Genomic DNA, 49110 nt, shown 5'->3' with positions numbered 1-49110 from the left:
GTTCTGTGAAGAATTCCTTGTGTGGAACATGGCAGACACCATCCTTTTGAAGGCTTTACTTTATTATAAAATGAGGAAATGGATAATTTAAGAGAGAAAATGAAAAAGGCTGTCGATTTTCTCGACAGCCTGTCGCAGCCAAAGGCTGCGTCTTTTTTTCTTTTCAAGCCGATATTTGATATGATGTTATGGACAATAAAGGAGGTTTTGCCAATGAATTCGTTTACCGATAAACTCAGTACATACGCACAGCTTGTGACAGAAGTAGGCGTAAATGTCCAAAAGGGTCAAAAGGTCGTGATCAATGCTTCGACAGAGGTTCGCGATTTTGCCCGCCTGCTTGTGAAAAGCGCTTATCAAAGAGGCGCAAAACAGGTGACAGTCCGCTGGCAGGATGATGAAGTGACAAGGCTGAAATATGAGCTTGCCCCTTTCGAAGCGTTTAAAGAGTACCCGGAATGGGAAGCCAAAGGGATGGAAGCGCTAGCTAAGGAAGGCGCCGCATTTATTTCGGTTGTCTCAGCAAGTCCCGACCTGCTGAAAGGAATCGATTCCAAACGAATTGCAGCACAGCAGAAAGCAGCCGGAAAAGCTTTGCATACATACAGACAAATGATTCAGTCCGATAGAGTCAGCTGGACGGTAATAGCGGCTCCTTCACCTGCTTGGGCAAAAAAAGTATTCCCTGACAGCAGTGAGGAAACAGCGATGCAAAAGCTTTGGGATGAAATTTTTAAGACGACCCGTGTCGACCGGGATGACCCTGTTCTGGCGTGGAAAGAGCATGATCAGACACTCCGCGATAAAGTGAGTGTTTTAAATGACAAGCACTATAAGGCCCTTCATTACAAAGCTGAAGGCACCGATCTGACAATTGAGCTCCCCGAAAAACACCTTTGGGTCGGAGCCGGAAGCACAAATGAACAAGGCGATGAGTTCATGGCCAACATGCCGACGGAGGAAGTCTTTACCGCGCCGAAAAAAGACGGGGTGAACGGAACCGTATCCAGCACGAAACCGTTAAGCTACGGCGGCAATATTATCGACGGCTTTACACTGACATTTGAAAACGGACGAATCATTGATGTAAAAGCAGAAGAAGGCGAAGAAATCTTAAAAGAGCTGATTGATACGGATGAGGGCTCGCACTATTTGGGAGAAATCGCTCTCGTCGCGCATGACTCTCCGATTTCCAATTCAAATATACTGTTTTACAACACACTATTTGATGAAAATGCATCAAACCATCTCGCGATCGGAAGCGCATATGCCTTTAACATTGAGGGCGGCAAAAAGATGACGCGTGAAGAGCTTTCGAAAGAAGGTCTAAATGAAAGCATTACACATGTTGATTTTATGATCGGTTCAGGTGAAATGGATATTGACGGAATAACGGCTGACGGAAAAAGAGAGCCGATTTTCCGAAAAGGCAATTGGGCTTTTTAACAGCCTTCCGCCTAAAAAGGACCTCAAAACGCTTTGAGGTCCTTTTATATAGTGTCCGCATGCCGCCAATGCACTTCCTGACGGATTTCCGATAAAAAAGCGACGCAAACTTTAAGGATGAACTTCACCCTTACATGAAAGGTGGCTGTAACGGCTGAAGCCAGTCCAATGCTCCGCCTTCTCATAGTTTGGGCAAACTGCTTAAATGTTCATGCTTCAGCTTCCAGTTTCCTGACTCGTCCTTTACAAATACGTTTGTCGCACGGCCTGCCCCTTGAACCGATTCGCCTTGATAAAACCCTTTCCATTCATATGTATAAAGACAGACGGCCTGTTCGTCTGTTTCCGTGATCCAGCTGACATTGCTAGCGCTGTATACTTCGTTTTCGATTTGCTTCCAGGCGTTTTCAAAATAACGCTGAATCGCCTCAAAGCCCGAGCACGTTTGATCCGAGAACCAATACACAGCGTCAGGATCAAGGAGCTCTTTGACATTCTCAAACACATGCGTGTTTGTTGCTTTTATATATTGCTCAAGAGCCTTTCGGCATGACACAGAAACCATCTCCTTTTTATAAAAAACCCGCTTTTTAAGGCGGGTTTTCTTGAATTACTCGTAAAGTTCAGCAAGCTTAGCCTGAACAGTTTTGTCTTCCAAAAACTCATCATAGCTCATTTGTTTGTCAATGATGCCGTTTGGCGTGATCTCGATGATCCGGTTGGCAATCGTTTGGACAAACTGATGGTCATGGGATGTAAACAGCATCGCGCCTTTAAAGCTGATTAAGCCGTTATTTAATGCTGTAATCGATTCAAGATCCAAATGGTTTGTCGGCTCATCCAGCATTAGCACATTTGCACCTGAGAGCATCATTTTGGAAAGCATACAGCGGACTTTTTCTCCTCCTGACAAGACGCTTGCTTTTTTGAGCACTTCTTCTCCCGAGAACAGCATTCTTCCTAAAAATCCGCGCAGGAAGCTTTCGCTTTGATCATGGGGAGAAAATTGGCGAAGCCAGTCCACAAGGTTCAAATCGCTGTTCTCAAAATACTCGCTGTTGTCTTTCGGGAAAAACGCCTGGGATGTCGTCACGCCCCATTTAAATGACCCGCTGTCAGGCTCCATTTCCCCGGCAAGGATTTTAAAGAGCGTCGTGGCAGCAAGCTCATTGCGTCCCGTAAAGGCGATTTTATCGTCCTTGTTCATCATAAAGCTTACCGAATCAAGAACTTTGACGCCGTCGATCGTTTTGGACAAGTCTTTAACGACGAGCACATCGTTTCCAATTTCACGTTCAGGCGTGAAATTGACGTACGGATATTTCCGTGATGACGGTTTAATATCATCGAGCGTAATTTTTTCGAGCAGTTTTTTTCTTGATGTGGCCTGCTTGGATTTGGAGGCATTTGCGCTGAATCTCGCGACAAACTCCTGAAGCTGTTTGATCTGCTCTTCTTTTTTCTTATTGGCTTCCTGAGCCATTTTTAAGGCAAGCTGGCTTGATTCATACCAGAAATCGTAGTTTCCGACATAGATTTGGATTTTATTAAAATCCAAATCAGCAATATGTGTACATACTTTATTTAAAAAGTGGCGGTCATGCGAGACGACGATCACCGTGTTCTCAAAGTTGATTAAAAACTCTTCAAGCCATTGGATCGCCTGAATATCCAAATGGTTTGTCGGCTCATCGAGAAGCAGTACGTCAGGCTTTCCGAACAGAGCTTGTGCAAGAAGCACTTTCACTTTGTCAGATCCGCCGAGATCGGCCATTTTTTTCGAATGAAGCTCTTCTGGTATACCGAGTCCTTTCAGCAATATCGCCGCTTCTCCTTCAGCTTCCCAGCCGTTCAGCTCGGCAAACTCGCCCTCAAGCTCAGCAGCGCGGATCCCGTCTTCATCCGAAAAGTCCGGCTTCATATAAACGGCATCTTTTTCCTGCATCACTTCATAAAGGCGCTTATGACCCATAATGACAACTTTCAGCACTTCATATTCTTCGTACTCAAAGTGATTTTGCTTCAGCACGGTAAGGCGCTCGCCGGGGCTCATATGAACATCGCCCGTCTGAGGCTCAATCTCACCTGATAAAACTTTTAAAAATGTGGATTTTCCGGCTCCGTTAGCCCCGATCAGCCCGTAGCAATTTCCGGGCGTAAATTTAATATTTACATCTTCAAATAACTTCCGGTCTGCAAACCGCAAGCTTACATTATTTACAGCTATCATTTCATATCCTCCATCAACTTTACTTCATTAGAACGAGTATAACACGAATGATCCGCAAGAGAAATGCTTTGCTTTTTTACGATAAAGTTTTAAAGAAAAATATACCGAAAAAAAGCTTTTTTTACATTTCTATTGTGACAATATGTTACAATTAATGAAGATTGGGGGAAGGAAAAATGAAAATGAAAGAAGACCCCGATATCATCAGATGGGTAAACACGAGGCCGTGGCACGCGGTTTTCATAGCAACCGCCATGGTGATATCTACGATGTCTATCGGGCTTTTTAAAGGGTTTAATATGTGGACTGCGGATTTTTTAATTTTTGCTTGTCTTTTAATAGGTTTTGGTCTTCTTGTAGGATGGCTTCAAAAGATATATTATAAAAAGGTGATATTTGAAGAAAACACGGATCGTTAGACGGAGGACAACATGAAGCTTATCACTCTGACAGAATACTGCATGTTTATTTTTTTTGCCGGCGTATATTTGGCAGTAACCGGCTTTACAGCACGCGACTTGGGCCTTTATATCGGGATCGCCTTGATTTACACGTTCGTTCATATCTACGCAAAGCGAATGTTGACAAAACGGGGAAAAGAAACGGCGGAAATCAGAATGCTTTTCAGCGTTCTTCTGATTATGGCTGCAGTATTCGTTACAGTACTATTTATCGCAGTGCTGGCATCATTATTGTCATAAAAAGCAAAAATGCCTGACTGTCCCAAAGGACGGCAGGCATTTTTCAGTCTGTTTTTCGGATTTCATTAAATGGGAAAAACACAAATTGTGATGTCCCTGCCACTCGTTTTTTATCAATCAGCCCGAGTCCGTTCCGGCTGTCCATCGATCTCTGGCGATTGTCCCCCATGACAAAGTACTTGCCTTCTGGGACTTTCACAGGGCCAAAATCCCCCGTCAGCTTGACGCCGACTGCTTCCGCCTCTTTTTTGTTCGCCTTAAGATACGGCTCGGACGCTTTCTTCCCGTTTATGTAAAGCGTGTCATCCTTCATTTGCACGGTATCCCCCGGCAAACCGATCAGGCGTTTTACGTAGTGGACATTTTTTTCATCTCCATCGATGATGACGATATCTCCCCGTTTAAACTCACCAATATATTTCACCGTTTTATAAACGAATAAACGTTCCCCGTCGTGTAGCGTCGGGTCCATTGATGTGCCTTCGACCAAATACGGTTCGAATAAAAATGCCCGGATCAGCAAGGCCAGAGCGACTGCAATCACAATGGCTTTTACCCATTCAAAGAGAGAATTTTTCTTTTTGGTGGATTTTTCTTCAGTCAAAACGCTTCCTCCTAAAAACAGTCTGTCACAATTTACAGTTCAAAAATAAAAGCTTTCCTATACTTTATCACAAGTTCTGAGAGAATACATAATCAGCATGCCCGCAAGTGATAAAAACAGGAAAAAAGAAAGTGCCACGTGTGAAACCTTGTGGCACTTTTTAGCACTTATTCTTCAGTTGGAACCGGCTTTTTCAAGAAGCCGAGGATGAGAGCTGTTACCACCGCTCCAATCAGCACGCTCACAAGATAGAGAAGCGGATGACTCGTTGTCGGGAAGACAAACACTCCTCCGTGCGGAGCGGGAAGGGTAACTCCGAAAAATTGCGATAAACCGCCGCCGACTGCTGAACCAACTACACAAGCCAGAATGACGCGGGCAGGATCGGCTGCCGCAAACGGAATCGCACCTTCCGTGATAAATGACGCCCCCATAAAGTAGCATGTAATCCCTGCCTCACGGTCGCGTTTTGAAAACTTGCTTTTAAAGAACGTTGTTGCAAGCGCAATCCCGAGCGGAGGCACCATACCGCCTGCCATGATCGCCGCATGCGGTCCGAAGTTTCCTGCTTCAATCATTGCAATACCGAATGTAAAGGCCGCTTTGTTGATCGGGCCTCCCATATCAATTGCCATCATACCGCCTAAAATAATGCCCATTAAGACAAGGTTTCCTGTACCAAGTCCTTCAAGCCAGTGTGTCATTCCGTCCATAATCATCTTGACAGGCGTGTTGACAACATAATGCATGATGAGTCCAGTGAAGAAGACACCAAACAACGGATAGATTAAAACAGGTTTTAATCCATCAAGAACTTGCGGAAGACCGGCAAACGCTTTTTTCAAGAGAATGACGATGTATCCGGCAAGGAAACCGGCAATTAATCCGCCTAAGAAGCCTGCGCCAGCCTGTGTCGCCATAAAACCGCCGACCATACCAGGCGCAAAACCAGGACGGTCCGCAATACTCATTGCAATAAAACCGGCTAATACAGCAACCATTAATTTCAAAGCATTTGCACTGCCGATTTCCATTAGAGCAGCCGCAAATTGATTATAAGACGGGTCATTCGGGTCTGAAGAGTTAATGCCCCAGAAGAACGAAATCGCAATTAAAATTCCGCCCCCGACAACAAATGGAAGCATGTTGCTGACACCGCTCATCAGGTGTTTGTAAAAGCCGCCGCCTTTTCCTTTTGCAGCTCCGCCGTCATCAGAGGCTGAGCCGCCGCCTGTGCCCCGATAAATTGGCGCATCTTGGTTCAGCGCCTGCTCAATCAGTTCTTTCGGACGTCTGATCCCTGCTGTAACAGGTACTTCAATCACGTGCTTTCCGTTAAAGCGCTCCATCTCAACTTGCTTATCGGCAGCAACGATGATGGCAACCGCATCTTCAATTTCCTGGGCTGTCAGGGCGCTTTTAATACCGCCTGATCCGTTTGTTTCAACTTTAATGTCAACGCCCATTTCTTTTGCTTTTTCTTTCAATGCATCAGCGGCCATAAATGTATGGGCGATCCCTGTCGGACATGCTGTCACTGCAAGGATTTTTCCTTTGGCAGATGGAGCCTGAGGCTCTTCAGTCTGCTCTTCTTCTTCATCTTTGTCATGCTGGTTGATAATATCGATGATTTCTTCTTCTGATCCCGCTTCTAGCAGCTGCTTGCGGATTTCTTCCCGCATCAGCAAGGTAGACAGCCTTGACAGCGCTTCTAGGTGCGTGTTATTGGCTCCATCTGTGGCAGCGATCATGAAGACGAGATGGCTCGGCTGCCCGTCCAGAGATTCATAATCGACACCTTCTTTTGAACGGCCAAACGCGATCGCAGGCTCCTTAACGCTCGCTGTTTTCGCATGAGGAATGGCAATGCCTTCGCCGATTCCTGTTGAGCTTTGCTTTTCGCGATTGATAACGGCTTCTTTGTAGCCTTCTTTATCATTTAATTTTCCCGCCTGATCCAAAACGGTGACAAGCTCTTCAATCACGTTTTCTTTCTGGCTGTTCTCAAGGTTTAACTTGATCGTATGCTTTGTAAGTAGCTCTGTTATTTTCATAACCTTTCCTCCTTTAAATCGTTTTGACTTGAACTTCCGGAAGAAGTTTGTGAACCAGCTCTTCTGTTCCGAGCTCCTCTGAAAAAGCGGTAGCGCTGCCTGAGGCAACCCCTAGCCGAAAAGCCTCTTTGATGTCGAGCTGTTTTTCAATACCTGCGAGAAAACCGGCAACCACTGAATCCCCAGCTCCAACAGAGTTAATGAGCTTTCCTTTAGGGACATTGGCATGGTAAACGCCGTCTTTCGTGAATAAAAGAGCACCTTCACCAGCCATCGAAACGATAGCGTTTTCCGCTCCTTGTTCAATCAGTTTTTTTCCGTAAGGCACTGCTTCTTCAGCAGAGGTGATCGTTGTTCCAAACATTTCTCCAAGCTCATGATGATTTGGTTTCATTAAAAGCGGACGCATTTGAGCCGCTTTTAAGAGAGCCTCACCTGAAATATCAACGACGACTCGAACATTCTGCTGACTGCATGTTTCAGCAATCTTTTCATAAGTGTCCTGAGGCAATGAAGCTGGAATGCTCCCGGCCATTACGACGATATCCCCTTCTTTCATGGCGGAAAATTGGTCTAAAAACGCCGCGAAATCCTCATCGCTAATTGAAGGGCCTTGTCCATTAATTTCTGTTTCATCCCCAGTTTTCAATTTCACATTGATTCGGGTATCTCCATTTACCTCATGAAAGGCTGTCTCAAGCTTCTCTTCTTCAAGAAATGACTTGATGTAACCCCCGGTAAAACCGCCGATAAAACCGAGAACTTTAGAAGGCACATGGTGTCTGTTTAATACCCGTGACACATTGATCCCTTTGCCTCCCGGATATTTCGTGTCATAGACAGAACGATTTAACCCGCCTAATGAAAATTCTTCAACGTGAACAATGTAGTCGACCGATGGGTTGAGTGTTACAGTGTATATCATGTTTTCACTACCTTTACGACAGTTTTTTCTTGATAGTTATCAAATGAATGTTTTGCAGATCCTGCTGTAACGATAGCTGCTTCGTCTAAACTTGCAAAGGCAGAAAAAGACATCTCTCCAAACTTGGAAGCATCAGCTAAAATAAAAGCTTTTTTTGCCTGTTTGACAGCTTTTGTTTTGATGAGGGCTTCTTCAGGATCGGGAGTTGTAAATCCCGCTTCTGTATGAATCCCGTTCACACCGATAAAACTTTTGTCAAACCGGTACTGGCTGATGGCCGACAATGCGGAGCCCCCCACGATCGCCCCTGTTTTATGCTTCACATATCCGCCTAATAAATAAAACGTGATACCTTTTTTGATTAATGCGTCAATGTGCATGACTCCGTTGGTGACTACGATAATATCCTTCTCTTGATCGATAAAGTCGATCATTTGCAAAGTAGTGGTCCCGGCATCAAGGAAAATGCAATCGCCTTCTTCAAGAAGAGAGGCGGCTTTCTGGGCGATTTTTTTCTTTTCATGAAGGTTTTTGGATGATTTTTCAAGCATATCCGGTTCCATTCGAATGTCGGAAAGCTTTGATGCTCCTCCATGAACACGCTTTAAATATCCGCGGGCTTCGAGCGTCGACAAATCTCTTCTGATCGTTGACTCAGATGCATTCGTTAAATTCATTAAATATTGGATTTTCACGACATCATGCTCTTCAATTTCGTCAATGATCAGCTGGTGCCGTTCGGGAGTCAACACATTATCACCCCTTTTTGAAAACGCCTTCATTTAGCTTACAATTTCATTGTAAACGCTTTTTCGACATAACTCAACAAAAATCTTTCAAATTCATTCAATAACCATCAAAATCTTTCACATTTCAACATCTTAACGTGATATGTATCATTTGTAAACTGTATAAACTATAAAAATTCGCAAAAATATGTGACATTATTATTATCTATTCCATCAAGATTCATGCAACGGCTCATCAATAAACCCCATGCTGACTGCATGAGGTTTTTGCGAAAAGAGCTTTATCCATCCATTTGTCAATATTTTCTAATATCACTTGAAACAATCCACAGAGATTAGATAACAGCAGCATAAGAATAAACAATACAGAAACGCCGATCCAAGCAGCCCTACAGCAATTAAACATATGACCAGATCGTAAAAATATCAAACATGCTCGGAAACACTCAAAGAGGTTCGCCGGCTGGAATGTATCTGTCCAGCGAATGTGAAAAATAATAACCCAAACTGATCACGACATCCCTGATGACCGTGACAAAACTCACATAAACAGACTGAGAGACCATACATGCAAAATTGGGTTTTTCCTCCGCCGATTTTTGCGATCAGCCACAATACTAAAGCACTCAACACTTAGAAAATAGCGGATTGAAAAATATTACGAAGGCCAAATAGCTGTATTTCTCCGGCCCTAGATTCAAATGATACAACTCGTCCATTTGCCAAAACATGATATCAATAGATCGTCCGGACAAGACCAGCACGATCATCATCGCAGCCAAATGACAGGTCGCTCTCTCATTCGCACAAACTGATGGACAGGGCTTGTGATCATACCGATCAATGACGGCTTTAGCTCTTTTGGTGCGTCTACTTTCGCTTCCACGTTCTCATTCCACCCGTACATTCCTTTTGGTGAAATCAAGATGAAATTCACAGCAATTTCAAGTCTAACCTTCATAATCCGGATATTTTTCTAAATTAGTTTCATTTTATATAAAATTGGACTAGAAAAAAGACCGTCTGCACAACGGTCTTTTCGTCTTTTATATCTCGGCCGCGGATCTGAAAGAGTCATTCTATTCATAACGCAATGCATCGATCGGATCGAGGCGGGACGCTTTATTGGCCGGGATCAATCCAAATATGACGCCGATCGCCATGCTGAACAGCACACCGCCAAGAACCACCTGCCAGGAAACGAGCGGCGGCCAGCCGGCGAAAAATGAAACAAGAGAGGCTCCCCCATATCCGAGTGCAATTCCCAGCACACCGCCAATCAGTGTAATCAATGCCGATTCAATGAGAAATTGCGTCAAAATCTGGCCTCGTGTCGCACCGAGCGATTTTCGAATACCGATTTCCCTTGTTCGTTCTGTGACGGACACAAGCATGATGTTCATGACGCCAATGCCTCCAACCAATAGGGAAATGCCTGCGATCGAGCCGATAAACGTTGTCATAATCGCCGTGATTTGGCTGATCCCGGACGCAATTTCTTCCATATTCATCACTTCATAGGAATCTGTTGTGCCGTGATTGTCATTGATGATGTCAGCGGCTTTCGTTCCGACCCCATGCAGATCATCCGCAGATCGCGCCTGAACGGAGACGGAACTGTAATCGCTGATGCCGAAAGAAGACTTAAGCATCGTAAACGGAACATATATTTCATTCATCCCCATCGCAAGCAGTCCGGTTTCTTTTTTCAAAACACCGATGATTTGCACCGGCTGTCCGTTTAGCCAGACGACTTGATCGAGCGGGGATTGATGAGGAAACAATTCTTCCGAAAACTTTGAGGACACGATGCCGACCCTTTTCCCTGTCCGATAGTCCGTTTCGCTAAATTCTCTTCCTTTTTCCAGCTTCATTGAATTGATGCTGATATATCCGTCATTGATTCCGTTCACTGCAGCATCAGACTCTTCTTCCCTAAAACGAACATTCATGGTTTCAGTCGTCTTCGCGACAACCTGTTTCACTCCTGAAACAGATTTAAGGCTCCGGATGTCCTCTTCTGTAAAGCTGGCGCTCAAATAAGCGTTTGGATTGACAGATAATTCTTCCTCACTTGGATTGTAAAAGATTTCAACCGTATTTCCCGGTCCGCTGATTGACTGTTTAAGCATCTGCTCTCCGCCTTGCCCTGCGGCAACAACGACAATCACAGAGCCCACTCCGATAATGATGCCGAGCATCGTTAATATCGAACGCAGCTTATGAGACAATATAGAACTCAAAGCCATTCTCAAGTTTTCAACGAGATTCATTCCGCCGCCCCCCTCCGCTCTCTTTCAGCCGAGATAATTTCACCGTCCCGCACCATGATGATGCGGCTCGTATAATCGGCAATTTCGGGTTCGTGGGTGACAAGAACAACAGTCGTTCCCTCCTCATTCAATTCAGTAAATTGCTCCATAACCGCATGGCCTGTCTTCGTATCGAGCGCACCGGTCGGTTCATCAGCCAAGATCAGTTTTGGTTCATTGACAGTCGCCCTCGCTATGGCAACACGCTGCTTTTGGCCGCCGGAAAGCTCATTCGGCATATGGTGCATTCGATCCTTCAGGCCGACCTTTTCAAGCGCCCGTTCCGCCCGCTCCCGCCGTTCTTTTTTCGGAATGCCCGAGTAGATCATCGGAAGTTCGACATTTTTCATGGCATTCAGCCTCGGAAGCAGCTGAAACTGCTGAAAAACGAAGCCGATTGCCCGATTTCTGACCACTGCAAGCTCTTTTTCCCCATATGATGAGACATTTTCGCCGTCCAAGCTGTATACTCCGGATGTCGGCCGGTCAAGACAGCCGATGATATTCATGATCGTCGATTTTCCGGAACCCGACGGACCCATGATGGACAGATATTCGCCCTGCTTAATTTTCATATCGATTCCTTTAAGGACATCGACCGTTTCCCTTCCGATTTGATAGCTCTTTTTCACTTGGGAAAACTCAATCATTGAAGCTTCACTTCCGTTCCGCTTTTCAAGTCGTCAGCAGGGTTTGCAATGACTTGATCTTCGCTTGTCAGACCGTCGGTAATTTCAATGACGCCATCGGTGTTTTCTCCGGTTTTCACATTGATCCGCTCCGCCTTTCCGTCTTTGACAGCAAATACGTATGATTGATCACCCTCCTGCTTGACGGCCCCGGCCGGCAGAGCCTGAACGGTTCTCTTATCCGTCTGGATATTCATAATCATTTTAAAACCTGGTTTAGCTTGCGGGCGTTCGCCTTTGATCTTCACTGCAACCGGATATTGAACAGCGCTTTGTTCCTTTCCGGCTCCTGTTATTGCAGTATCCTGCTGCTCGGGCGCCAATCCGACCGCAGATACCCTGCCTCTCCATTCTTTGTTTTGAATGACATCTGAAGTGATCGTTACATTCTGGCCTTTTTTCACTTTCAATGTGTCATATTCTGATAACACCCCTCTGACGATAAGCTTGTCCTCATTCCCGATATGTACAACAGGCTTTTGAATGTCCGATTTGTTGGCCGCCGCTTCCTTGTCAGCCGTAATCACCGTGCCGTCGATTTCACTTTGCACTTGGAGTGCGGCCGTTTTGTTCTGGAGCGTTTCTTTTTGCAAGCCGGCTTGTTTGAGTTCAAGCTGGGCCGTTTTTTCCTCCATTTCCAGCTGTGTGCGTTCATCATCAATCTGCCTTTTGGCTTCTTTTTCGCCAAGCTCCGCCTTTAGATTCTTTTCCTTATCGCTTAAATGATTGATTTTTTTTTGAATCTGCTCAAGCTGAAGCTGCTTTGATTCAATGGAAAGGGCGTTTTGCTCTGTTTCTAAACGAAGTTCTTCATTCGCATATGTGAAAAGCACATCTCCTTTTTTAACCTTGTCCCCCTCTTTCACTTTAATGTCTGCGATCTCTCCTTTTTCAGGTTCGTAATATTCATATTGTTCGTTTGCAAATTGAAGCGTTCCCGGAACCATGACAGTAGAAGCGATCTCTTTTTCTTCGAGTCTCACCGTATCGATCGCTGCGCTTTCTCCACCGCTCGTTTGAGCCGAGCGGTAGAGGTTGAGCCCGATTAAAAGCGCAGCAGCCAGAATAATAACAATGCCGATCGCTATCTTTTTCATTTATATTGCTCCTTCAATTGATTCAAAAAAGTTACTGGCCAAACCGACTGCAAAAGCAAGCAAGAGAGAAATGATAAATAAAATGATAACCGCAGTCCAAGCTGCTTTTTTAGATATGCCCCCCACTTTTTGAAGCCCAATGGCAACCAGTGCAAGAGACCAGATTGTAAATAGGTCAAATACACCCAAAACCGTTTTGAGCGGCTGTCCTGCTGTGATGACACTGCTTAACGATGTGACGACAACTTCAGGATCGATATTTGAATAATAGATGACAAGACCGTTGATCAATTGTCCGGCAGCCGCTATAAAGTACGTGAAAACGGCCAGCGAGAACATGTGGACATAATCGGTTTCCCCTTTTCCGATCTTGACGATCAGCCAATAAATTAAAGCGCTGATCAAAATGGCGATGACAGAGCCAATAATCCCGCCGACCACACCTACGCCTTTCATCGCAGATGCAAATGCTTCCGCATCAGGCACACCCTGTAATTCAGATGTAAGATCGATTTTTGCATTGAGGTGATAAGCGCCTATAACGGATAAAATCAAGACGACGAAAAGAGGGAGCCAAAAAACCGGCTTTTCCCTCATTCTCTCAAACTGCTCTCCAGGACGCGTTATCATTCCCAGCAAAGACGGCTTTTTTCCTTTTTCCATTTCTAAATGAGTTTCCACTTTTTAATCCCCCTTATCATAATGACTACCTATTTGTACGGAGGTGAGTATAAAATGTTTCATGGTGTTTTTCGCAAAAATAGATTTTGCGTAGTCAATCCGCCTGAAACATGCGGTACTGTGCCTTCACAAGCTCATAATACATGCCGCGTTGTTTGATTAATTCCTGGTGGCTGCCTTCTTCCATTTTTCTGCCGTGGTCAAGCACCATGATTTTATCAGCATCTCTTATCGTTGACAGCCTGTGGGCGATCATTATCGCGGTGCGGCCGTGAAGCAGGGTTTTCAAGGCGGCTTGAATTTTGACTTCGGTTTCTGTATCGATACTGGCGGTTGCTTCGTCAAGAATTAGAATGCGCGGATCAGCCAAAAGCGCCCTTGCAAATGAAATCAATTGCCGCTCCCCCGCGGATAAGATGTTGCCGCGCTCTTCGACCTCTGTGGAATACCCCTTTGGAAGCGCTGAAATGAAAGAGTCGGCACCGACGGCTTTAGCTGCTTCAACGACTTCTTCATCAGTTGCGTTCGGCCGCCCAAAACGGATATTTTCCATAATCGTTCCTGAAAAAATGAACGTGTCCTGAAGGACGATGCTGATTTGCGAACGCAGGTCGTCAAGCGAAATATCTGTGATCGGAATTCCATCCGCTTTTACCGTCCCGCTTGTCGCATCATAAAACCGGCTGATCAGGCTCGCAATCGTCGTCTTTCCTGATCCTGTATGTCCGACAAGTGCAATCGATGTGCCAGCCGGAATCTCAAACGATATTCTGTGAAGCGCCTTCCGCTTCCCATCATAAGAAAATTCAACATCGTCAAATTCAATATGACCTTTTAATTCTTTTACTTTAACGGCATCTTCTTTATCCGCAACACTCGGCTTTTCATCTAGAAATTCAAATATCCGTTCAGACGAAGCCATCCCCATCAGCAGCTGATTATAGACTTGACCAAGCCTTGAAATCGGCTCCCAAAACATCCCGAGATAAAAAGCGAAAGATACAAAAACGCCGATCGTAATCGTTTCATTAATGATCAAGCTTGAGCCGTACCAGATGAGGATGGCGGTTCCGACCGCATTTGTCATTTCGACGAGCGGGCGAAATGTCGCATTTTTTTTCGTCGCTTCCCGCCAGGCTTCAAAGTTCTCGCCATTGACGCCTTCAAAATACATCATATTTTCTTTTTCCTGTGTAAACGCCTGAGTGACCCTGATGCCTTGGATGCTTTCGTTTAAGTGGGAATTCAGCTTTGACTGTTTTAACCGGACTTTTTGCCATGACCGGCGGATTTTTCTCCGAAGATTGGTAGAAATAAAGAACATGACAGGCAAGGTAATCATGATCGCGATTGTCAGCTCAGGACTAAGCGAAAACAGAATGACAATAATTCCGAAGAGCAGCAGGACATCCATCAGCAAATTGATGACTCCGCTCGTAAACAGCTCCTGCAATGAATTGATATCATTCATGATGCGGACGAGAATCGAACCCGCCGAGCGTTCGTCAAAAAAGCGGTGTGAGAGCCGCTGGACATGTGTAAACAAATGCTGTCTAAGATCATAGATCACATGCTGTCCAAGTTTGTTCATCCAACGGATTCTCAAGACATTCGCAACGTAATTCACCAGATACATGATGCTGATGACACAAATCAATAGAAGGAGAAGATTCATATCTTTGCCTGCGATTGCTTTATCGAGTGCATAGACCCCGATCAATATGGGCACGGTCAGCCGAATGGCCGCAGCGATGATCACCGTTAAAAAAGACAGCGGCAGCAAATTGCTGCGGTACGGTTTTAAATATTTAAGCAGCCGCCACATTTGCGCCCAGTTAAACGGCTTTTCAATGATTTGGTCTGAAGCGTAAAAAAACCGGTTCATCAATGTTTGTTTTTTCGCTTGGTGCTCCATCAAACAACGGCCCCCTATCCTGCAAAATGCGGTTCATTCAAAATCTTTTGATCTTTGTACTGCAAATCAAAAATCCGTTTGTATAAACCGTTTTTCTCAATTAATTCTTCATGTGTTCCTCTTTCCTTTATCATGCCGCTGTCTAAAACGAGAATTTCGTCAGCATGCTTCACTGAAGAGATTCTGTGGGCGATAATAAAAGTCGTCCGATCACGCATCACCTCTTGCAGGGCAAGCTGGATGCGATGTTCCGTCTCCATATCAACGGCGCTTGTCGAATCATCCAAAATCAGAATGCTCGGATTAAGACAAATCGCTCTCGCTATGGCAATCCGCTGCTTTTGACCTCCCGACAGCCCGAGTCCCCTTTCGCCGAGCATCGTCTCATATTGATCCGGAAGCTCCATGATAAAATCATGGGCCTGGGCTCTTTTCGCGCTTTCCATGATGTCATCCATCGATGCATCCGGCTTCCCATAAGAAATATTCGATTCAATGGTAGATGAAAATAAAAACGATTCCTGCGGAACGATTCCGATATTCGAGCGCAGCATCTTTAATGAATAGCGGGAAAGAGGTTTGCCGTCAATCGTGATATTTCCTGATGTCGGTTCATAAAAACGGCTCAACAATTGAATGATGCTGCTTTTCCCTGAGCCCGTCGCACCGATTAATCCAATCGTTTTCCCCCGGGGAGCTTGGAATGACACCTCATGCAAAGCTTCAGCGTTTCCCTTTGTATATTGAAGAGAAACATTGTTGAACACGACATCTCCATTCAGCCGTCCGCTTTCGGCCCGACAGCCACGGTCGGTTATTTGCTCGTCAGCATCAAGAATGTCTAAAAGACGCTCCCCAGATGCTTTTGCCTGCGAAAACAAGTTGATGACATAGCCGAGGTTCATAATCGGCCACATCATATAATTGACAAGGCTGAAAAAAGCGACGAGCTCCCCCGGATTTAAGCGGTTTTGAATGACGAGCCAGCCGCCATACGACAGGAGTGCAACAAGGCAGATATTGCCGATGAACTCCATTAAAGGGAAAAATTTCGACATGATATATGAAGCATTTAAATTTTTTGTTCGAAAATGTACGTTTGAATGAGTAAAATTCTGAATTTCAAAGTTTTCTTTTGACAGGGATTTTACGGTGTTCATTCCGCTGATATTTTCCTGGACTTTTGTATTTAAGCGGGCGAAGGATTTTCTTATCTTTCGAAAAGCGGGGTGCACTTTTTTATCAAACCGATAGACCGCCGCTCCCAAAAACGGCAATGACGCAATGGTTACGAGAGTAAGAGGTACTGAATAAGAAAACATGACAGAAAGGCTCAGTGTAACGAGCAGGACAAAACGAACCACCTCTGCAAAGCCGAACGACAAAAAGAATCTGATTCCCTCGACATCAGCTGTCAGCCGCGACATCAAATCCCCTGTTTTTGCACTGTCATAATACTTAAACGGAAGACGCTGCAGCTTCGCATACAGCTCTTTTCTCAGGCTGTAAACAGAGTGAATGCCGAACATATCGCCGAGATATTGATGGAAGAAAGTAGCTGCACCTTTTACTGTCATGACAACGATAAAACCTAGGCTGATCCACATGATCAATTGATATTGGCCGCCAATAATCACTTCATCAATCGTCATCTGCAGCATAATCGGATAAATGACAGTGATCGCCGTCATCAAGAGCATTGAAACCAGCGACAAAATAAACAGTTTTTTATAAGGCCAATAAAAAGACTTTAGTTTTTTGAGTGACTCCATTCGCACCAGCACCTTTCCAATTCATGTAAAACTAGGACACATCATCTAATATATCGATTTCCGAAATAAAATTCCACCAATTTTATAAAATTCAGACTTATTATGGAGACTTTCCACTTCTCCCGTCTGAACATCAAACGGCTGCTCAGTTTGCCGATTTGAAAATATTAAGCCGATTATAAAGGAAAATTTTTGATGAATAGAGGAATATGATGTAAAATAATAGAAAATGTTATCAAATTATGAATGACGGAGTTGATTGCAATGTCGAACAGAGAGGCTTTAAAAAAACAGCTTCTCCTCTTAGGTGAATTGGAACAAAAAGTCTGGAGAGACATCAGGAAAGAACGTGAAGGCATCTATGAAAGGCTGGGAGAACTTGACAGGCAGATCCAGCGATATAGACGTTCCAATAAAGAGTATTATGCAGCACATTGCGTAGACATTATTAAACAGCAAAAAGGCAACATCGTAACAACGAAAGAGCTGAAAATGAAACTGAAAGAAAGAACCAATTTTAACGTTCACCGTATTAGTGAGCTTTATGAGCTTATTCAAAAATTAGAACCAAATATTTCTAAAGAACGGCGCGGCTGTTTTCTCTATCTCGGAAACGATTATGATAATAACGGCAGCCGGTTATAGCTTGTGCATAACCGGCTGCCGTTTTTTTTACCCTCCGCTGACCGGCGGAATGAAAGCGACTGTATCCCCGGACTTTACTTCACTGTTACCTCTTTTATACACTTCGTTGACTGCGATCATAGCCCGGTCTGTTCCCTGAAGACTGTACGTTTCCTTTAAAAACTGCCTGATGCGGTCTGTCGTTGTTTTCTCTTCTTCCATATTGATGCTCTGTGCACCCGCTTGCTCTGCAAGATTGGCAAACAACAAAATTTTAATCAATGTCAGCACCTCTTTTACGGTTCGAAGCCACAGCTTCTATGTCTGGCTTTCCTTTGGGATATGCCGTTGTTTCAAGCTGGTCTCCGATCCAGGATTCTCCGTCTTCCCAATGCTCTTTTTTCCATATCGGAACGATTTGCTTTATTCTATCAATCGCATATTCGTTCGCTTCATAAGCCGCTTTTCGATGCGGGGAGGAAACGGCGATGACAACGGCTGAATCCGAGATATCCAATCTTCCGATTCGATGAGTAATAGCCGCAATGGCTCCCGGCCATTTTTCACTGATTTCTTCGCCTATCTGAGACAGCATGCCGACTGCCATCGGAACATAAGCCTCATATTCCAGATAGAGCGTTTTTTTTCCATTTGTCCATTCTCTCACTGTTCCGATAAATGTCGTAATGGCGCCGGCTTCTCTTCTCTCGACTTTTTTGACGACAGCGTCGATTACGATGGGTTCTTCTGTTATGACAAATCGTCCAGACAAACGCCTTCCTCCTTTAAGTATTTTACAATATAAGGAATCGCACTTGGATCCTCCATATGAAAACATTGTATATCATTCCCGGCAATATGCGGTTTATTGTGCTGGTAAATGACAGCGATAATGCCGTCCAATTGTTCAATCAAATCGTTATCCCCGTCATCTCTGACCATTACAACCTTTGGATATTCAGCTTGTTTAAATCCTTCAATCAGCAGGCAATCGATCGACAGGAGGCTGTATGCGGAAATCAGCTTTTCCAGCGTCCAATTCCCGCGGGCGGTAAGCTGGAAAACACCTGCGCCTTCCACCCCGGAAGCCGCTGCACCAGCCCGCAAAAAACGGCCGGAATCTTTTCCTTCGGTAAAAGCATCCGGCTCTCCCCCATGACCGTGATGCTTCAGACAGCCGGCCTGCACACCGTCATGTTCGAGCTTTTCCAGAAGCATTTCAACAAACGTCGTTTTACCGCTATTTTGATACCCTACGACCTGGAGGATCGGAAAATCTCTTGCCATAGCTCCTCACTTCCGTTCTCATCCCGATATAAAAGGACATGCACCCGTCTGCCCGCTTCATAGCCTCTTGTGCCTCCAGGTAAAACCATAAGGGCATTGGCATCTGCAAGCGATGTGACAGCACTGGATTTATCAAGGCCGACCGGTTTTGCATGAAGCGTTCCTTCTTTGATCGAGACAAATGAGCGGACAAACCTTGTAAATGGATTAGGCTTTGGAAAATCCTTTGTTAGAATCGCTTCAGCGCACATTGGATACGGTTTTGGATCACGCAGCCAAGCTTTGACGGACGGTTTTACAAACAGCTCAAAACCTACGAAACAGGCAGACGGATTCCCTGACAGCCCAAATAACAATTTTCCGTTTAATTGGGCGACTGTTGTTACGCTTCCCGGACGCATCGCCACTTTATTAAACAGAACCTCGGCGCCGAGCTTTTCATAAATAGCCGGCAGAAAGTCAAAATCCCCAACGGACACTCCGCCGGTTGTAATCAGAAAATCCACCTTCTCCAATGCTCCTTCGACCGCTTCAAAGCTCTCCTCAAATTGATCCGATATTTTCCCTAAATAAAGAGGTTTGCCGCCTGCTTCTTCAACCTGGGCTGCCACCATGCCCGCATTGCTGTTGCGGATTTTCCCCGGAACAAGGGGGTCACTGACATTCAAGAGCTCCGTTCCGGTTGCTATGATACCGATCACAGGCTTTTTAACCACTGGAACAGCAGCATAGCCGAATGTCGCAAGCAGTGCAACAACCCCCGGCGTAATCCGCGTTCCTTTCCTTATAAGAACCGAACCTTTTTCCGCATCTTCACCCGTTTTCGAAATGTTTTCTCCGGGCCGGAAAGCACGCTTCAGCATCATATAGTTTTTTTCGTCTTCTGAATATGTCTTCGTCAGCTCGAGCATGACAACCGCATCCGCACCTTCGGGAATCTGCGCTCCCGTCATAATCCGGACTGCCTGAAAAGGGCCGAGCTTTTTTTCCGAAACAGCCCCGGCTCCGATATGATCAATAACCTCAAATTTAAGCGGGTTCTCTCTGGAAGCGCCGGCAGTATCGGACGCGCGGATCGCAAAGCCGTCATATGGCGAGCGGTCAAAGGCCGGCACATGGTGATCAGCTTTTACATCCTCAGCTAAATACCTGTGCAGACTTTCCTCAAGCTGAGTCCACTCTGTTTCTCCCTGTTTCTGCAGCTGTATGACACGTTCGGCAGCTTCATAGACGGGGATGGGTTTTCTTTGTTCAAGCATTCAAAAAACCTCCTGTTTTTACATTCCGATGACTCTTGCCAATACTGAGTTGGCTTCTTTTATATCGCTTGTGCCGTGAACAAGCGCCCTTCCATCATGAAAAATGACGATCCGAAACGCTTCATATGCAACATGAAGCAGGTAGTCATTCGCATCGACTTTGCCGATCCCGGCAAGTTTTTCGATGAGCTCTTGTTTAGGAAGGTGTTTTAACATATCGCTGCGTATTTGAACGGTCTCCCTTCCGCACAGCACGTCCGCTTTCTTTTGCTTTGAGTTCTGGAGAAACGGATAAACCGGCGCTTGGCCGCATGAAGGGCAGTTCTTATGACGGTCTATTTGCATCTCAAAATGGGTGTTCGCCCATAAATCAAACGTGACAAAAGCCGTTTGAATCGCCTCTTTTTGATCCGTCAATATCTTTAATATTTCGGCCTGCTGATAAGCCGACACCATTTGAACGGCAGGCGAAATAATTCCGGAAGTATCACATGTTGCTCCACCAATCGGAATGTCCTCAAACAGACAGGCAAGGCAGGGTGTGCTTCCGGGAACGATCGTCATATACATGCCCTGGCTGCTGACACAAGCGCCGTAAACCCATGGTGTACCCGCCGCTTGAGCCAGATCATTGATGATCATGCGGGTCTCAAAATTGTCTGTTGCATCAACGACGGCATCCGCCTCTTCGATCAGCGGCTTCAGCGTCTCAGCGGTGCCGTCTGAAACATATGTATGAAGCCTGACATCGCGATTCATTTTTGAAAGGCGCTCTTTTGCCGCAACCGCTTTTGGAAGCCGTTTTTCTGCGTCTTCTTCGGTATAGAGCTGCTGCCTTTGCAGATTGCTCCATTCTACATAGTCGCGGTCTATAATAGACAAAACACCGACTCCTGCACGGACAAGCCCTTCAGCGGCGGCTGTGCCGAGCGCTCCGGCTCCGACAATCAAAACATGGCTTTTTCTTATTCTGTCCTGTCCCGCTTGTCCGATGTTTTGATATCTGATTTGTCTTGAATACCTTTCATGCATCAGGATGATCTCCTTTACTCCCTTTTTTAGTATCATATCATGTTTAGCCAGGAACATCTTTTCCCGATGTCTGAAAATAAGCTGAAAAGCTCTTGCAATCTATGATAAAACATTTTATTCCGAAAAAATCGTTTCAATTTTATCTAAATCCGACTTTTTATTGACATTTATAAATTCCCAGGGCTCTGCGCCGATTACATGTGCTTCAATATACTTTACACGAATTCGCTCAAGGAAGCAGCTGATCTTCAGCTCATCCCGCCGAAGCTGGTCGTACAAGATGTGTTTCACCCTTTTATGATAGACGGCGACAAGCGGCTGCGCCCTTCCGTCTGCAACCGTCACAACGGCATCGTCAGCAGGCGTCATCTGTTCCTTTAAAGCGGAGATGGTCGATTTCCTGATAAGAGGCGTGTCACAGGCCAAAATAACGTAAACGTCCCCTTCCTCACGCACCATAGCCGTATATATTCCGGCCAGCGGGCCTTTTCCTTCAAACGGTTCAACGTCTTCCAGCACTTTTTTTTCTCCATAAGACCTGAAACGATCTGTCAGTCCGGGACGGCTCAATATCAGCGCCTCCCCCCCAAAAGCCTGCTTGCACCATTGATAAAGAGGTTTATTTTTCCACAAAGCAAATGCCTTCGGCTCTCCAAAACGGCGTGACAATCCGCCTGATAAAACGATATGTACAGGTTTCATTCCCTTCCCAACCTTCCTATTCAAACACCTATTGTGAAAATCATAGCAAAACAGCCGAAAAAGGAACAAGTCCATAAAACGGATTTTTCAGAAGACATGAACGGTCCGACTTTTGCATATTGTAGTTGTAACATCTTTAGGGGGAGCTGGATCACCATGAAAAAAACAACAGGTTCACTGCCTTTCTTTCACGATTTGTCCCAGGAAAATCTATTTTTAAAAGCGGAGCTGGCCAGATGCCATCAATTGATTCATGAGCTCGAGGCAAGTTATTTTCGTCAAAAGAACCATAAGCTCAATCAAGAAAATGCCGCCATGAGACAGCAGCTTGATCAGCTGACATTGGAGCTGGAGCGGATTAGGGCTAACAATCAGGACGAGTCGGCCGAAACGCTCAGCCGCACCAAAAGCGAGTTATTGAGTAAAATCGTGATGCTGCAGGAGCTTCTTCAAAAAGAAACCTATATGAGGAAACAAGAAATTGAAGAAAAGCACCGTCTTCACTTGGCAAACGTAAAATCCGAAGAGGAGAAAAAGGGCTTACATAGACAAATAGAAAATGAGAAATTCAATACAGAAAATGAAAAAATATCCCGGCAAAAAACCGAAAAAGAACTTAAACATATAACGAAGGAGAATGGGCGGCTGAAAGATGAGCTTCACGCTAAAAGCCTTCAGTTTAAACAGCTTGAATCAGATGTAGCTTTGCTAAAAGAGCGGGTCGCAGATACGAAAAGCCGGCTGCTGGAAGCTGAAAAAACGAAGGAATCATTGTTTTACGAAACGATTCTTTCCTATAAAAGGCAGCTCGATGAGAGCGATAAGTGGATTGCTTCTCATTTTGCTGATATTGATACCTATCAGCAAACAGAGAAAACACTTGGGCAAGACAACGATATATTCGAACGCTCAGAGCAGATTGAGACGGTTCTTCAATCGGTAACAGAACAAGTTGATCTCCTTCATAAACAGCTGAGTATTATCCAGACGAACGATGATAAAATGGAACATAAAATTGAGGAATGGAAAAAACAGAATAAAGAAGAGGAATCATCTCCTCAAAAATGGGTCTATAAAATCAATCGAACGGATAAGGAAACAAAACCATTAAATTAAATACAACTTTAAGGAAAAAAATGGTTTATACAAAAAAACTGCTTGAGCCGTTTTTCTCAAGCAGTTTGACTGGCCGGCGGCATTCAAATCGGCCGCCGTTCTTTCCCTATAAAATTGCAAGCGCTATCTGGAAAAGCCAGGATTAAACCTATTGCTGCTCTGTCTCAGTAGAGATTTCGCCCTCTAATATATATTGACCCCGATACGGTTTTTTGACTTCAGGGTACATTTTAATCAAGCTCTGCATGAAAGTTGTCATGTTAGGGATCTCGAGTCCGCTTTCTTTCTCAATTTCTTTTTGAAGCTCGGAACTTTTGATTGCCGCGTTGTGGCGTTTCAATGTTTTAATTGCTGCTTCACGCAATTTTGCAGCCTTAGAACCCGGACGGGCCGTACCCCTTCTGCGCCTTGTCGTACCGTCTGGAATTCCAGCTGGCAGTGCGGAGGCTTGCTGAGAAGTCTGCTGCTGGTTTTTTTGAGATGCTTGCGGCTGCTGCTGGTAGCTTTTCATCTCCTGTGCAGCTAATTCAGCTAAAACCGGGAGCGATTCACTTTTCCGCTCTGGGCGAAAATCTTTTTTTGTATCATTAAAGCTGGATGGACGATCCAATTCGCGCAGCTTTGCATAGATATTGTCACGCTCAATTTGATACTCCCTAATGACTTTAACCTCAGCCTCATTTAGCTGCTCTAATCTTAAACGCAATGCTTCCCTCTCGTTAAACATACCGTTTTTGCCCTCCTATCAGAATAAATAAACCTTCTAATAAAAATATTAGATTACCAAACTAATTTTATCAACTATTTTTTCGTTTTTCTACTGTATTTTCCCGTTAAGAAAATAGAACTAAATTTCCGTGAAGGTTGACTTTGCAGGAGTTTTTGAAGCATTTTGACCTACTTTATCATCCATGTCGAAAAATGGTAAATAATGAAGAAACCTAGAAAAATACTTTTTGAATGAACATAATTTAGGAGTTGAAGGATCTGATCAACAATAATGGAAAGTGTGAGAAAACGGTGATCATTCCGGCTTATAAATCCAGAATATTCAAAATTGGCAGATTTCACGTGTCGAAACCGCCGTCTTTTGCGCGGGCGGGCGAGCCAAAATGCTCCTTAATCAAAAATGGGACATAAGGCTTACTAAACGAAATAAACAGTGTCTTAAGATTCATTTAAAGAGAGGGGCGGATAGCGGAAATTTTTTTGATTTTTTTGAAGCGCAGGCCGGGCTAAAATAAAAAACCCCAGGAAACGGGGCTTTTTATTTTATTCAGCAGATTGTTCTGTTTCGGCAAGAACGCGGTTTACACGTTTTTCGAGCATTTTCATTCCGCTGCCTCCAGCTTGAAAATGGCGAAGCTGACCTGTCTTGTCGAATACATAATAAGCAGGGACATATTCATTCTCAAAAGCATCCGTTAATTTATGCTCGCTGTCAACAAAAATCGGCTGTGTAATGTCATGTTCAGCTGCTACCTCTTTAATTTTATTGATGTCCAAATCGTCTTCCGAACGCGGCATATGCACGGCAACAACGTTCAGCTTATCCTTGTATTGGTCGCGGAACTCGTTGACTTGCGGCATTGCCTCTTTGCATAAGTGGCAGCTGATTGACCAAAAATGGATCAGTGTCGGCTTTTCACCAATAAGCTGCTCTTTTGCCACTTCTCCGTTTAACCATTCTTTTGCGCCAGTTAGCTCTGGCATAGGCTGACGTAATTTCATGTTTTTTCCTCCATTGTGATTTAGTCGATGAAAAAGGTCTAACAAATGTTAGACCTTTCCAATCCTGCTTCATCTATAAGAGACGAAATTAAAGTGTTTTTTGACCTGGTTTCCAGTTTGCAGGGCAAAGTCCGCCTGTTTGCAGCGCTTGTAAAACACGCAATGTTTCATCAACGTCACGGCCGATGTTGTTATGGAAAACAGTTTGGTATTGAAGCTCACCTTCTGGGTTGATGATGAACAATCCGCGAAGCGCTACACCTTCTTCTTCGATTAATACGCCGTATTCGCGGGATATTTCATGGTTAGTATCTGCAGCAAGTGCATATTTTAATTGGCCAAGACCGTTCTCTTTGCGGTCTGTGTTGATCCAAGCCAGGTGAGTGTGGATTGTGTCAGTTGATACACCGATGACTTCTGCATCAAGGTCTTCGAACTCGTCATAGCGGTCAGACATCGCGGTAATTTCTGTCGGACATACGAAAGTGAAGTCCATTGGGTAGAAGAAAAGAACAGTCCACTTGTCATTTTTCATGTTTTCTTCCAGGCTTACTTTACCGAATTCTTTGTTTGCAAGTACAGCTTCCATTTCAAAGCGAGGTGCTTGTTTACCTACCATACGTTCTGCCATTTTATGTATCCCTCCAATGATATTTTTGGGTTCAGCTACCCATATCAAAATGAGAATTTAAATATTAAATTCTCATTTAGTTAATAACATCACATAATTAATTATAATGCTAATAGTTTTTTTAGTCAATATTAATTGATAATAAATTTAAATTAGCAGTGATTCTTCTTTGAGATCTTCACATCTAAAGTGTAACACGTTGCCAAGAAAGGAAACAACATATGAGCTCGGGCTCGGATAACATTTGTAAACAAGTTAAAACCGAAGCATGAACTTCGGTTTTATTGTCTGATTAATGAAGTTTTTGCTCAACCTGCTGACAGATTTCATCTGCTGTCATACCTGTCGCTTGAATGACGGACGCCCCTGTCATCGTATCCGAAATTCCAAGCATGTCAGTATCCAAGCCGGTGACAACACAACAGTCGCAGCCTTTTGCATCATCTTCTGTTTTCATCAATACAACCTCATACCCTTTTTCCTTTAAAGCAGCCTCAACATCTGAAAGAGATTGTTCAATTCCGATTTTTTTCGACATGAAGAAACACCTCCACCATTTAAGATGCCACATTTGCCTGTATTTTATACCGGTCTGTGCATCTCATTGGGCGCAAGCTGACAAATAAGCAGTCATGACGCGAACGGCTGTCTCAAGCGCTTCTTCTTTCGGCTGCAGTTTGGCGTGATGAAGCCCGTACGGAGAGTCGACGCCGAGCCAAAACATAAAGCCGGGATATTTTTTCAGCATGTAGCCGAAATCTTCCCCTGTCATCGCTTCTTTTGAACGGATCACTTCAGCAAGGCCGTTTTCAGAAACAAACTGCATAAAATCTTCGACTAAATCGCTTGAATTGTAGACCTGATGATATGCGGCAGGATAGCTGACTTTTCCCTTGCAGTGATATGCTGTTTCAAGGCCTTGTACCATCGCTTCGATCCGTTTCCTCACCTCATCCATTGATGAAGGTGAGAGCGTCCTGATCGTTCCCTCCAGTTTGGCTTCCTGAGCGATGATGTTTTGAGCCGATCCCCCCGTGATCGTCCCGATGGTGATAACCGCGCTGTCCAGCGGATCTACGTTCCTGGCCACGATCGACTGCATCTGGGTGACCAGTGAACTGGCCGCCACCACCATGTCTTCGGCAAGGTGCGGATATGCCGCATGTCCTCCCTTTCCTTCAAGCTCAATGACAAGCTCTGAAGTATTGGCAAAGAGCAGCCCGCTTTTTGTCCCGATCGTGCCGACAGGAAGCTCCGGTGCGATATGCAGTGCCGTGATCATGCTGGGCTCCCACTTTTTCATCATGTCGCTTTCAAGCATCGGTTCCGCCCCGCCCGGTCCTTCTTCAGCCGGCTGAAACAAAAACAGAAGATCCTGTTTAACCGGATGATGGACGAAATGATCGATGATGCCAAGGGCAATCGTCATATGAAAATCGTGGCCGCACGCATGCATCTTATCCGGGTGGACGGAAGAAAAGGCATAGCCTGTTTGTTCCTGTATCGAGAGCCCGTCCATGTCGGCCCTGTACGCTAGTATCTTTTCAGGCGCAGTCCCTTTTACCTTCACAAACAAGCCGGTCTTCCACTTTTCGATTTCAAGCCTGTTTTCGGGATACTGCTGCAAATGGTTCAGAATATAAGCCTGGGTTTTATATTCATGAAAACCGAGTTCCGGAATTTGATGCAGATCTCTTCGAATCGCTGCCAATTGCTCCATTTTCATCTTTTCGAACCTCCCGCCTATATGAAAAGGCGTGGATTGCTACATCCACGCACTTCTTTGATGCCGCTGATTAAAGCTGGCGCAATTCCTGTTTAATTTCAGTTTTGCCTTTTGTTTTTTCGTCGATGTCTTTGATTTTTTTCGCAGGTGTACCAGCGACTACAGTGTAAGGCTCAACATCTTCGACAACGATGGCGCCGGCTGCAACAACTGCTCCTTTTCCGACTGTCACACCTTCAAGAACGACTGCGTTCGCACCAATCACAACCTCATCTTCAATGACGACAGGTTTTGCAGAAGGAGGCTCAATGACACCGGCAAGCACAGCCCCGGCTCCGATGTGGCAGTTTTTGCCGACGGTAGCCCGTCCGCCGAGCACGACGTTCATGTCGATCATCGTTCCTTCACCGATCACAGATCCGATGTTGATGGAAGCTCCCATCATAATCACGGCATTATCGCCGATTTCAACTTGATCGCGAATGATCGCGCCCGGTTCGATCCGCGCTTTAATGTTTTTCAAATCAAGTGTTGGTATGGCTGAATTGCGGCGGTCATTTTCAATTACATGGTCTTCGATTTTGCTTTTGTTCGCTTCAAGCGCAGCTTGAATCTCGTCCCATTCTCCAAAAACAACGCCTGTGTTTCCCGTGATAAACGTTTGTGCAGAAGGGCCGAAATCAATTCCTTCAAGATCGCCTTTCACATACACTTTGACAGGTGTTGATTTCTTACTATTTTGAATAAATGAAATAATTTCATTTGCATCCATCATTTTCATTATGTAAGTCCTCCTTCTATTTTTCTCCTCATAACTGTATCAAAGGTAAGATTTAAAGACAAGAAAAAAAGGAAAGGGCCGTCCCATTTCCTCTTTGTATACATCAAGCAGGCACCTCGCATATTTTGGCAAATTCCCTGCCGAATGCAAGCAACATATTTTCTTCCTCGCCTTCCGGGTTCATTTCGATTTTGACCGACGGAAGCCCTACGTTTCCGCCAAGCTCCTTGATTTTGTCTTCGAGGATGTCGACAGCTCCGCAAAAGTGCTCGTAAGAAGTATCCCCCGAACCAAAAACGGCAAACGTCTTGTCCTTGAAATCCATGCCTTCCATATCTTCATAAATATCCAAAAACTCATCAGGGAGCTCACCATCCCCCCATGTATAGGCGCCAAATACGATGTGCTGATAGTCGTTAAAAAGCTCTGCGTCAACATCCATCGCTTCATGGCGGTCTACTTCAGCTTCTCCTTCTAAAAGGCCTTTCTCAATTAAGTCCGCCATCGCTTCCGTGTTGCCGGACATGCTTGCATAAACAAGTAAAACTTTCCCCATGGTGACTCCTCCTAAAAACGCATTTAAAATTAATGGGCTGTTGCAGATTGTTCATATGGCCTGACAAATTTGCATTCATAGAGACCTGCGCAAAAGAAATTTTCTTTTTGATTGGCCACTCTGAATCCGTGCCCTTTAATGGTGTCAAACCATTTCAGCTCCCTTTCAAAAAAAGCAAGCTGATAGATTCTCGAGAATCCGTCGCGGTCTTGAGCTGATGTAACATAAATAATCCCGTTGTCTTCCGATACATCAAGAAAGGATTCTTCTTTTTCTTCAATGTCCGGCTTGATTCGTATGTCTTCATTCGTATGAATGTTGAGGATATCGACGGCTCCGTGCTTCCCTTTTTTCGATCCCGTCGCACACACAAGCCACTTCCCGCCAAAGGCTATCATGGAAGCTGTCATGCGGTCTGTTTCTTTTTTCACCAAAAAAGCCGTTTCGTGATCTAAATCATAAGCCCATACACCGCCGTGCATTTCATGGATCTGCGTTCCGATGTAGAGACGGTTTTCATGAAGGCAGAGAGAACGGATAACAGGGGGATTGAGCAAATCGGAAAACGGCTTGACGATTTGCCAGGACACTCCGAAATCGTCGGACACGTAGATGCAATGTTTCCCGTGCGCACATACAAATCCGTCTTTTCGGCCCGTAATGGACCATATCGTTGCATTTGTCGGAAAACTGGACAGAGACCATGTCATGCCTTGATCAGACGATCTGATGATCGTTCCTGACTCGCCCACTCCGAACAAATAATGGCCGATATATGTAATGGAGCAGATTTTGCTTTTCAATTGAAAAAGCTTGATCCAGCCTTTCTCAGATGAATAGTGGAAAATGCCTTCCCGTTTTATGGCGACAAAGTATCCCGAATGTTTGGCGGACGCTACAGCTGTTGCACCTTTATGAAACATGCGGCTCTGCCTGCCGGTTTTGATGTTGTACCCACCCGATAAAGCTTGCAGCAAATTCTTTGCAGCACTCTATATCCTCATCTGTTTCAGGAGCAAGCTCTACTTTAAGGGTTTCCGCAAATAGATCGGCTCCCGTATGCTCAAGCATGCTGTAAAACGTGTTTACCGCTTCACAGAACTTCGGATATGCGTAGTCTCCAGAACCAAAACAAGCCGCCTTTTTCCCTTTTAGATCCATTGAAGAAACCTCTTCATAAAACGCTTCCGCTTCATAAGGAAGATCACCGTCTCCCCATGTGTATGTGCCGATTAAAATGTAATCAAATTCAGAAAGTGAATCGATGTCCACATCATCCATTTCCTGGCATCTGACTTCAAATGAATGCTCTGTCAGTACATCTTTGATCATCATCGCTATATCTTCTGTATTGCCAGACATGCTGGCAAACGCAATCAACGCTTTAGACAACTGAACCACCTCAAGTAAATGATAATGATTTTCATTATTATATAGATACACTTTAAGTGATAATGATTATCAATGTCAATAGAAGATATCAAAAAAGGCGGCCTTCCCTTTGGAAGCACTGCCTTTTTTGATGGTTATTCAATTGATGAGCATGCTTTGACAACCTCTGCAAACGCCTGGACTTGTTTGAGCTGGAATGCGGGTTCATATCCCAAAAGCCATGTATCTCTTCCGATGGCATTTCCTTTTGCATCAAGCAAAGGGATTTTATGAACATGGTTTCCGCTGCCGTGAAGCGTTATAGAGGGGAGAATCGCATAGCCGATTCCGTGAAGTGCCATTTGTTTGCAGGTTTCGATTTGATCGACGATGATCGTCTGTTTCGGCGACGTCTTGAATGTTTGATGCCACCAATGCTGGATTTCCTGGTAATAGGTGCTGTCGCTTTTAAATTGAATAAACGGCCGTTCGGTTTTTGTGATATCCTCGATGTTTTGAATCTCCGTGTCGACGAGGTACAATTCATCTCTCATTACATAATGTTTTAGCCCTTTCCACTCGGGGTTTCCTCTTATAATGCCGATGTGGACGTGGTCTTCATAAAGGCTTTTCAGCATTTCGCTGCTCCAGCCTGTGATGAGAGAAATCTTGACGTTTGGATATTGTTTGACATATGTTTTCAAAACCTTAGGAAGCCAGTGCTGGCCGATAATCGAAGCAGCCGCCAATTTAAGCGTTCCGTGAATTTCTCCTTCCAGTTCATCAATATTCTCCCGCACCTTCTCCTGTTCGATCGTCACGTCTCTTGCAAACTGGATGATTTTTTCTCCAGCGCTCGTTACGGTAAGACCTTTTTGTGACCGCAAAAAAATTTTCGTACCCCATGATTTCTCAATGGTCTGCAGGCGCTGTGACAAGGCCGGCTGTGAAACAAACAAACGTTCAGCCGCTTTTCGCATATTTAACTCTTCTGCCAGAACGACAAGCATGTAAAGCTCCTGAAGCTGCATGGGCATTCCTCATTCCAATAAGTTTTTCTTATCATACATTTTAAGCAAACTATTATTTCTTAATCAAGCAGGAAAACGGACTTTGGGGAATGTCAGTGGAAGACTCGCTTGGGTCCTTAGGGAAAATGAAACCGCTGCAAATGAAAAATAGGCCGCTGCTGCGCCTATTTATTCAACGTCCGGAGATGTTTGTTTAATTGTTTTAAAGCGACCCGCCGCGTAAAAATGCCTTCAAAAACCTGATCTTCATTTTCGACGCATACAAAAGCATGGTTGATCACCAGACCGAATCCCTTTAAGATGGGGTCATTTGTCTTCAGGCGGGGAATGTCGGTCAGCATCACTTCTTCTACATGAAGCTGGTCAAGCTTTTCAAATTCGATTCTTTCAAGCCCAAAAATTTTATCCATAATCATGTTGGTCCCGATCAATCCGTGCAAACGAAAAGACGCATCAAGTACAGGGATCGCTGTATAACCGGTTTTCGTCAGGACGAGGAGGGCATGTTCCAGATTGTTTCCGACCTGTACATGGGCTACTTTATCAGCATCGATCATAAATTGACCAACTGTGGTTTCAAGAAGTTCATCTGATTGCAAATTAATCATGATTCTTCGACTCCCTTTCAAACTTTAATCCATCAACGCATGTTTTCCCTATACGACAATAATATAAACTTTATCGGTATTTGTCGAAAACTTTCCTTTCTTTCAAAGGTCAGTTTACCATTTAAAAGCTGGCCATGAAACAAAAAAGATACTCTGATGAGTATCAATTGATATAATCTGGCCTAATTTTCAGACCGGACGCGGTCATATAAGGTAACCAGCTTTTTATATGTGTGGCTATCCACATTTTTTGTACCCGTTTCTATATCATTGATCTCACTGCTTAATAGTTCCACGGCGTATTCATGGTTCAATAGTACATTCAGCAACAGTTTTCTCTCTTCTTCTGAAAAGCGTTCCATCTTAACCAGCCCCCTAATTGATTTAGCTAGAGTCAGAAGATATCTTCTCTCTAGTCTCTATAGGGCTAGAATATGAAATAAAAAATTAAACGTCAACCGCACAATTCGACATCTGTGCGATTTTCTTTCAAACAATTATTTTGTATAACGGTTCGCGTAGCTGGAAGCGGTATAGGAGTCTGGTTTAATTTTGGCACTGATCCCCATCGAGGTAATCCGTCCCGTCATTTCCTGGATTAAATCCTTTGTAATCCCTTTTTTTCCGATATCCAAATGAACCTCAAGGGTTAAATCTGCTCCCTCGTCTGTAAACGGAAGAAGCAGATCTGTGATTTCGGTAAAATAGTCATTCAGAAGGTATGCTGCAATTTCTTGGCTGTAAGCTGTTTCCAGCGATATTTTCTCCCTGAGGCTATGTATCGGTCTTTTCACGATCGTGTTTTTTAAACAGCCCCATGCACCTTTGCCTTTGCGATGCAAATGAATAGCAGTGATAAACTTTGTACAATTCTGATGGATTTGAGAGTCCGTTCCGACGGAAAGCAGATAGCTTGCGCGCGGATCTTGGAGAATGAACGCCTTCAGCCTCCCGATCACTTCAGAAAATGTCATTTGATCTTCAGAAAGATTGTAAAAAAGAAAAGAATCAGCCATTGAAATGCCCCTTTTCATTTATGATCTGCACCGAAGATGAACGATTCTTCTGCTACCCTTTTTTTGTCGGTATATTTTTCAAGCTGAATCCGCAGCTGTCACATAAATAAATGACATTTTGATTGGACTGGGCTGTCAGGACTTGATCAATAGCCTGCATGTGCCGGCAATGCGGACAAATAACGCTTGGAAAAGCTTTCATTGCATATCCTCCTATTGCTGAAGCAGTTCAAAGATTTCGATTGAAATCATATCGATGTTGTCAAACGGAAATGTCGTAGGCTTATCTCCTTTTTGATAAACTGTCAGCTCAAATGTTTGGTTTTTTTCAAAGTATTTTACACTGCATACTTTTTCACCGTTCACTTCGAAATAACGCTGCGTCGGTTCGCCGGCAGCCTCCGCAGTCTCTTGAAGGCTCTGCAGTCTCGTGATGATACCCATTAATTGTGACATTCTAGAAAAGACTCCTTTCAAAAAAACAACTTCAGGATCAACAAGTATTAATTATAATACAAGTTCTACACGCATCATACCACAAAGTATCAGCCGATGACATTTTTCCTCTTCATATCAGAAAAAAGTAAAACCGCTTTTTATAGTTTGAGTTTTCTTTGGAATGTCATACATGAAAAATGTTTTTTGCAGAGAGGAGAACAGCGTTTTTTTGGCTGCAGCCGGTCATAAGTTAGATTTATGGAATATGCTGATTGTCTTATTCCGGTTACACAAAAAAACTTGGCCATGGCCAAGGCTTTTCTGCAAATAAAAAACTTGGCGGGGGCAGCGCCAAGTTTTTTAAATCTTGATCTGATAGAGGGGTTGGGGAACAGAGAGGTTCATCTCTCTATAGTTAAATGATAATGATTATCACTATCATTGTCAACTGTTTTCTTCAAATTCTTTTTTTATTGCAAAAAACCAGCCAATGACCAGTTAAAATCAATCACAAAAAGCGGAAATGCGGGTTCTTTTTCTGACCGCCCGCTTTCAAAAAATTCTGGGTTTTGTTTTTCTTCCGAAGCTTTTTCCGGCAAAATCTCGTTTCCGGACGGCCTTGTGTCAGTTTGACCGATATTCGCGACTTTGAAGCTTCCTTCTTTGTTCTTTATGGTGACTGTCAAATAATCATTATCATAGGAGACCGGCCCTCCGTTTTGATGTCCGATAAACTCATATACCGTATAATGTCCATCAGCCTCTGCGACTTTTGTTTTCTCATCATAGCTGAAGAACGGAATCGCCAGCTCCGGTGCGTCAGTTCCGTAAAAAATCCAGCCTTTCTCATCCTTAAAGGCATTCGCGTCTACATACCGGGCTGCAAAATCATGCTCCATATAAGGCTCTAAAAGGGAAATCATGTCTTTTTTCGTTCTTTCTTTTTCCGTCAGCCTCTCATGAACAGCTGATATCGATTCAAGGGTCTCAAACAGCGATTCCCTTGTCGGCTTTTCACTTGCCTGTGCTGCATCTGAATGATGAAAAAAGGCCATAGCGGCTAAAAGCATGCTGATAAGGGAGAACCAAACGTTCTTCATATGAGTCACCTCTTTTTTAGCATATATATTTCCTCATTACCGTTATATACGCAAAATAAACCTTCAAAGATTCATTTTTTCCAAAAGAAAAAGCGGCTTTGTCGCCGCTTTTCAAATTAAACCATCCTGTTCATATAAATAAGAGTAGGACAGGTCAATGAACAGATACAGCTCTTCATCCATCGGATAAGAAAACGTTCTGATCATTTCTCCTGTTTCAATGTCGCTGTACAAATCGCTGAAAAATCCTTTTCTCATCGTTCGCATTCTCATAATGTTCTCTAAGAAATACGGACGCCAGCTCCAGTTTTTGCCGATGTACTCAGGCTGAAAAACCCATGCTCCGCCATTCTTGAATACGTTTTTGGTCAGCTGTACACCGTCTCCATTGCACATGTAAATTCTGAAGCTGCAGTCGGTCAGTTCTTTACCAAGGGTTAAGAGAAAATCATCATCTGTTTGACTCGTTTTTTTAATTGAAGTGACAAGCTGATGAACCCTTTTATAAAACTTTTCCGAGTGATCATAGAGGATCTCAAGCTTCTTTTTCTCATGGGCGATAAATTGATGAAACTCCGCCTTTAACCGATCCTTCAGTAAATCCCGTTCGACAAACTGTGCCCCCGGCAATTGCAGATACTGCCCCTGAAAAAAGCGGCCTCCGTTTCTCCAGGCATACTGAAGCTGAAAGTTCGCCTCGATATCTTCATAGAGTAAAGCGGCGCCGATTTTTCTGGCAAGTAATGAGATGCTGTAAAGCACATATTCATAGGAAGGCGAAGGGGAAGACATCTTGAGCGGCTGAAGGTCGATCTTTAGCAGATCAGGGGAAAGAAGCGCGATTCTGTCGAGATTGCTGCTTCCTTTTCCGATATTATCAACAGCCACTTTAATGCCGTATGTACGGTAGTACGTCAGCAAATGATGCAGCTGCTCAATATCCCCTTCAAAATGCTGCTCGGTAATTTCAATGACGAAACGGTCCAGTTCGAGCCCCTTTTCGCGATACTCCATCAAAAGGTCGAGGAACGATTCTCCGTGATCCATCATCAGCACATTTTGCATCTTGATTAATAAAGATCAAAAGGTCGCGTTCACTGTCTAAAAAATGATCAAGCGCCTGACGGATCACTCTGAGATCGACCTCTGTCTTATATTCTTCAGGAATGGAAGGATCAGAGAAAAAAGGCCCAAGACTCTGAACTTCGGATTCTACCTCAATGCGCCCCAGCACTTCATAGCCGATTATCTTCTGCTCTTCAGCACTGAAAATGGGCTGATAGTGTGGAGTGACATCTTCAATGTTTGTTAAAATATCGAGTGGATCCAACATGGCATATCACCTGCTTCTCATCTTTGTATGATTATACCATACCGGCTCGCACCTTAAAATTTGAAATCTTAAAACGGCCGGGTGTTAAGCCATTGTCCGCCGTCCATCGTCACACACTCCCCGTTGATATACCCGGCTTGTTCAGACAGCAAAAAAGAGGCAAGCCCAGCGATTTCTTCAGGCGTACCGAGCCTTTCCAAAGGAACGCTTTTAATCGTCGAAAGAACCGCCTCTTCCGATTCGAACAGCTTTTCCGCTCCGCCCGTCCTTTCAATCGGTCCCGGTGCAATCGCATTGACCCTGATGCCGTGTGTCCTCCCCCACTCGACGGCCAGCGTTCTCGTCAAAGAAAGCACGCCGGCTTTTGCGGCCGCGGAATGAACGACGCCGGCACCGGCGCCCCATGCATAGGTCGCCGCCATATTTAAAATCTGGCCATTTTTCTGATGTTTGATCCAATATCGACCGGCCGCCTGGCTGCAAAAAAATGTTCCATTTAAAACGATGTCGATGACAGCCTTCCACCCGTTGACTGACAGCTTTTCTGCCGGACAGATAAAATTGCCCGCCGCATTGTTCACCAAAGCGTCTATCGTGCCGAACCGGGCGGACGTTTCATTTATCATCTGTTCTACACCTTCAGCCGATCGGACATCCATTTGGCATATCGCGACTTGTCCTGCAAATGTTTCGATTTCTTCTTTTGCAGCTTCAAGCGTTTCTTGTGTTCTCCCCGCAATCATCACATTCCAGCCCTCTTCAGCCTGCTTTTTGGCAATCGCTTTTCCCATTCCGTTCGATCCGCCGGTAACGATTACAACTTTTCTATCCATATTCATCCCCCTTGTCATGAATGAGTATTCATTCAATCTATAGTTTATCATATCGGTTAAAAAAAATTAACAAAACTCGCGGATTGTCCTGATTGGCTCTCTCAGATGATATAATGTAGTGATTCTATTAAAGGTTGGTTGATTATGAAAAATCTGTCCAGAAGACATTTTCTAAAAGGGCTTCTAGGCCTGACCGCAGCAGGCATTTTAACGACAGCGGGGGGCTTTGGCTATGCCCGTTATCTTGAACCGCACATGCTTGAGACAAATGTTATTCCCATCAAACACCCGCTGATTCCTAAAGGGTTTGACAAATTTCGGATCGTCCAGTTCAGCGACACCCATTTAAGCGAATACTTTACAGCAGACGAGCTAATGGATATCGTCCATCAAGTGAATCGCCTCAACCCGGATCTCATCGTATTCAGCGGCGATTTAATTGATAAACCGCATCACTTTCAAGACCATGAGCGGGCTGTACAAGCATTGAAAAAGCTCAGCGCCCCTTACGGAAAGATCGCGATTTACGGCAATCATGATCACGGCGGCTACGGGACAAAAGTCTATCAGACACTAATGGCCTCCGCCGGTTTTCGCGTCATGCGAAATGACTTTATGACACTTGAATTGATCGACGGCAGCATGATCGAGCTGGCTTCACTCGATGATTTAATGCTCGGCAAACCAAACTATGAAGCCATTCTCTCCAAACTGAGCGAAAAGGCATTTTCGATTTTGCTTGTCCATGAACCCGATGCTGCATTAACAGCAAAGGATTACCCCGTCAATCTGCAAATATCGGGACATACCCATGGAGGACAGGTCCAGCTCCCTGTATTCGGTCCCCTGATCACCCCTCCATACGGAGAAATTTATACGGAAGGGATGTATGAGCGTGACGGAATGAAAATCTACGTCAATCGCGGTATCGGAACAACGAGGCTGCCCCTCCGTTTTCTGTCAAAGCCCGAAATTACCGTATTTCAATTGGAATCACAGTAAATTATAACTGGTCCTTCGGCTCAAAAAGAGATGTATCTGCATACATTAAGAAAAATAGAAAAAATTCCCGCTCCTTTTAACCTCATCTTAATAAAAAAAACGAAACTTCCACAGCCTCTTTCCGTCTATATATAAGCAGCGGAAAAGGCTCCTTTTTCGTTTTGCTGAAAAGGAGATGTTATTAACATTGCTAAAGTATCAAGTAAAGCCGGGAGAAACACTGGAAAGCATCGCCCTCGATTTTCGAACATCGCGCGATGCACTTGTTCGGGCAAATCCAGGTTTGAACGGCGGCCGGGTCAATGCCGGCCAGACCATTATCATCCCCGAGATCAGAGATCCGGATACCATCCCTTATCGGATTGTCGTTTCTCTCAGCGCCAGAACCCTGCAATTGTTTGATCAGAACAGATTGATGAAAACATATCCGATTGCCGTCGGAAAAATCCTTACACAAACGCCAAGAGGTGAATTTGTCATTGTCAACCGGCAGCCAAATCCGGGCGGACCTTTCGGCGCCTATTGGTTAAGCCTGTCAAAACAACATTACGGCATCCATGGGACGAATAACCCTGCGTCAATTGGCAAAGCTGTTTCAAGAGGATGTATCCGCATGCACAATCAGGATGTTGTGGAACTTGCTTCTATCGTGCCTAACGGAACCCGAGTGTCCATTACACCATAAGTCATGACATTCCAGGAAAAACAAATTTGAACATTATAAAGTCTTATATTAAGATATAGTGGGACCTTTAGGGTAAGGAGCGTATATATGGATATTTTTAAAAATCGTAATTTCGTCCGACTTTTTTTCGCAGCTTTCGCTTCTCAAATGGGAACGACAGTTGGAAATATGGCTTTCGCTTTTTTCTTGCTCGACCGATTCAGCAGCCAGCCGGCATATACGACAATCGCCGAGCTGATGTACTCTTTGCCGACGATTTTCGTTTTCTTTATTGTCGGGGTGGTCGCTGACCGTTTTGACCGCAAGAAGGTAGCGGAAAACTGTGACTGGATCAGAGCGGGTTTGACTGTCGTTCTCTTTTTTGTTTTATATCTGCAAATCATACCGCTTGTGTTTTTCATTCTGTTTATCAGAAGCGCGGTGACAAAATTTTTCTATCCGGCTGAAGCCAGTTTGGTTCAGGCGATTTTGAGAAAAGATCAATATGCCAAAGCGGCCGGGCTTAATCAAATGCTTTTCAGCTTATTCATGCTGTTCGGCGTAGGGCTGGGAGCCTTTATGTATAAGACGATCGGCCTGCATGGAGCGATCGCTCTCGATTTGATCAGCTTTATTGTTTCCGGCTTTTTGATCCGCTCATGCGATATTCCGCTTGAAGCGCGGCAGCCAAATGGGAAAAAAGGCTGGACAAACATCACCATCAAAGATTCAATGCACGATTTTAAGGAAGGCATCGTTTATATATTAAAAAATAAACTGCTGACCTCTCTCGTGTTCGGATATTTTGTTTTCGGGCTTGTAAGCGGAGGGCTTTCGGTCCTGCCGATGTTTAAAATGAAGTATGAGCTGTCCCCCGACAGTTATGAGTGGCATACATCGCTTTTTACAATCGTTCTTGGTATCGGACTTTTGACCGGGATCGCCGTCGCCGCTCTGCTTGAAAAAAAGGTGAAACCGGAATATATGATGTCGGTGCCGATTTTTATCGCTGGAATATTTATTATTCTGCTTGGGTTTACAGATCATTTGCCTGTATATTATTTGGCTGCGTTTTTGGCCGGGATATGCATCGGCCCGGTCAATACAGCCCTTGGAGGATGGATACCTAAAATCGTTCATCCGAAGCTGATGGGAAGGGTCAGCGGCTGGACGGATCCGCTCACAATGCTGGCGCAATCCTCGGCTCTTGGTCTGATCGCTGTCTTATTTCCAAGCATCATTACCGATGTAGATTATATATATTACGGATTGGCGGGAGTTATTCTGCTGGCTGCGTTATATTATTTTATCGCCTTGCCTAAATTAAGCGCCGAGAGCACGGAAATCGACATCCAATCTTCATTGAAGAGACAAAAAAATACAAAAACAAAAATAAACTCAGTTTTATAAGGCGAAAACGCGCGATTCATTAAAAATTCGCGCGTTTTTTCTATGATATATTTGCATTTTCTTTTGTATTTCGTATAATTTAGACATAAGCCTTACATCTTTAGGAGGTGATGAGGAACGAATGGATAGGAGAGAAAAAATGGACGACCATAATCATACTAAAGAATTAAAGCCAACGATTGAGAACCTTTCAAAAGCGATTTACACAGTCAATCGCCATGCCAAAACCGCAACTAATCCCAAATACCTGTATGTCCTGAAAAAGAAAGCTTTACAAAAGCTGGTCAACGAAGGAAAAGGTAAAAAGGTAGGACTTCACTTTTCAAAAAACCCAAGATTCAGCCAGCAGCAGTCAGATGTGCTGATTTCTCTCGGAGACTACTTTTTTCACATGCCTCCAACTAAAGAAGACTTCGTAAATCTTCCGCACTTAGGTACACTAAATCATTCGTATCGGAACCCTAAAGCTCATATGTCTTTGAACGTAGCCAAACAGCTTCTTCAAAACTACACGGGAATGAAAGAAAAACCGCTCGTCACCAACAGAAAGCGGCCTTCGACAAAACCCGTATTCAAGAAGCTCGGTGAAAGCTATTTTTAAACAATCAAAAAAGCCTCGGAAAGAGGCTTTTTTATTGTTTGAAAATATATTTGTCCAGCTTCTCGATCAGCTCGTTAAGCTCAGGTTTGCTGATCTGTTCATCTGCGCCGACTCTTTCCCCTTTATGGCGAAGGTCGTCCGTAATCAGGGAAGAGAAAATCAATATCGGCATCTCTGAACTTAACGGATTGTCTTTTAGCAGCTTTGTTAATCGATGTCCGTCCATTTGCGGCATTTCAATATCGGTGATCATCAAATCGACCTTTTCATGGAGAGGGGTACCGTCTTCCATCAATTGGAGGGCATGGTCATAAGCCTCTTTGCCGTTTTCATACGACACGATGTTATTGTATCCCGCTTCATTCAGCTTTTCCACCAAAAGGCGAAGCAGCAAAGGAGAATCCTCGACAATGAGCAGCTTTTTGTCAGTGCGTCTCTGATCATACTTCTCATCTTTCATCTGATAAGGGTTAATGCCTGATTCTGATTCAAGATCATAAATAATTTTTTCGTAATCAGGAAGGAAAATCATCTCTCCATCAAGCTTAATGATGCCGGTCAGATGCCTTTCCATTCCTTGATTCAAAGCTGACGGTTTTTCAATTTCCTCCCATGACACCCGGTGAATTTGCGAGACCGCGCCTGTATGAAACACGATTTTCCGCCTGTTGAATTCGGTGACAATGTATTTTTCCTGATTCACTTCTTCTCCATGCTCCACATTAAAGAAAGAGAATAGATCAATGACGGGAAGAATTTCTCCGCGCAGCGTAATCATCCCTTCCATATGTTGATGGGAATGAGGCACTTTCGTGATGTCAACGGGCTGAATAATTTCTCTGACTTTCATTACATTTATGCCGAAAATGTTGTGACCAACTTCGAACTTCACAATTTCTAATTCATTGGTTCCGGAACTTAATAAAATTTCCTGTTGGTTTAAAGACACTGATATCCCTCTCTATCCTACTTTGTGTTGTACCTTTTATATCGGCGTCTTTCTTTAAAAGTTGATGCTCTTCTCAAGCTTTTGCTTTTACATTTTGATGAATGATAAGCCCGATGGCAGCGAGTAGAATCAGAGAACCGAAAGCCATTCTGCTTGCGGTGTTTCCAAGGTCTTTAAACATCAGGGTAATCGAACCGTAAAGAAGCGGGCCGAATATGGAAGAGATTTTTCCGGATAAAGCAAACAAGCCGAAAAACTCGCCTCTTTTATGCTCCGGGGTCAGTTCAATAATCAATGTCCTTGATGCAACCCATGTTCCTCCCAGCGCGATTCCAAAAAGACTGCCCGCGAACCAAAACAGTGCTGCTGAAGAAGTGAATACGGCGATGGTCAAAGCAATGATTAAAATGGCGGCAACGAGGCTGACCGCTTTTTTGGCCCCTATCCGCTTCGTCACATATCCAAGCAGAAATGAGCCGATGATGCTTGAAGCGGTTGAGACAAGATAAAGCAGAATAAACTGGCCTGTCGTAAAGCCGATAATCGTTTTCGAATAGACCGCCATCATCGCCACCGCTGTAGCAAGCGCATCATTGAGAAAAAAGTAGGCGATCATAAATAAAAAAACGGGGCGGTATAAACGAATGTCTTTAAACGTCCGCATGATCTCTCTGTACCCGCTGAAAAACGATTTTTTCTCTTTTGCTTCAGGCTTTCTCCGCTCTTTCGTGAAAATGAGATAAGGAAGAGAAAAAAGCAGAAATAAAAGAGCAGAAGGAATAAATGCTTGATGAAAATCATGATTGCCGACCATGAGGTAAACGGTTAAACCGACCAATGTGCCGATATACCCCACCGCTATTCCAAATCCGGAGAGGAGAGGGATCTCTTCTTTCGTTCCTAAGTCAGCCAAAATCGTATCATAGAACACCAAGCTGGAATGGTAAAAAAACTTCGCGGTCACAAACATGACAACAACGAGAATCAAAGATAAAGGAAGGCCGTATACCGTCTGCTGAAAAGGCAGACCCGCAAAAACTCCCATTAAGATGGTGCAGGCTACGCTAATCAGCGTAAACACACCGATATATCTTTTTTTTCTGCCTGTGCGGTCAATCAACACCCCGAACAAGGGCGTAAAAATGACGAGCAAAAAGCTTGCCGCGGCATTTGAATATGATATAAATGTACTCGCCACTTGATTCATACTGGCGTTCTCCCCCACGATCTCCTGCAAATAAAAAGGGAAAAAGATCGTCACAATGTTTGACGAAAAAATCGTATTTGCAAAATCGTATAATGCCCAAGAGAGAATCGGCAGCGTCAAAAACAGCTTGATCCCTGTTCTCCGCGCCCGTTCTGCAGCCCGTTCATGTTCCGGCTGAATATCCATGGAAGCATGCCTCCTCAATTTTTTAATCTTGCCGTCTTGCAGAATGTTTTGCACAACACAGCACGCACGCATTCAAGCTGAAAGCGTGCTGTCTTTTGTCCGTTATTTTTTTATGACGATTGTTCCGGCCAACAGATCATGAAGCGCCTGCCGTTTTTCTGTGAAAAACGCTAAAATGTAGCCGATCAATAAAATCGGGGATAAAAAGCTTCTGGCTAGAAAGCGTCCGGCAGCACGGCCGAAAGAGAGTCTTTCGCCCTCTGCTTCCACCACCTGAATGCCCATGATTTTCTTGCCGAGTGTTGCCTGCCATTTCGATGACTCCATCAGCGTGAAATAAAGTAAATATACGATAAATGAGATGCTTGCCAAAATCCCCATGACTTTCAGAAACCCAACCAAAACAAAAAAGAATTCCTGATTTGTGACATAATCGGGGTTTTTCTCAAGGATGCGCACGACTTCGAGATCTCCCATAATCATCAGCGTTGCACAAACAGCCCAGATGATATACAGCGGAATCCCTAGAATGATTCCATCGAGAAGGGAAGCCAAAAAACGCGAGCCGATGCCGGCATATTCGCTCCCAGCAGAAGGAGCGGTTTCATGTTTACTTAATTCCAATGCACTTCCTCCTAACACCTGACTTCTATATACTACTAAGACAGGCCGAATTTTATCAATATGTAATACGTTTTTTTAAACTTAAATTAATGTACGCGCCACACAGGTATTCATTGACTTTCAGGTTTATCGTGTTACAATGGTCAAGGATTTTAACGAGAAAGGTGTTAATGATGGGAACGATTGTGTTAATGAAGAGTCGTGAATTAACCGTTTTAGAAGACGTAAGCAAAGATGTTTATGAAGAGATGGCAAAGAATGTTGCAGACGGTGAAGATAAGGTTTATATATCATGGAAAGAAAACCTTGATTCAGATTATGGATATTGAGCTGACCAACCGATAAGGCAATCTCTAGATTGTCTTATTTTTCTATAATCCGTCATCAGCGGCCTGTCTGCATATCACACAAGGTTCCCGCATATACTTGTTATAGTTTTCATAAATTTGATTGTTTAAAAGATGACAACTGATCTGATGATGGTAAAATAAGATAAACCATAACATTTTTTAAGGTGATGAAAAAATGGAACATTTGCTTAATTCAAATGTAAAAGAAATTGAAATCTCAGGAATCCGTAAATTCTCAAATCTTGTATCCCAGTATGACAATGTAATCTCTTTAACAATCGGCCAGCCTGATTTTTTCACGCCCCATCATGTCAAACAGGCTGCCAAAAAAGCGATAGATGAAAATCGTACATCTTACACTCATAACGCCGGATATCCGGAGCTGAGGCAGGCTGTTCAGCTTTATATGAAAAAAAAGGCCGATTTAAATTATGAAGCAGAGAGCGAAATCATTGTCACAACAGGGGCCAGCCAGGCTATCGACGCCGCTTTCCGCACAATTTTATCACCCGGCGATGAAGTCATTCTTCCGGGACCGGTATACCCCGGATATGAACCGATTATCAAAATGTGCGGCGCGTCTCCTTTGATCATTGATACGACTTCTCACGGCTTTAAACTGACAGCCAAGTTGATCGAGGAAGCGCTGACGCCCAAGACAAAATGCGTTGTTCTCCCCTATCCGTCAAACCCGACGGGAATGACGCTTTCCGAGGATGAACTGAAGGAAATCGCTTCACTTTTAAAAGGCCGAAATGTATTTGTTCTGTCAGACGAGATCTACAGCGAACTGACCTTTGACAGATCGCACCATTCGATCGCATCGGTTTTAAGAGATCAGACGATTGTTATCGGAGGACTGTCCAAGTCACACAGTATGACCGGCTGGAGAATCGGATTTTTGTTTGCTCCTAAAGAAATTGCCAAACATATCTTAAAGGTCCATCAGTACAATGTATCATGCGCTTCTTCCATTTCTCAACAAGCGGCTTTGGAAGCCGTCACCAATGGATTTGACGATGCACTGATCATGAGGGAGCAATATAAGAAGCGGCTTGACTACGTGTACGACAGGCTTGTGACAATGGGGCTCGACGTCATCAAACCGTCAGGCGCATTCTACATTTTCCCTTCCATTAAATCGTTTGGAATGTCTTCCTTTGATTTCTGCATATCGCTTCTTGAAGAAGAGGGGCTTGCAATCGTGCCAGGCAGCTCGTTTTCTGAATATGGGGAAGGCTATGTGAGGATCTCTTATGCATATTCTCCTGATACACTAAGGGAAGGACTGGACCGGCTGGAGTCTTTTGTATTTAATAAGAGGCAGTCGATACAGACTACATAAACAACGGCTTTTACGCCGTTGTTTTTATTTATTTTGGAAAGGAAATGACAAAGGTTGTGCCTTTTTCCATTTTACTGTCTACTTCGATTGTTCCATTGTGATTTTCGATAATGTTGAAGGTGACCATTAAACCGAGGCCGGTTCCCTTTTCTTTCGTCGTCAGAAAAGGCTCGCCGATTCGCTTGAGGACATGATCCGGTATCCCTTCTCCTTCATCTTGAACCTCGACTGTGACAGACTCATCCGTCTCCTTGACGCTTACATGAACCGTGCCGCCGTCAGGCATTGATTCGACAGCATTTTTAATCAAGTTGATAAACACTTGCTTTAATTGGTTTTGGTCTCCTTTGATATGAATTTTTTCGTCTGACAGGCTGGTATTGATCATGATGCCGTTCAAATTGGCCTGCGTTTCTAAAAGAGCCGTCACTTCACGAATCAGCTTGATCAGATCAAGCTTTTCTTTCAGCGCATTTTGCTGCGGCTTGGCCAGCATGAGAAGCTCGCTCAAAATCAATTCGATTCTGCTTAATTCGGAAAAGATAATATCAAAATAATGTTCATTTTCTTCCATCGTCGGCTTCATCAGCTGTAAAAACCCTTTAATGGCAGTGAGCGGATTGCGGATTTCATGGGCGATTCCGGCTGCAAGTTGCCCTGCAATCGACAATTTTTCAGAGCGCACCATCAGCTCTTCAGTCTGCTTTCGTTCAGAAATATCTCTTAAAATGACCTGAACGGCCGTTTCCCCGAAAAACGTCGTCGGAATGCAAACCATTTCCGTATAGATAAGCCGCTTTTCAAACGTATGCCATGTCTGCTTGATGATCTCAGATTCAGACTTCCGGTCGGTAATCCGTTTCAGCCTTGCTTTTACATCTTCATGATCACAATGATGAAGATGTTCGTATATATCCTTGCCGATGAGATCTTCGTATGACTTCGCCTCAAACAGTCGAATCCCTGATTCATTCATAAAGACCCATCTTCCTTTATGAATCACGGCAATGGTGTCAATTGAGTTTTGAATCAGCAGCTGGTAGCGTTCTCTGCTTTTTTGCAAAATGGTCTGGAATTTCTTCCTTGACGAAATATCGATGAGCAGCAGAAGCTCGGCTTTCTTGTTTTGATAGACGGTCGGCGCTGATTTGACTTCAAGATGAATCTTTGTTCCGTCTAGTTTTTTCCAGGTCTGCTCAATCATCCCGACCTCAAGCCCCTGCTGCATCCTCTTAATTCGATTCTTGACGATATCATGGTACTCTTTCTCAATAAAATCATAGGAATACTTTCCGATAATTTGCTGTTTATGTTCTGCTCCGAGCAGGGTGACCATGGCGTCATTGACATAGACGATTTCCCCTTGAACGCTGATACACAGAGGATTGGGCAAGCCTTCAACCATCGCTTCAAATTCCTCCTTTGCCGGAGGTCTGGCTGCTTCTTTCAGATCGGCTTCCTCTTCTTTCGAGCTGTTCTTCCTAGAGGGACGGTCTTCAAACACTCTCATTTTGAGTACGATTTCCCGTTCTTTTTCTCCGACATGGGTAGTCACGAAATCAATCGATGCTTCGATCCAGATCATTGTATAATCCTTTTTCACAAATCTGAAGGTGCATGGCAGCAAATGATGTTCATTGTAAAAATAGCTTTCTACCAGAAAAAGATCGTCCTCGTGTAAATAGTCCTTCAAATACGTACCGATCAGCTCATTCTGCTGATAGCTTAAAAGTTTTTTGCAGTTTGCAGATATGTATATAAAACGGCCGTTTGCTGAAAGGACTGCCTGTAAATTCTTATGAGGCTTATATTGCTCAAAACGTTTTGTTTTCTGTTCCATCATATCCCTCCTTTATACCCTATTCATGACCAGCATTCTTTAAAACTATTTTGCTTAAAAGGATTCGCTAAAATGCGAGGAATCTCCTTCAAAACTTCTAGCATTCGTCAAATTTTGATAACAAAAAAAGAACGCGGAAAAAATCCGTGTTCTTTTTTGTCTAATCCTTGCTGTATTTTTTCTGCAGATCGACATAAGCGTCGACGATTTTGGCGGCGATTCTTTTATTCATCTTCGTTTTGTCGTTAATAGACGGGACGACAACACTGAAAGCAACCTGCGGATTTTCCGATGGGTAATAGCCGGCAAAGGTGATATTGTATGTCTCAGTCCCCCACCAGTTTCTGTTTGTGCCGTAATAGTGGGTTTCAGCCGTTCCGGTTTTGCCAGATACGTCAAGAGACCCAAATGCTCCGGCTGCTGTTCCTGTCTGAGTAACCCTCTTTAATCCCTGCTTGACGATTTGGATGTCGCTTTGAGAGTTGTTGATTTGATTGAGAACATTGGCAGAGCGGTCTTCGATGACCGGACCGAGCTTTTCGCTCTCAGGCTGGTGGATGCTTTTCACAATCCTCGGCTGAACCCTGTATCCGCCATTGGCAATCGCAGAAATATATTGAGCAAGCTGCAGAGGCGTGTACGTATCGTATTGTCCGATGGCTTCATCTAGAATAAGCCCCCCCACAACATCCGGGGTCGTCTGCATCCCGGCTGATTCCTGCGGCAGGTCGATGCCTGTTTTGACGCCAAGGCCGAACTGGCTGTAGTAATATCTCATTTTCTCTAAGTCCTCTAGGTCCGCCGGGAGGGAGCCATAAGGTTTATATGTGACCCCTGCAATATTCATCGCGACATGGAACATATAAACGTTCGAACTCTTTTCAAGCGCCCGGACTTCATCAGTCCAGCCGATGCTGTTTCCGGTGTAGGAGCCTTTTTTGACTTTTCCTGCAAAATGTAAAGGTGTATCCAGGTAATGCTGTCCGTGCGGCATGCCATTCTGATAGCCGGCCAGCACTGTCGCGCCTTTCACAGCCGAGCCCATTTCATACTGGGTCGTAAATGCACCGATCGCATAATCGGTCATTTTGCCGTCGACGATCCGCTTTCCGGACATTGACAGAATATCGCCGTTGTTCGGGTCCATCATCACGACGAATGCTCTGTCAAGCATGTAATTTGAACCGCGGAATGTATTGAGCTCTTCTTCGATGATTTTATCGACTTTTTTTTGAAGCTCCATATCGAATGCCAGCTGCAGATCGTAGCCGCGCCTTCCTTCATCAACCGTTTCCTGGCTGATGACCTCGCCTGAACGATTTTCCGTATATTGAACTTTTGCTTTTTTAGGATTTAAATATTCTTCATACTGATACTCAAGATAGCTTCTTCCGACTCTGTCATTTCGGGCATAGCCCCTCGTCAGATAAAAATCCTGCCTTTCTTTGATCAGTCCCTGTTCGGGTGTCGTGACGCCTCCGAAAATGGAGTACAGCGTCTTTTCATAAGGGTATTTGCGGGTCCAGTCCATAATGACATCGACCCCAGGCAGTTCTTCCAAATGCTCGGAAACGCGGGATACTTCTTCATAGGTCAAATCATTGGCAGGCAGCTGTTTTGAAGCTTTTTCATCCAGCAGTTTTGCATCGTCTTTTGAAGTGGTTTTCGGATCCATCGCTTTGACGATTTGCGGTTCATATGCATAGCCGCCTGAAAACCTTCTGAAAATGGCCGCGATTTCAAGCTCTTCCTTATCCTTTTCCAGCGCTCTGATCTCTTCCTGAGGAACACGTTCAACCTGAAGCTTATACGTTTTGTCAGACTTCAAAGTTTTCTCTCCGTCTTTCAGCAGCGCAGCCGCCTTTTTCGGATGTTTAGCAAGCCAGTAGTCTTTCAAATCTCTCTCTTTCAAAAACGATGTGTCAATATCGATCAATTCTGCGAGTTTTTGAGCTGTGCTTATTTTTTCTTTGGTTTTTGTGCTTGTCATGACGGTATATGTGATTGCGGGAACGCTTTGGTTGTCGACAACAACACGCCCGTTTCTATCATACATTTTGCCCCGCGGAGCCGGATAGGACGCAATTTTGGCTTCAGTCTTTGAAGCCTCCTGCTCATATACCTCTCCATCGACGATTTGCACGAGGCCCAGCTTTACAATCAGCGTCGCGAACAAAGCGAACACCGCAAAGAAATACAGGTTGATCCGCCACATCCGTGATCGTCTGCTTTTCTTCATTTCAGCCGGATCATGTCCAGATTCAGTCACTGAAACTCTCTCTCCTCTCACAATATTCAATTTTTACATTAATTAACTGATGTTTATTGTAACACTTTTGTAATGGTTGTTACAATCTAAAGTTTCATAAAAAGCTGTCAATCTCTTTTTATATTAAAATTTATCTAACATATTTAACATTTGGTACGTTTATGACAAGACGTGTAAAAAAGAGATTTGGTTACACCTTGCCGGAATGGGATTTTCATTTTTTTATGTCAAAATTAACAATTATCGCTTGTCAAAGGGAATTAATGGATCTATTGTTTCAAAAAAACCGTGTTATGATGCTACTGTACGAAAC

General features: G+C 44.1%; 50 protein-coding genes and 2 pseudogenes. 11 read left to right on the top strand and 41 right to left on the bottom strand.

Features of this window, described 5'->3' with window-relative positions; genetic code table 11:
- Positions 1 to 213 precede the first annotated feature (213 nt).
- Positions 214 to 1446, top strand: coding sequence for an aminopeptidase (locus BTA30_RS15590; RefSeq protein WP_076762236.1), 1233 nt, complete (start codon positions 214 to 216; stop codon positions 1444 to 1446).
- A gap of 181 nt (positions 1447 to 1627) precedes the next feature.
- Here BTA30_RS15590 and BTA30_RS15585 read toward each other — a convergent pair whose 3' ends face one another.
- Together BTA30_RS15585 and BTA30_RS15580 are read right to left on the bottom strand one after the other, a co-directional pair.
- The gene (locus BTA30_RS15585; protein ID WP_076762235.1) at positions 1628 to 2002 is read right to left on the bottom strand and encodes a YybH family protein; all 375 of its coding nucleotides are present in this window, start codon (positions 2000 to 2002) and stop codon (positions 1628 to 1630) included.
- A 54-nt stretch (positions 2003 to 2056) separates the two neighbouring features.
- Complete coding sequence (locus tag BTA30_RS15580; RefSeq protein ID WP_076762234.1) at positions 2057 to 3676, bottom strand: ABC-F family ATP-binding cassette domain-containing protein; 1620 nt, start codon at positions 3674 to 3676, stop codon at positions 2057 to 2059.
- A 176-nt stretch (positions 3677 to 3852) separates the two neighbouring features.
- On the opposite strand from BTA30_RS15580, the gene BTA30_RS15575 reads away from it, so the two are divergent.
- A complete protein-coding gene (locus BTA30_RS15575) occupies positions 3853 to 4095 on the top strand; it encodes a hypothetical protein (protein WP_076762233.1) in 243 nt (80 codons plus the stop codon).
- Between the two features lie 12 nt (positions 4096 to 4107).
- Entirely contained in the window at positions 4108 to 4377 is a 270-nt protein-coding gene (locus tag BTA30_RS15570) for a hypothetical protein (protein WP_076762232.1), read from the top strand.
- 43 nt (positions 4378 to 4420) lie between these two features.
- Here the strand turns inward: BTA30_RS15570 and lepB are convergent, their stop codons facing one another.
- The 10 genes from lepB to BTA30_RS15520 all read right to left on the bottom strand — a co-directional run bounded on the left by lepB (position 4421) and on the right by BTA30_RS15520 (position 17175).
- Complete coding sequence (lepB, locus tag BTA30_RS15565) at positions 4421 to 4981, bottom strand: signal peptidase I (protein ID WP_076762231.1); 561 nt, start codon at positions 4979 to 4981, stop codon at positions 4421 to 4423.
- A 167-nt stretch (positions 4982 to 5148) separates the two neighbouring features.
- Positions 5149 to 7035 (bottom strand): PTS fructose transporter subunit IIABC, encoded by a 1887-nt coding sequence (locus BTA30_RS15560; RefSeq protein ID WP_076762230.1) that lies wholly within the window; start codon positions 7033 to 7035, stop codon positions 5149 to 5151.
- 13 nt (positions 7036 to 7048) lie between these two features.
- Positions 7049 to 7960: a 1-phosphofructokinase gene (pfkB, locus tag BTA30_RS15555; RefSeq protein ID WP_076762229.1), complete on the bottom strand. Its 912-nt coding sequence runs from the start codon at positions 7958 to 7960 to the stop codon at positions 7049 to 7051.
- Complete coding sequence (locus BTA30_RS15550; protein ID WP_076762228.1) at positions 7957 to 8712, bottom strand: DeoR/GlpR family DNA-binding transcription regulator; 756 nt, start codon at positions 8710 to 8712, stop codon at positions 7957 to 7959. The genes pfkB and BTA30_RS15550 overlap by 4 nt, the downstream gene beginning before the upstream one ends.
- A 1076-nt stretch (positions 8713 to 9788) precedes the next feature.
- Complete coding sequence (locus BTA30_RS15545; RefSeq protein WP_076762227.1) at positions 9789 to 10982, bottom strand: ABC transporter permease; 1194 nt, start codon at positions 10980 to 10982, stop codon at positions 9789 to 9791.
- A complete protein-coding gene (locus tag BTA30_RS15540) occupies positions 10979 to 11671 on the bottom strand; it encodes an ABC transporter ATP-binding protein (RefSeq protein WP_076762226.1) in 693 nt (230 codons plus the stop codon). The genes BTA30_RS15545 and BTA30_RS15540 overlap by 4 nt, the downstream gene beginning before the upstream one ends.
- Entirely contained in the window at positions 11668 to 12807 is a 1140-nt protein-coding gene (locus BTA30_RS15535; protein WP_076762225.1) for an efflux RND transporter periplasmic adaptor subunit, read from the bottom strand. The genes BTA30_RS15540 and BTA30_RS15535 overlap by 4 nt, the downstream gene beginning before the upstream one ends.
- Positions 12808 to 13488: a YknW family membrane protein gene (yknW, locus tag BTA30_RS15530; protein ID WP_076762224.1), complete on the bottom strand. Its 681-nt coding sequence runs from the start codon at positions 13486 to 13488 to the stop codon at positions 12808 to 12810. It lies immediately after the preceding gene.
- A gap of 94 nt (positions 13489 to 13582) precedes the next feature.
- On the bottom strand, positions 13583 to 15403 hold the full coding sequence (locus tag BTA30_RS15525) for an ABC transporter ATP-binding protein (protein WP_076762223.1): 1821 nt from the start codon (positions 15401 to 15403) through the stop codon (positions 13583 to 13585).
- Positions 15404 to 15417: 14 nt separating this feature from the next.
- The gene (locus tag BTA30_RS15520) at positions 15418 to 17175 is read right to left on the bottom strand and encodes an ABC transporter ATP-binding protein (RefSeq protein ID WP_076762222.1); all 1758 of its coding nucleotides are present in this window, start codon (positions 17173 to 17175) and stop codon (positions 15418 to 15420) included.
- A 264-nt stretch (positions 17176 to 17439) separates the two neighbouring features.
- Between BTA30_RS15520 and BTA30_RS15515 the strand changes: the two genes are divergently transcribed.
- Positions 17440 to 17820 (top strand): Rok-like winged helix domain-containing protein, encoded by a 381-nt coding sequence (locus BTA30_RS15515; protein ID WP_076762221.1) that lies wholly within the window; start codon positions 17440 to 17442, stop codon positions 17818 to 17820.
- A 27-nt stretch (positions 17821 to 17847) separates the two neighbouring features.
- Here BTA30_RS15515 and moaD read toward each other — a convergent pair whose 3' ends face one another.
- From moaD to mobA, 6 genes are all read right to left on the bottom strand, one after another.
- A complete protein-coding gene (gene moaD, locus BTA30_RS15510; RefSeq protein WP_076762220.1) occupies positions 17848 to 18081 on the bottom strand; it encodes a molybdopterin converting factor subunit 1 in 234 nt (77 codons plus the stop codon).
- Positions 18074 to 18571, bottom strand: a complete 498-nt coding sequence (locus tag BTA30_RS15505) for a molybdenum cofactor biosynthesis protein MoaE (protein ID WP_076762219.1) — start codon at positions 18569 to 18571, stop codon at positions 18074 to 18076. Before BTA30_RS15505 ends, moaD begins: the two co-directional genes overlap by 8 nt.
- The gene (gene mobB / locus BTA30_RS15500) at positions 18550 to 19086 is read right to left on the bottom strand and encodes a molybdopterin-guanine dinucleotide biosynthesis protein B (protein WP_076762218.1); all 537 of its coding nucleotides are present in this window, start codon (positions 19084 to 19086) and stop codon (positions 18550 to 18552) included. Before mobB ends, BTA30_RS15505 begins: the two co-directional genes overlap by 22 nt.
- Positions 19053 to 20345, bottom strand: coding sequence for a molybdopterin molybdotransferase MoeA (locus BTA30_RS15495; protein WP_076762217.1), 1293 nt, complete (start codon positions 20343 to 20345; stop codon positions 19053 to 19055). Before BTA30_RS15495 ends, mobB begins: the two co-directional genes overlap by 34 nt.
- 18 nt (positions 20346 to 20363) lie before the next feature.
- Positions 20364 to 21377, bottom strand: coding sequence for a MoeB/ThiF family adenylyltransferase (locus BTA30_RS15490; protein WP_076762216.1), 1014 nt, complete (start codon positions 21375 to 21377; stop codon positions 20364 to 20366).
- A 114-nt stretch (positions 21378 to 21491) separates the two neighbouring features.
- Positions 21492 to 22079: a molybdenum cofactor guanylyltransferase gene (mobA, locus tag BTA30_RS15485; protein WP_076762215.1), complete on the bottom strand. Its 588-nt coding sequence runs from the start codon at positions 22077 to 22079 to the stop codon at positions 21492 to 21494.
- Positions 22080 to 22235: 156 nt separating this feature from the next.
- Here mobA and BTA30_RS15480 point away from each other — a divergent pair, with 156 nt between their 5' ends.
- A complete protein-coding gene (locus tag BTA30_RS15480; RefSeq protein WP_076762214.1) occupies positions 22236 to 23195 on the top strand; it encodes a coiled-coil domain-containing protein in 960 nt (319 codons plus the stop codon).
- A 148-nt stretch (positions 23196 to 23343) separates the two neighbouring features.
- On the opposite strand, the gene rok is transcribed toward BTA30_RS15480, so the two are convergent.
- The 18 genes and pseudogenes from rok to fadH form a co-directional block, all read right to left on the bottom strand.
- Positions 23344 to 23922, bottom strand: a complete 579-nt coding sequence (gene rok / locus BTA30_RS15475) for a transcriptional regulator Rok (protein WP_076762213.1) — start codon at positions 23920 to 23922, stop codon at positions 23344 to 23346.
- Positions 23923 to 24467: 545 nt separating this feature from the next.
- Positions 24468 to 24926, bottom strand: coding sequence for a TlpA family protein disulfide reductase (locus tag BTA30_RS15470; RefSeq protein ID WP_076762212.1), 459 nt, complete (start codon positions 24924 to 24926; stop codon positions 24468 to 24470).
- Between the two features lie 88 nt (positions 24927 to 25014).
- Complete coding sequence (ahpA, locus tag BTA30_RS15465) at positions 25015 to 25557, bottom strand: biofilm-specific peroxidase AhpA (protein WP_076762211.1); 543 nt, start codon at positions 25555 to 25557, stop codon at positions 25015 to 25017.
- Positions 25558 to 25849: 292 nt separating this feature from the next.
- Positions 25850 to 26095 carry a YkuS family protein gene (locus BTA30_RS15460; RefSeq protein ID WP_076762210.1) on the bottom strand — a complete coding sequence of 82 codons (246 nt, stop codon included), beginning with the start codon at positions 26093 to 26095 and terminating at the stop codon, positions 25850 to 25852.
- A 63-nt stretch (positions 26096 to 26158) separates the two neighbouring features.
- Positions 26159 to 27283: an N-acetyldiaminopimelate deacetylase gene (locus BTA30_RS15455; RefSeq protein ID WP_076762209.1), complete on the bottom strand. Its 1125-nt coding sequence runs from the start codon at positions 27281 to 27283 to the stop codon at positions 26159 to 26161.
- Between the two features lie 70 nt (positions 27284 to 27353).
- Positions 27354 to 28064 carry a 2,3,4,5-tetrahydropyridine-2,6-dicarboxylate N-acetyltransferase gene (gene dapD / locus BTA30_RS15450; protein ID WP_076762208.1) on the bottom strand — a complete coding sequence of 237 codons (711 nt, stop codon included), beginning with the start codon at positions 28062 to 28064 and terminating at the stop codon, positions 27354 to 27356.
- Between the two features lie 103 nt (positions 28065 to 28167).
- The gene (locus BTA30_RS15445; protein ID WP_076762207.1) at positions 28168 to 28620 is read right to left on the bottom strand and encodes a flavodoxin; all 453 of its coding nucleotides are present in this window, start codon (positions 28618 to 28620) and stop codon (positions 28168 to 28170) included.
- Between the two features lie 29 nt (positions 28621 to 28649).
- Positions 28650 to 29543, bottom strand: a complete 894-nt coding sequence (locus BTA30_RS15440) for a WD40/YVTN/BNR-like repeat-containing protein (protein WP_076762206.1) — start codon at positions 29541 to 29543, stop codon at positions 28650 to 28652.
- Positions 29533 to 30012, bottom strand: a complete 480-nt coding sequence (locus BTA30_RS15435; RefSeq protein ID WP_076762205.1) for a flavodoxin — start codon at positions 30010 to 30012, stop codon at positions 29533 to 29535. Before BTA30_RS15435 ends, BTA30_RS15440 begins: the two co-directional genes overlap by 11 nt.
- A 134-nt stretch (positions 30013 to 30146) precedes the next feature.
- The gene (gene ccpC, locus BTA30_RS15430) at positions 30147 to 31022 is read right to left on the bottom strand and encodes a transcriptional regulator CcpC (protein ID WP_076762204.1); all 876 of its coding nucleotides are present in this window, start codon (positions 31020 to 31022) and stop codon (positions 30147 to 30149) included.
- 164 nt (positions 31023 to 31186) lie between these two features.
- Positions 31187 to 31630: a cyclic-di-AMP-binding protein CbpB gene (gene cbpB, locus BTA30_RS15425; protein ID WP_076762203.1), complete on the bottom strand. Its 444-nt coding sequence runs from the start codon at positions 31628 to 31630 to the stop codon at positions 31187 to 31189.
- Between the two features lie 182 nt (positions 31631 to 31812).
- Entirely contained in the window at positions 31813 to 31992 is a 180-nt protein-coding gene (gene abbA, locus BTA30_RS15420; RefSeq protein ID WP_076762202.1) for an antirepressor AbbA, read from the bottom strand.
- A gap of 135 nt (positions 31993 to 32127) precedes the next feature.
- Positions 32128 to 32646, bottom strand: a complete 519-nt coding sequence (locus BTA30_RS15415; protein ID WP_076762201.1) for a ribonuclease H-like YkuK family protein — start codon at positions 32644 to 32646, stop codon at positions 32128 to 32130.
- 52 nt (positions 32647 to 32698) lie between these two features.
- The gene (locus BTA30_RS23445; protein ID WP_094777343.1) at positions 32699 to 32848 is read right to left on the bottom strand and encodes a hypothetical protein; all 150 of its coding nucleotides are present in this window, start codon (positions 32846 to 32848) and stop codon (positions 32699 to 32701) included.
- Between the two features lie 11 nt (positions 32849 to 32859).
- Positions 32860 to 33102: a YkuJ family protein gene (locus BTA30_RS15410; RefSeq protein ID WP_076762200.1), complete on the bottom strand. Its 243-nt coding sequence runs from the start codon at positions 33100 to 33102 to the stop codon at positions 32860 to 32862.
- A gap of 452 nt (positions 33103 to 33554) precedes the next feature.
- On the bottom strand, positions 33555 to 34184 hold the full coding sequence (locus BTA30_RS15405; RefSeq protein ID WP_076762199.1) for a DUF3993 domain-containing protein: 630 nt from the start codon (positions 34182 to 34184) through the stop codon (positions 33555 to 33557).
- A 111-nt stretch (positions 34185 to 34295) separates the two neighbouring features.
- Positions 34296 to 35517, bottom strand: a pseudogene (locus BTA30_RS15400) (EAL domain-containing protein).
- Between the two features lie 68 nt (positions 35518 to 35585).
- A complete protein-coding gene (fadH, locus tag BTA30_RS15395) occupies positions 35586 to 36350 on the bottom strand; it encodes a 2,4-dienoyl-CoA reductase (protein WP_076762198.1) in 765 nt (254 codons plus the stop codon).
- A gap of 144 nt (positions 36351 to 36494) precedes the next feature.
- On the opposite strand from fadH, the gene BTA30_RS15390 reads away from it, so the two are divergent.
- The 4 genes from BTA30_RS15390 (at position 36495) to BTA30_RS15375 (ending at position 40027) form a co-directional block, all read left to right on the top strand.
- The gene (locus tag BTA30_RS15390) at positions 36495 to 37352 is read left to right on the top strand and encodes a metallophosphoesterase (protein ID WP_076762197.1); all 858 of its coding nucleotides are present in this window, start codon (positions 36495 to 36497) and stop codon (positions 37350 to 37352) included.
- Positions 37353 to 37539: 187 nt separating this feature from the next.
- A complete protein-coding gene (locus tag BTA30_RS15385) occupies positions 37540 to 38037 on the top strand; it encodes a L,D-transpeptidase family protein (RefSeq protein ID WP_083696907.1) in 498 nt (165 codons plus the stop codon).
- A gap of 87 nt (positions 38038 to 38124) precedes the next feature.
- Complete coding sequence (locus tag BTA30_RS15380; protein WP_076762195.1) at positions 38125 to 39426, top strand: MFS transporter; 1302 nt, start codon at positions 38125 to 38127, stop codon at positions 39424 to 39426.
- A gap of 139 nt (positions 39427 to 39565) precedes the next feature.
- The gene (locus tag BTA30_RS15375; RefSeq protein ID WP_076762194.1) at positions 39566 to 40027 is read left to right on the top strand and encodes a YkyB family protein; all 462 of its coding nucleotides are present in this window, start codon (positions 39566 to 39568) and stop codon (positions 40025 to 40027) included.
- A 31-nt stretch (positions 40028 to 40058) separates the two neighbouring features.
- Here BTA30_RS15375 and BTA30_RS15370 read toward each other — a convergent pair whose 3' ends face one another.
- From BTA30_RS15370 to BTA30_RS15360, 3 genes are all read right to left on the bottom strand, one after another.
- Complete coding sequence (locus tag BTA30_RS15370) at positions 40059 to 40976, bottom strand: chemotaxis protein (RefSeq protein ID WP_076762193.1); 918 nt, start codon at positions 40974 to 40976, stop codon at positions 40059 to 40061.
- A gap of 73 nt (positions 40977 to 41049) precedes the next feature.
- Positions 41050 to 42369 carry an MFS transporter gene (locus BTA30_RS15365; protein ID WP_076762192.1) on the bottom strand — a complete coding sequence of 440 codons (1320 nt, stop codon included), beginning with the start codon at positions 42367 to 42369 and terminating at the stop codon, positions 41050 to 41052.
- Between the two features lie 102 nt (positions 42370 to 42471).
- Entirely contained in the window at positions 42472 to 42993 is a 522-nt protein-coding gene (locus BTA30_RS15360) for an RDD family protein (RefSeq protein WP_076762191.1), read from the bottom strand.
- Positions 42994 to 43166: 173 nt separating this feature from the next.
- On the opposite strand from BTA30_RS15360, the gene BTA30_RS23270 reads away from it, so the two are divergent.
- Together BTA30_RS23270 and BTA30_RS15350 are read left to right on the top strand one after the other, a co-directional pair.
- Positions 43167 to 43322 (top strand): hypothetical protein, encoded by a 156-nt coding sequence (locus tag BTA30_RS23270; protein ID WP_162274724.1) that lies wholly within the window; start codon positions 43167 to 43169, stop codon positions 43320 to 43322.
- A gap of 196 nt (positions 43323 to 43518) precedes the next feature.
- A pseudogene (locus BTA30_RS15350) lies at positions 43519 to 44699 on the top strand (aminotransferase A); the annotation flags it as partial.
- Between the two features lie 17 nt (positions 44700 to 44716).
- Here BTA30_RS15350 and BTA30_RS15345 read toward each other — a convergent pair.
- Positions 44717 to 46528: a PAS domain-containing protein gene (locus tag BTA30_RS15345; protein ID WP_076762188.1), complete on the bottom strand. Its 1812-nt coding sequence runs from the start codon at positions 46526 to 46528 to the stop codon at positions 44717 to 44719.
- A 160-nt stretch (positions 46529 to 46688) separates the two neighbouring features.
- Positions 46689 to 48797: a peptidoglycan D,D-transpeptidase FtsI family protein gene (locus BTA30_RS15340; protein WP_076762187.1), complete on the bottom strand. Its 2109-nt coding sequence runs from the start codon at positions 48795 to 48797 to the stop codon at positions 46689 to 46691.
- Between the last annotated feature and the right edge of the window lie 313 nt (positions 48798 to 49110).

Source organism: Bacillus swezeyi (genome assembly GCF_001969815.1).
In the GTDB taxonomy this organism is placed as follows: domain Bacteria; phylum Bacillota; class Bacilli; order Bacillales; family Bacillaceae; genus Bacillus; species Bacillus swezeyi.
This window is presented reverse-complemented; position numbering and strand designations above follow the sequence as displayed.

What these genes read in the sequence shown, in the direction of transcription:
- BTA30_RS15590 (WP_076762236.1), top strand. Translation starts at nt 214, where the DNA reads ATGAATTCGTTTACCGATAAACTCAGTACATACGCACAGCTTGTGACA.
- BTA30_RS15580 (WP_076762234.1), bottom strand. Translation starts at nt 3,676, where the DNA reads ATGATAGCTGTAAATAATGTAAGCTTGCGGTTTGCAGACCGGAAGTTA.
- BTA30_RS15575 (WP_076762233.1), top strand. Translation starts at nt 3,853, where the DNA reads ATGAAAATGAAAGAAGACCCCGATATCATCAGATGGGTAAACACGAGG.
- BTA30_RS15570 (WP_076762232.1), top strand. Translation starts at nt 4,108, where the DNA reads ATGAAGCTTATCACTCTGACAGAATACTGCATGTTTATTTTTTTTGCC.
- BTA30_RS15560 (WP_076762230.1), bottom strand. Translation starts at nt 7,035, where the DNA reads ATGAAAATAACAGAGCTACTTACAAAGCATACGATCAAGTTAAACCTT.
- pfkB (WP_076762229.1), bottom strand. Translation starts at nt 7,960, where the DNA reads ATGATATACACTGTAACACTCAACCCATCGGTCGACTACATTGTTCAC.
- BTA30_RS15545 (WP_076762227.1), bottom strand. Translation starts at nt 10,982, where the DNA reads ATGAATCTCGTTGAAAACTTGAGAATGGCTTTGAGTTCTATATTGTCT.
- BTA30_RS15540 (WP_076762226.1), bottom strand. Translation starts at nt 11,671, where the DNA reads ATGATTGAGTTTTCCCAAGTGAAAAAGAGCTATCAAATCGGAAGGGAA.
- BTA30_RS15535 (WP_076762225.1), bottom strand. Translation starts at nt 12,807, where the DNA reads ATGAAAAAGATAGCGATCGGCATTGTTATTATTCTGGCTGCTGCGCTT.
- BTA30_RS15525 (WP_076762223.1), bottom strand. Translation starts at nt 15,403, where the DNA reads ATGGAGCACCAAGCGAAAAAACAAACATTGATGAACCGGTTTTTTTAC.
- BTA30_RS15520 (WP_076762222.1), bottom strand. Translation starts at nt 17,175, where the DNA reads ATGGAGTCACTCAAAAAACTAAAGTCTTTTTATTGGCCTTATAAAAAA.
- BTA30_RS15515 (WP_076762221.1), top strand. Translation starts at nt 17,440, where the DNA reads ATGTCGAACAGAGAGGCTTTAAAAAAACAGCTTCTCCTCTTAGGTGAA.
- mobB (WP_076762218.1), bottom strand. Translation starts at nt 19,086, where the DNA reads ATGGCAAGAGATTTTCCGATCCTCCAGGTCGTAGGGTATCAAAATAGC.
- BTA30_RS15495 (WP_076762217.1), bottom strand. Translation starts at nt 20,345, where the DNA reads ATGCTTGAACAAAGAAAACCCATCCCCGTCTATGAAGCTGCCGAACGT.
- BTA30_RS15490 (WP_076762216.1), bottom strand. Translation starts at nt 21,377, where the DNA reads ATGCATGAAAGGTATTCAAGACAAATCAGATATCAAAACATCGGACAA.
- mobA (WP_076762215.1), bottom strand. Translation starts at nt 22,079, where the DNA reads ATGAAACCTGTACATATCGTTTTATCAGGCGGATTGTCACGCCGTTTT.
- BTA30_RS15480 (WP_076762214.1), top strand. Translation starts at nt 22,236, where the DNA reads ATGAAAAAAACAACAGGTTCACTGCCTTTCTTTCACGATTTGTCCCAG.
- rok (WP_076762213.1), bottom strand. Translation starts at nt 23,922, where the DNA reads ATGTTTAACGAGAGGGAAGCATTGCGTTTAAGATTAGAGCAGCTAAAT.
- BTA30_RS15470 (WP_076762212.1), bottom strand. Translation starts at nt 24,926, where the DNA reads ATGAAATTACGTCAGCCTATGCCAGAGCTAACTGGCGCAAAAGAATGG.
- ahpA (WP_076762211.1), bottom strand. Translation starts at nt 25,557, where the DNA reads ATGGCAGAACGTATGGTAGGTAAACAAGCACCTCGCTTTGAAATGGAA.
- BTA30_RS15460 (WP_076762210.1), bottom strand. Translation starts at nt 26,095, where the DNA reads ATGTCGAAAAAAATCGGAATTGAACAATCTCTTTCAGATGTTGAGGCT.
- BTA30_RS15455 (WP_076762209.1), bottom strand. Translation starts at nt 27,283, where the DNA reads ATGAAAATGGAGCAATTGGCAGCGATTCGAAGAGATCTGCATCAAATT.
- dapD (WP_076762208.1), bottom strand. Translation starts at nt 28,064, where the DNA reads ATGAAAATGATGGATGCAAATGAAATTATTTCATTTATTCAAAATAGT.
- BTA30_RS15445 (WP_076762207.1), bottom strand. Translation starts at nt 28,620, where the DNA reads ATGGGGAAAGTTTTACTTGTTTATGCAAGCATGTCCGGCAACACGGAA.
- BTA30_RS15440 (WP_076762206.1), bottom strand. Translation starts at nt 29,543, where the DNA reads ATGTTTCATAAAGGTGCAACAGCTGTAGCGTCCGCCAAACATTCGGGA.
- ccpC (WP_076762204.1), bottom strand. Translation starts at nt 31,022, where the DNA reads ATGCAGCTTCAGGAGCTTTACATGCTTGTCGTTCTGGCAGAAGAGTTA.
- cbpB (WP_076762203.1), bottom strand. Translation starts at nt 31,630, where the DNA reads ATGATTAATTTGCAATCAGATGAACTTCTTGAAACCACAGTTGGTCAA.
- abbA (WP_076762202.1), bottom strand. Translation starts at nt 31,992, where the DNA reads ATGGAACGCTTTTCAGAAGAAGAGAGAAAACTGTTGCTGAATGTACTA.
- BTA30_RS15415 (WP_076762201.1), bottom strand. Translation starts at nt 32,646, where the DNA reads ATGGCTGATTCTTTTCTTTTTTACAATCTTTCTGAAGATCAAATGACA.
- BTA30_RS23445 (WP_094777343.1), bottom strand. Translation starts at nt 32,848, where the DNA reads ATGAAAGCTTTTCCAAGCGTTATTTGTCCGCATTGCCGGCACATGCAG.
- BTA30_RS15410 (WP_076762200.1), bottom strand. Translation starts at nt 33,102, where the DNA reads ATGTCACAATTAATGGGTATCATCACGAGACTGCAGAGCCTTCAAGAG.
- BTA30_RS15405 (WP_076762199.1), bottom strand. Translation starts at nt 34,184, where the DNA reads ATGAAGAACGTTTGGTTCTCCCTTATCAGCATGCTTTTAGCCGCTATG.
- fadH (WP_076762198.1), bottom strand. Translation starts at nt 36,350, where the DNA reads ATGGATAGAAAAGTTGTAATCGTTACCGGCGGATCGAACGGAATGGGA.
- BTA30_RS15390 (WP_076762197.1), top strand. Translation starts at nt 36,495, where the DNA reads ATGAAAAATCTGTCCAGAAGACATTTTCTAAAAGGGCTTCTAGGCCTG.
- BTA30_RS15380 (WP_076762195.1), top strand. Translation starts at nt 38,125, where the DNA reads ATGGATATTTTTAAAAATCGTAATTTCGTCCGACTTTTTTTCGCAGCT.
- BTA30_RS15375 (WP_076762194.1), top strand. Translation starts at nt 39,566, where the DNA reads ATGGACGACCATAATCATACTAAAGAATTAAAGCCAACGATTGAGAAC.
- BTA30_RS15365 (WP_076762192.1), bottom strand. Translation starts at nt 42,369, where the DNA reads ATGGATATTCAGCCGGAACATGAACGGGCTGCAGAACGGGCGCGGAGA.
- BTA30_RS23270 (WP_162274724.1), top strand. Translation starts at nt 43,167, where the DNA reads ATGGGAACGATTGTGTTAATGAAGAGTCGTGAATTAACCGTTTTAGAA.
- BTA30_RS15345 (WP_076762188.1), bottom strand. Translation starts at nt 46,528, where the DNA reads ATGGAACAGAAAACAAAACGTTTTGAGCAATATAAGCCTCATAAGAAT.